The organism is Nocardia vulneris, from assembly GCF_001613425.1.
Lineage (GTDB): Bacteria > Actinomycetota > Actinomycetes > Mycobacteriales > Mycobacteriaceae > Nocardia > Nocardia vulneris.
Window position 1 is genome coordinate 340451 of sequence record NZ_BDCI01000002.1, and the last position, 57671, is coordinate 398121.

Annotated in this window: 36 protein-coding genes and 1 pseudogene (2 of these 37 running past the window's edge); 16 read left to right on the top strand and 21 right to left on the bottom strand. The window is 69.2% G+C overall.

What is annotated here, in order from left to right:
• The 3 genes in view from NVU01S_RS03455 to NVU01S_RS03465 are tightly spaced (at most 30 nt apart) and all read right to left on the bottom strand, a layout consistent with a single transcriptional unit that may run on beyond the window.
• Positions 1-680, bottom strand: the 5' end (the start) of a protein-coding gene (locus NVU01S_RS03455) for a sugar ABC transporter ATP-binding protein (protein WP_043678779.1). It extends 826 nt beyond the left edge of the window; 680 of the gene's 1506 nt are visible here — the first part of the coding sequence; its start codon is at positions 678-680; the stop codon falls past the left edge of the window.
• Complete coding sequence (locus NVU01S_RS03460; RefSeq protein ID WP_043678776.1) at positions 677-1744, bottom strand: sugar ABC transporter substrate-binding protein; 1068 nt, start codon at positions 1742-1744, stop codon at positions 677-679. The genes NVU01S_RS03455 and NVU01S_RS03460 overlap by 4 nt, the downstream gene beginning before the upstream one ends.
• A gap of 30 nt (positions 1745-1774) precedes the next feature.
• On the bottom strand, positions 1775-2824 hold the full coding sequence (locus NVU01S_RS03465; RefSeq protein ID WP_244467460.1) for an ABC transporter permease: 1050 nt from the start codon (positions 2822-2824) through the stop codon (positions 1775-1777).
• 173 nt (positions 2825-2997) lie between these two features.
• Here NVU01S_RS03465 and NVU01S_RS03470 point away from each other — a divergent pair, with 173 nt between their 5' ends.
• Genes NVU01S_RS03470 through NVU01S_RS03480 form a run of 3 tightly spaced genes read left to right on the top strand, consistent with a single transcriptional unit; the run spans position 2998 to position 5042 of the window.
• Positions 2998-3807: an SDR family NAD(P)-dependent oxidoreductase gene (locus tag NVU01S_RS03470; RefSeq protein ID WP_082032351.1), complete on the top strand. Its 810-nt coding sequence runs from the start codon at positions 2998-3000 to the stop codon at positions 3805-3807.
• A 9-nt stretch (positions 3808-3816) separates the two neighbouring features.
• A complete protein-coding gene (locus NVU01S_RS03475) occupies positions 3817-4632 on the top strand; it encodes a MoaF C-terminal domain-containing protein (protein ID WP_052281185.1) in 816 nt (271 codons plus the stop codon).
• A 14-nt stretch (positions 4633-4646) separates the two neighbouring features.
• Positions 4647-5042, top strand: a complete 396-nt coding sequence (locus NVU01S_RS03480) for a nuclear transport factor 2 family protein (protein WP_043678843.1) — start codon at positions 4647-4649, stop codon at positions 5040-5042.
• On the opposite strand, the gene NVU01S_RS03485 is transcribed toward NVU01S_RS03480, so the two are convergent.
• Genes NVU01S_RS03485 through NVU01S_RS03520 form a run of 8 tightly spaced genes read right to left on the bottom strand, consistent with a single transcriptional unit; the run spans position 5039 to position 16262 of the window.
• A complete protein-coding gene (locus NVU01S_RS03485) occupies positions 5039-5977 on the bottom strand; it encodes an AraC-like ligand-binding domain-containing protein (protein ID WP_052281184.1) in 939 nt (312 codons plus the stop codon). The two genes, NVU01S_RS03480 and NVU01S_RS03485, sit on opposite strands and share 4 nt — an antisense overlap.
• On the bottom strand, positions 5977-7515 hold the full coding sequence (locus NVU01S_RS03490; protein ID WP_052281196.1) for a GMC family oxidoreductase: 1539 nt from the start codon (positions 7513-7515) through the stop codon (positions 5977-5979). Before NVU01S_RS03490 ends, NVU01S_RS03485 begins: the two co-directional genes overlap by 1 nt.
• A 6-nt stretch (positions 7516-7521) precedes the next feature.
• Positions 7522-8643, bottom strand: coding sequence for an N-methyl-L-tryptophan oxidase (gene solA, locus NVU01S_RS03495; protein ID WP_043678772.1), 1122 nt, complete (start codon positions 8641-8643; stop codon positions 7522-7524).
• Between the two features lie 11 nt (positions 8644-8654).
• A complete protein-coding gene (locus NVU01S_RS03500; protein WP_043678771.1) occupies positions 8655-9788 on the bottom strand; it encodes an ornithine cyclodeaminase family protein in 1134 nt (377 codons plus the stop codon).
• Between the two features lie 45 nt (positions 9789-9833).
• On the bottom strand, positions 9834-11495 hold the full coding sequence (locus NVU01S_RS03505) for an amidohydrolase (RefSeq protein ID WP_082032350.1): 1662 nt from the start codon (positions 11493-11495) through the stop codon (positions 9834-9836).
• 10 nt (positions 11496-11505) lie between these two features.
• Positions 11506-12978, bottom strand: a complete 1473-nt coding sequence (locus tag NVU01S_RS03510) for an APC family permease (protein WP_043678769.1) — start codon at positions 12976-12978, stop codon at positions 11506-11508.
• Entirely contained in the window at positions 12975-14903 is a 1929-nt protein-coding gene (locus NVU01S_RS03515; RefSeq protein WP_043678768.1) for an FAD-binding monooxygenase, read from the bottom strand. Before NVU01S_RS03515 ends, NVU01S_RS03510 begins: the two co-directional genes overlap by 4 nt.
• Before the next feature lie 3 nt (positions 14904-14906).
• The gene (locus tag NVU01S_RS03520; RefSeq protein ID WP_082032349.1) at positions 14907-16262 is read right to left on the bottom strand and encodes an MFS transporter; all 1356 of its coding nucleotides are present in this window, start codon (positions 16260-16262) and stop codon (positions 14907-14909) included.
• Between the two features lie 145 nt (positions 16263-16407).
• Here NVU01S_RS03520 and NVU01S_RS03525 point away from each other — a divergent pair, with 145 nt between their 5' ends.
• The 10 genes from NVU01S_RS03525 (at position 16408) to NVU01S_RS03570 (ending at position 26866) form a co-directional block, all read left to right on the top strand.
• Positions 16408-17895, top strand: a complete 1488-nt coding sequence (locus NVU01S_RS03525) for a fumarylacetoacetate hydrolase family protein (protein WP_043678766.1) — start codon at positions 16408-16410, stop codon at positions 17893-17895.
• Positions 17877-18575: a GntR family transcriptional regulator gene (locus NVU01S_RS03530; protein WP_043678763.1), complete on the top strand. Its 699-nt coding sequence runs from the start codon at positions 17877-17879 to the stop codon at positions 18573-18575. Before NVU01S_RS03525 ends, NVU01S_RS03530 begins: the two co-directional genes overlap by 19 nt.
• Positions 18576-18595: 20 nt before the next feature.
• Complete coding sequence (gene hpaE, locus NVU01S_RS03535; RefSeq protein ID WP_043678761.1) at positions 18596-20122, top strand: 5-carboxymethyl-2-hydroxymuconate semialdehyde dehydrogenase; 1527 nt, start codon at positions 18596-18598, stop codon at positions 20120-20122.
• Positions 20123-20151: 29 nt separating this feature from the next.
• Entirely contained in the window at positions 20152-21270 is a 1119-nt protein-coding gene (gene hpaD, locus NVU01S_RS03540) for a 3,4-dihydroxyphenylacetate 2,3-dioxygenase (RefSeq protein WP_280140879.1), read from the top strand.
• Positions 21271-21281: 11 nt separating this feature from the next.
• Entirely contained in the window at positions 21282-22067 is a 786-nt protein-coding gene (gene hpaH / locus NVU01S_RS03545; protein WP_043678757.1) for a 2-oxo-hept-4-ene-1,7-dioate hydratase, read from the top strand.
• Positions 22052-22867 carry an HpcH/HpaI aldolase family protein gene (locus NVU01S_RS03550; RefSeq protein WP_043678755.1) on the top strand — a complete coding sequence of 272 codons (816 nt, stop codon included), beginning with the start codon at positions 22052-22054 and terminating at the stop codon, positions 22865-22867. The genes hpaH and NVU01S_RS03550 overlap by 16 nt, the downstream gene beginning before the upstream one ends.
• The gene (locus tag NVU01S_RS03555; protein WP_043678753.1) at positions 22864-24279 is read left to right on the top strand and encodes an aldehyde dehydrogenase family protein; all 1416 of its coding nucleotides are present in this window, start codon (positions 22864-22866) and stop codon (positions 24277-24279) included. Before NVU01S_RS03550 ends, NVU01S_RS03555 begins: the two co-directional genes overlap by 4 nt.
• A gap of 123 nt (positions 24280-24402) precedes the next feature.
• Positions 24403-24834, top strand: a complete 432-nt coding sequence (locus NVU01S_RS03560; RefSeq protein ID WP_244467461.1) for a nuclear transport factor 2 family protein — start codon at positions 24403-24405, stop codon at positions 24832-24834.
• Between the two features lie 76 nt (positions 24835-24910).
• A complete protein-coding gene (locus tag NVU01S_RS03565; protein ID WP_082859538.1) occupies positions 24911-25549 on the top strand; it encodes a TetR/AcrR family transcriptional regulator in 639 nt (212 codons plus the stop codon).
• A gap of 90 nt (positions 25550-25639) precedes the next feature.
• A complete protein-coding gene (locus tag NVU01S_RS03570; RefSeq protein WP_052281179.1) occupies positions 25640-26866 on the top strand; it encodes an FAD-dependent oxidoreductase in 1227 nt (408 codons plus the stop codon).
• Here NVU01S_RS03570 and NVU01S_RS03575 read toward each other — a convergent pair.
• From NVU01S_RS03575 to NVU01S_RS03600, 6 genes are all read right to left on the bottom strand, one after another.
• Positions 26860-28182 carry an FAD-dependent oxidoreductase gene (locus NVU01S_RS03575; protein WP_052281178.1) on the bottom strand — a complete coding sequence of 441 codons (1323 nt, stop codon included), beginning with the start codon at positions 28180-28182 and terminating at the stop codon, positions 26860-26862. The genes NVU01S_RS03570 and NVU01S_RS03575 overlap by 7 nt on opposite strands.
• A 34-nt stretch (positions 28183-28216) precedes the next feature.
• The gene (locus NVU01S_RS03580; protein WP_063048053.1) at positions 28217-34609 is read right to left on the bottom strand and encodes a type I polyketide synthase; all 6393 of its coding nucleotides are present in this window, start codon (positions 34607-34609) and stop codon (positions 28217-28219) included.
• Positions 34606-36630, bottom strand: coding sequence for an AMP-binding protein (locus NVU01S_RS03585; protein ID WP_052281464.1), 2025 nt, complete (start codon positions 36628-36630; stop codon positions 34606-34608). The genes NVU01S_RS03580 and NVU01S_RS03585 overlap by 4 nt, the downstream gene beginning before the upstream one ends.
• A gap of 30 nt (positions 36631-36660) precedes the next feature.
• A complete protein-coding gene (locus tag NVU01S_RS03590) occupies positions 36661-43179 on the bottom strand; it encodes a type I polyketide synthase (RefSeq protein ID WP_063048054.1) in 6519 nt (2172 codons plus the stop codon).
• 91 nt (positions 43180-43270) lie between these two features.
• Positions 43271-44233: an AfsA-related hotdog domain-containing protein gene (locus NVU01S_RS03595; protein ID WP_052280196.1), complete on the bottom strand. Its 963-nt coding sequence runs from the start codon at positions 44231-44233 to the stop codon at positions 43271-43273.
• A gap of 23 nt (positions 44234-44256) precedes the next feature.
• Positions 44257-47394 carry a type I polyketide synthase gene (locus tag NVU01S_RS03600; protein ID WP_052280197.1) on the bottom strand — a complete coding sequence of 1046 codons (3138 nt, stop codon included), beginning with the start codon at positions 47392-47394 and terminating at the stop codon, positions 44257-44259.
• 992 nt (positions 47395-48386) lie between these two features.
• On the opposite strand from NVU01S_RS03600, the gene hutH reads away from it, so the two are divergent.
• On the top strand, positions 48387-49961 hold the full coding sequence (gene hutH / locus NVU01S_RS03605; protein ID WP_043664833.1) for a histidine ammonia-lyase: 1575 nt from the start codon (positions 48387-48389) through the stop codon (positions 49959-49961).
• 33 nt (positions 49962-49994) lie between these two features.
• On the opposite strand, the gene NVU01S_RS03610 is transcribed toward hutH, so the two are convergent.
• Positions 49995-51236 carry a glycosyltransferase gene (locus tag NVU01S_RS03610; protein WP_244467115.1) on the bottom strand — a complete coding sequence of 414 codons (1242 nt, stop codon included), beginning with the start codon at positions 51234-51236 and terminating at the stop codon, positions 49995-49997.
• Positions 51237-51358: 122 nt separating this feature from the next.
• The gene (locus NVU01S_RS03615; protein WP_043664835.1) at positions 51359-51925 is read right to left on the bottom strand and encodes a TetR/AcrR family transcriptional regulator; all 567 of its coding nucleotides are present in this window, start codon (positions 51923-51925) and stop codon (positions 51359-51361) included.
• A gap of 121 nt (positions 51926-52046) precedes the next feature.
• On the opposite strand from NVU01S_RS03615, the gene NVU01S_RS03620 reads away from it, so the two are divergent.
• On the top strand, positions 52047-53477 hold the full coding sequence (locus tag NVU01S_RS03620; RefSeq protein ID WP_043664838.1) for an MFS transporter: 1431 nt from the start codon (positions 52047-52049) through the stop codon (positions 53475-53477).
• Positions 53478-53501: 24 nt separating this feature from the next.
• Positions 53502-54722: an FAD-dependent monooxygenase gene (locus NVU01S_RS03625; RefSeq protein ID WP_043664840.1), complete on the top strand. Its 1221-nt coding sequence runs from the start codon at positions 53502-53504 to the stop codon at positions 54720-54722.
• 30 nt (positions 54723-54752) lie between these two features.
• On the opposite strand, the gene NVU01S_RS45400 is transcribed toward NVU01S_RS03625, so the two are convergent.
• Together NVU01S_RS45400 and NVU01S_RS03630 are read right to left on the bottom strand one after the other, a co-directional pair.
• Positions 54753-55589, bottom strand: a complete 837-nt coding sequence (locus tag NVU01S_RS45400; protein ID WP_244467122.1) for an MSCRAMM family protein — start codon at positions 55587-55589, stop codon at positions 54753-54755.
• Positions 55590-55628: 39 nt separating this feature from the next.
• Positions 55629-57671, bottom strand: a pseudogene (locus NVU01S_RS03630) (MMPL family transporter) (its annotated part continues 264 nt past the right edge of the window); the annotation flags it as partial.

Genomic DNA, 57671 nt, shown 5'->3' on the forward strand with positions numbered 1-57671 from the left:
CGCGGCACCGCCGAGAGCACGGTGCGGCCGTCACGCAGCACCGTGATCTCGTCGCACAGTGCCATGACCTCCTCCAGGATGTGCGAGACGAACACCACCGCGACCCGGCGTTCGCGAAGTACCCGAACGATATTCAGCAGTCGGCGGGTGCCCGCCTCGTCCAGCGCCGAGGTCGGTTCGTCCAGGATCAGCACGCGCGGCTCGGCGATCAGCGCCTTGGCGATCTCCACCAGCTGCCGCTGGGCCAGGGACAGGGTGCCGAGCGCACGACGGACATCGACGTCGAGACCCAGCTGCGCCAGCACCGGTTCGGCGCGCGCGACCATCGCGGCCCGGTGCCGGAACGGCCCGCGGGTCGGCTCGCGCATCGGATACAGATTGGCCAGCACATCCAGATCCGGGAAGAGATTCAATTCCTGGGACACCACCGCCACGCCGTGCCGGGCGGCCTGGGCGGTCGAGTTGAACGACACCGCCCGCCCGCCGAGACGCAGGTTGCCCTGATCGGGCGCCACCGCACCCGACACGACTTTGATGAGCGTCGACTTCCCCGCACCGTTCTCGCCGAGCAGCGCATGCACAGTGCCCTCGCGCACGGTCAGCTCGGCCTCGCGCAGGGCGGTGACCCCGCCGTAGGCCTTGCCGATGCCCCGGACCTCGAGCATTGCCGCACCGGTCATTTCGCGTCCGCCAGTGGACGCAGATAGCTGCCCGGGTCGGCGAGCTGGCGCGCCGCCGCGTCGGCGAACCACTGCCGTCTGCTCGCGTCGCTCTGCTGGCGCGCGATGATCTCGTCGATGTTCGCGGCGTTGATGATCAGCCCGCCCGGATTCCACCAGCCCTGCGTCAGCGGTTTCCCGCTGCGCGCGTGTTCGGCGAGCAACCGGATCGCGAGGTACCCCTTGAGCCAGTGCTCCGGCGAGGCGAGCGCGGCGACATAGCCGTCTTTCACCCCGACCAGCGCCTGCGCGTCGGGATCACAGGATCCGACCAGCATCCGGCGACCGGTGTTCTTCTGGATCAGGGACAGCGACACCGCGTCGGAGGCGCCGGCCCCGAGGTAGGCGATCGCGTCCGGATGCGCCTTCACCGTGTTGTTCCATTTGTTGTAGTTGTCCGTGGGCTCGGAACCGGTGTCGAACGGCCCGAGCACGGTCAGAGTCGGACGCTGTTCTTGCAGTACGGCTTTCATGCCGTCCAGGCGCTGACTGAGCAGGGTCAGCCCGGGGATGTCGTTGCCGAGCACCACGTCACCGGTGGTACCCACCGGAATGTGCTTGATGATCTCCATCGCCAGACTGCGACCGAGTTCGGTGTTGTCGTTGCCGACGTACAGGCCGACGTCCGCACCGGCCGGTGGCACCGTATCGACCGTGGCCAGCGGCACCCCCGCGGCGGCGGCCTGCTGGAGCGGGCGCACGAACAGATCCGGGGTCAGTGTTTCCATCGCGATGCCGTCGCGCGCGGTGCGCACCGCGGCCTGGAACTGCGAAACCTGCTGCGGCCCGTTGATCGATGGCGGCGCGGTCTCGGTCAGATCCACGTCCCCGGCGTCGGCCGCCCCGGCCGCCGCCCCCAAGGCCATCTCCTGGAACGGATTCTGCGAGGTGGTGGCGTAGACGAAGGCCATCCGCAGCGTGCCGCTCTTCGGGCCGTCACCCGTGCCGCCGCCACTGCCACACGCCACCAGTACCAGCGCGCAGCCCGCGACCGCGCCGCGCAACCACTTGTTCGATCGATCCATCACGATCTCTCTTCCTTAGAAAAATGTGCTCTAGCGCCCGAATTCGGACCGTTTGGCGCGCCGGCGGCTGCGCAGCAGGCTGTCGATGGCCACCGCGACCAGCACGACGACGCCGCTGGCGAACGCGCTCCAGTTGACGGGGATGTCGAAATAGACGAGGCCGCTGGACACCACGCTCAGCAGCACGGCGCCCGCGACCGCGCCGACCACCGTCGCGCTGCCACCGCGCAGCGGTGTCCCGCCGATCACCGCGGCCGCGATGGCCTGTAATTCGAACCCCGTGCCGACATTCGGGTCGCCCGAGGTGAAGAACGCCAAGCCCAGCACGCCGGCCAGCCCGCACAGCGCACCGACGCCCATCAGCACCACCAGGCGGGTGCGGGCCGTCGAGATGCCCGAGAAAGCGGCGGCTTCCGGATTCGACCCGATGGAGCGCACCCGATAGCCGAACGGCGTCAAGCGCAGCACGACGGTGAGCGCCGCGGTGACCACCAGCAACACCCAGACACTCACGGGCAGGCCGAACCAATTGCCGCCGACGATCGTGAAGAACGAACTCCGCAACGGCAATCCGTTCACCTGCTGCCCGTTGCTCCACGCCGCCGCCAGACCGCGATAGACCTGCATCGTCGCCAAGGTCGCCACGATCGCCGGAATCGCGATCACCTGGACGACAAGCGCATTCGCCAAGCCGAGCAGCGCGCCGAACGCGATCGCGGCGCCGGCGGCGAGCCACGGGTTGATCCCCGAGCGCATCAGCACCGCCGCGGTGATCAGACTCAAACCGAAGCCCGCGCCCACCGAGAGGTCGATCTCCCGCATCGCCAGCAGGAAGGCCATCCCCGCCGCCAGCAGCGCCACGTACACCGACGTCTGCAGGACGTCGCGAATCTGGCCCGCGCTCAAGAAGTCCGGATGCAGGATGCCGATGAACACGACCAGCGCGACGGTGGCCAGCAGGACACTGTTGGACTCGGCGTGCAGCATCCGCCGCAGCGCCGGCGGCACACCGGTCGATGCGGTCTTCGCGGTACTCGGCCGGGTTGCCGGTTCACGCTCTTCGGTGTCATTGGCGGTCACGATCGCGTTCCTGTCGTCGAATGTGCGAACCAGCTTCCGGCACCGGGGCACGAGATCCCTTGTCCCTGCGTGCACAGTCCTTGTCCGCCAGAACACCCGCGCCGCGCAGCCCTCGAAGCGGCGCGGTGGTGCTGGTTACGGTCGGCCGGACTACAGCGATTCGGAGATTTCGCATGGACATGACGAAACGTTTGGCGGGCCAGGTCGCCCTCGTCACCGGCGGTGGTACCGGCATCGGGGCCGCCACGGCGCGCCGGCTCGTCGCCGAGGGAGCGGCGGTGGTGCTGGCCGGACGGCGGCGCGAGCCGCTAGAGGCGGTCGCGGCCGAATTGGGGGACGCCGCACTGGTCGTCGCGGGCGACGCCGCCGATACCGCCGACGTCGAGCGGATGGTGGACGCCGCCGTAGCCCGCTACGACCGGCTCGATCTGGTAGTCGCCAACGCGGGCGGGCACGGCCTCGGCACGGTCGCCGAGATCGGCGACCAGGACTGGGAACTCGGCATGCGGACCAATGTCACCACCGCGTTCGTGACCGTGCGCACCGCGCTGCCGCACCTGCGCGCGCAAGGCGGGTCGGTCGTCGTCGTGTCGTCACTGGCCGGGTTGTTCGCCGGACCCGCGGTGGCCGGCTACGTCACCGCCAAACACGCGTTGATCGGCCTCACCCGGTCCTTGGCCCGCGATTACGGCCGCGACGGCGTCCGGGTGAACGCGCTGTGCCCGGGCTGGGTACGCACCGCGATGGCCGACGAGCAGATGGATGTGCTTGCCGCGCAACGTGGTATCGATCGGGAAGCCGCGTATCGGCTGGTCACCCGGGACACCCCGCTGGGCAGGCCGGTGGAGCCCGCGGAGATCGCGACCATCGTCGCGTTCCTGCTCTCCGCCGATGCCGCCGCGATGACGGGTTCGGTGGTGGTCGCCGATGCCGGCGCCGCCGCCGTCGACCTGCCCACGATCGCGTTCGCGCCCCACGATTGAGGAGACACGATGACCGAGCACACCATTGCGGTAACGGATTCGGCCGTCCCGGCCGGGTGGAAGGGGATGGACGATTTCGCCGCCGGGATCGACGGCAACCGGATACCGCCGACCGACCGGCTCACCGGCCAGTCCTGGTCGCTGCGCCGATCCGACGAGGAGCGGACCGAATTGCGTTTCCGCTCTGCGGATCAGGTGCAGTGGACGCGCGGCACCGCATCCGGCGCCGACTGGTGTCAGGCGATCGAGGTGTCCCCCGACGTGTTCTTCCTCGATCAGACCTTCGCAGACCGTCCACACGTCAGCGAGGTCACGGTGGTGCACCTGCCGACGGCACGGACCGTGACGATCGAATCGACCATCGCCACGGAACCGACACCCGGTGTCCCACAAGTGTCGCAGCGCTTCCTGGCAGGTGTGGTCGATCCCGGCGACGGCCGCGTCCCGAGCGGTGCGGTGCCCGGGGCGACCCGCGATCTCGTCGGCTGGCGGGCCCTCTACCGATACAGCCCGCACCACCTTTACGAACATCTCTACCTCAGCTCCGAACGCTATTGCTGGCAGTGCCTGGTCGGCGAGCAGCGCGGCCACGGCGACGTCGATCTGGCGACAACCTGGAAACTCGCGGACGACTTCTACGTCTTCACCTTTCGCGAGTTCCTCATCCCGGTCGCGGCGACCTGGCTCTATGATCTCGCCGCGATGCGTTCCACCGGCAAGTTCTTCGGCATCGGCAAGGGCGGCGCGGTGCGCAACGCACCGGGCGGCGCCCATATCACCAGCCTCGGCCGCGTGCAGTATCCCCAAGACGAGCAACCGATTTGAGAGTGAGCGACGCCATGAACCGTGACCTCGAGGTGATCAAGGCCCACTACGCCGCCTCCGACCGTGGTGACCTGCCCGGCATGCTGGCTCCGCTGGCCGCGCACGTGGCCTGGACCGAGATGGCGGGATTCCCGTACGCGGGCACCTATATCGGCCCGGACGCGGTGCGCGACAACGTCTTCGCGCGGATCGCCGCCGAATGGGACGGCTACACGGCCACCGTCGACGAGATCGCGGGCGGCGCGGACGGCATCGTCATCGGGATCGGGACCTACTCCGGCACTTTCCGGGCGACCGGACAGGCGATGGCCGCGCGCTTCGTACACGTGTGGCGCTTGTCGAACGGGACCGTAGAGCGCTTCGAGCAATTCACCGACACCGCTGCCGTGCAAGCCGCGATGCGGAGTTAACCGGCCGGAAAGTTTCCTCTCCCGTTGAGGATTCGATATTCGCGCGGCGGCACACCGTAGGTCAGCTTGAACAGCCGGCTGAAGTGTGCCGCGTCGACGAATCCCCGGCGCGCGGCGACCGCGCCGACCGCGAGCCCGTACAGCGCGGGGTCGGTCAGGTCGGCGCGGCAGTGCTCCAGCCGTCGCTGCCGGATCCAACCGCACACCGTGGCGCCCTCGGCGCGAAACAGCTTGTGCAGGTAGCCGACCGAAAGATGCGCGGCCTCGGCCGCCATCGCCGGGGAGAGGTCCGGATCATCGAGATGGTCCTCGAGGAACGCCTTGACCCGCGGCAGCACCGCCTGCTGCGCGACGGCGGTCGCCGCCGGATCCTCGTCGGCGTGCGCGGCCAGCACGGTCGCCACCAGATCGACCACGATATCGGCCAACCGCAGCAGCTCTATCGTGCCCAATTCACCGGTCCTGGCAGTCATTCCGGACAACAGTGTCGACAGCAGCGCGGTCGCGGGATGCCGCCGGGCCAGCACGGTCGCGGTGCTCGCCTCGACTCCCGCCGCGGGCAGGCGCAGGACGCGGCGCGGAAACGCCGCGACCTGTAACCGGCACGCGGCATCGAACAGCACCGAATACGGCTGCGCCGTATCCAGCACCGCGACGTCGTTCGTGCCCAGGCGCACCTGCCGACCGGCTTGGCTCAGCAGGCAGGATCCCCGGACCGACACCAGCACTTTGTAATACGCCTCGGCCCGCGCGCGGACCGCGCCGTCGGCCCGATGCGGGATCGCCGAGACCTCCGCGAACACCAACTCCCCCGCGACGTGCCCACGGATGCGACCGCGAAAATGCGCCGCGTCGTCGACCACGATGTCCAGTGGCGAATCCGGACGGGCCGGGGCGCGGCCGCCGGGCGCGGAGTCGATGCGGGTCACCATCATCAGCTCCGCACCGCTCGCACCGGCGCGATCAGGTCGGCGGCCCGCTCGGCGATCACCATGGCGGGCGCGTTGGTGTTGCCGGTCGTGATGGTCGGCATCACCGAGGCGTCCGCGACCCGCAGGCCCGCCACGGCGCGCACCCGCAGTGCCGGATCCACCACGGCTTCCGGGCCCGTGCCCAGTGCGCAGGTGCCGCACATGTGGTGGTAGGTGATCACCGTCCGCCGGATGTAGTCCCGCAAGTCCGCGCGGGAACGCACCCGGGGCCCCGGGTACCGCTCGGCCGCGCCCCACTCGCGCAGGGCGGGCGCGGCGCCGATCTGCCGGCACAGCGTCACGGCGGCCACCAGCCGATCCAGATCCGCGGCTGCCGACAGCACTTTCGGATCGATCAGCGTCGGACCTTCGGCGCCTGCCACGGTGAGCCGCCCGACACTGTCGGGCCGGATGATCCCGGCCATGAGCGAGAACCCGTTGTCCGGCCCCGACATCCACGACTGTTCATACAGCGGAACGCTGAAATGCAGCGGCTGCACATCGGGCACGGACAGTTCTGGCGCACTGCGCCAGAACAATTGGGTTTGCGCGTGTGGTAGCCCGGGCGTATGCGCGATCTCGCGTTCGGCGCTGAAGAGCACCGGCACCAGCCAGTGATCCAGCAGATTCCGGCCGACCCCGGGCAGATCCGCGATCGGCTCGATGCCGACCGCTCGCAGTTCCGCGGCCGGGCCGAGGCCCGAGCGCAGCAGCAGCGCGGCCGAATCGATCGCACCCGCCGTCAGTACCACCTCCGCCTGCGCCGAGGCCCGGAACTCGCGGCCGTCGATACTCCCGGCCACACCGTAGGCGCGACCCCGGCGCGTCAAGACGCGGTGCACCTGCGCGCCGGTACGCACGGACAATCGGGAATTACCCAGCGCTGGTTTGAGATAGGCCTCGGCGGTCGTCCGGCGCATACCGTCGCGCAGGGTGAAATGCGCACGCCCCGCGCCGTCCTGTACTCCGCTGTTGTAGTCGGGATTGGGCGCTATCCCTACCTGCCCGGCCGCGGCGAGAACAGCCTCCTGGATCGGGTCGATCGCATAGTCGCTGAGCACATCGAGCAGTCCGGCGGTGCCTTTACCGCCGGAGTCGCGGTCGTAGCGCTCGATCCGCCGGAACAGCGGTTCGATCTCCCGCCACGACCAGCCGGCGGCACCGCACCCGGCCGCCCAGGAGTCGTAGTCGGCCGGATTGCCGCGCACGTAGATGGTCGCGTTGAGGGCGTGCGAGCCACCGAGCACCCGCCCCCGCGGCAGGTGCAGACGACGGCCGGCCGCGTAGGGCTGCGCGACGCTGAAGTAGTCCCAGTCCTCGGCCGCGTGCCACAGCTCGTGCATCCGCAGCGGGTCGCGGATGGCCGGATTGGTATCGGGGCCACCGGCTTCCAAGACCAGGACGGTGGCGTCGGTGCGGTCGAGCAGCCGGCGCGCCAGCACCGAGCCTGCCGTGCCCGCGCCGACGACGATGTAGTCGGCGTGCAGTTCATAGTCCGGCACGCGCACTCACCTCGGATGCGTGGACAGCGCGAAATTGCTGTCCCAGAGGTCGTTGCGGATGCCGGTGAGCAGATCGGCGGCGATCTCACCGAAGACCGGCGCGAATTTGAAGCCGCGTCCCGAGAACGCGGTCAGCAGCAGCATTCCGGTGTCCTCGTCGAGATCCACCAGCGGCAGGTCACCGGGCGCGCAGAGGTCGTGATGCATCGAGTAGCGCACCGGTTCTGGATTGAGGTCAGGTATGAAATCGGTTGCCCACCTACTGATTCGGCGTAGATCCTCCCGACTGAACACGGGAATGTCGTCCGGCGAGGCGATTGCGGGCCACAGCGGTTCGGTCGCCACCTTCACGCTGTAGGAGTCGTGACTGGGCGTCCCGTACAGATGCACCCCGTCCGCGTCCCGGATGAACACCGGAAAGCGGTCCGCGCCGAACATCTCGGGATGATGCGGCATGAACCAGGTGAGCGAGAGCGGCAGAATCTGCAGAAATCCCTTGAGGTCGGGGCGAAGCCGAAGCGTCCAGGAGCCCGTGGCCACCACCACCTTGGCGCAGGTGAGCCGGACATCGGGCGTCACCACCGCCAGCCCGCCGCCCTGCTCGTCGAAGTCGGTGACCGCGGCGTTGGTCAGCACACGCGCACCGTGCGATCTGGCCGCCAGCACGGCGGCCAGCACGCTCGCCTCCGGATAGAGGCTGCCCGCGTGCCGATCCAGCACGGCGACGGTGTCGTCGTCGACCCGGTGCTGCGGATAGCGCGCCCGCAGTGCCTGCGCGTCCAGCACCTCGTGCGGCAGCTCGAATTGCTCGGCCGAGGCGATCGACTTGGCGATACCGCCCGAACCCGCCACACCGATCTGCAGCGCGCCACATTCGTCGTACAGCGTCCGGCCCGTCTCGCGCTCCAGCTCCAGCCACAGTTCGCGGGCACGCCGCAGCCGGGGCACATACCGCGGACCTTCGTGCACGGCCGAGCGGAACAGGCGAGAATCGCCCGCGTACGAACCGCGGGCGTGCCCGATGCCGAACTGTTCGATACCGATCACGTCGAGTCCGCGTTTGGCCAACTGCCACAACGCCATCGAACCGGCACTGCCGAGTCCGACGACGATCACATCCGCATCCATGGTTCGGCCTCTCATGCCAATTCGGGCGATTGCCAAAGGTTCAACGTGGTGCCGATCCCCCGTCGCACGGCGTTGCGGTACACCACGGTGCCCCAGGCGACGTCCTCGACCGGCATACCGCCGACCGAGAGGAGCACGATCTCGTCGTCGGTGCGGCGTCCGGTCGCGGCCCCGGCCGCGATCGCACCGAGATCGACCAGATCGCCCCGGTCCATCGCGCCCGCCTGGATCATGTCCAGGAACTTGCAGCCGATGATCGGGATCCGGTGATGCGACGGATGGCCGACTTCCTCGGCCCACGCCTGGTAGAGCCGGACATTGTCGACGACCTTGCGAATCTCCGGCGCCTGCATGCCCGCATCGATATCGCACGGCGCGGGCATGCTCAGGAACGCCCCTGGCCGCACCCAATCCCGCACGATCAGTGGATAATTCGCCGGATCGCCGGGTACACCGGTGGTGCAGTAGGTGACGATATCGCTGTCGCGGACCGCTTCCTCGTTCGAGTCCACGACGATCGTCTCGAGCTGGGGATACTCCTTGGCGACCCACTCGCGAAACGCGGCGATGCTCCCCGGCCCGCGCCCTTTGATCTTGACGACCGCGAGGTCCGGACACGCGGCGACGAACGCGGCGAGCGAGGTGCGGGCCATGACGCCGGGGCCGACGAGCCCGACCACCCGCGAGTCGGGGCGCGCCAGCAGCCGCGCGCCCACGCCCGGCACCGCACCGGTTCGGTACGCGGACAACAGATTCGCCGACATCAGCGCCAGCGGCGCGCCGGTGTCGGTGTCACTGAGCAGGAACATCAGGATCGACCGCGGTAATCCCTTGGCGCGGTTGGCGATATTCGATCCGTACCACTTCATCCCGGCGGTGCCGAAGCTGCCGCCGAGGTAGGCGGGCATGGCCATGAACCGTCGCTCCGCGGTATTGGCCGGCATGGCCGGGAACGGCGAGTCGTCCGGAAAGGTGATCATCGCGCCGTGCGAGTCGCTGTTCGGACCCGCCATGCGGTAATCGCCCCGATGCAGCAGCACGAAGGTCTCCTGCATGGCGTCGACGCAGGCGGCCATATCGGTCACGCCCGCCGCGATCATGTCCGGCTCGGACAGGTAGAGAAAATCGATCGAGGGCTTATCCATGCACGTTCCTTGTCTTTTCGCGGTCACGCCGCCGTCTTTTCGCGGTCACGCCGCCGCGCGATGGACCGCACGTCCGGCGAACCAGGTGGCGACGGACTTCGTTTCGATCAGCGCGGCCGGGTCGGTCTCGAACGGATCCCGGTCCAGCACCGTGAAGTCGGCGGACTTGCCCGGGGTGAGCGACCCGGTGACCGCGCCGAGCCCGCTCGCGCGGGCGACGCCGACCGTGTACGCACGCAGTGCCTCGGTCAACGTCAGCGCTTGCTCGAGGCCCAGGGTGCCGGGGTACGCGCCGGTGGGATCGGCACGGGTGACCAGGCCCTGAATTCCGATCCACGGATTCGGGCTCGGCGTGACCGGCCAGTCCGAACCACCGGCCAGCAGCACACCGGAGTCGAGCAGCGTCCGGTTGGGGCACATCCGGTTCGCGCGCTCGCGCGGCAGGCAGTGGCAGTGCGCCTCGAAGATGACCCCCGGAAACCACAGCGGCGGTGAGAGATCCGCGACGACCTTCAGCTCGGCGAGGCGCGGCAGATCCGTGTCGGCGATGTATTCCCCGTGTGCCAGTTGCACGATCGTGTCCGTGTACCCGGCGGCGCGGATCTCGGCCACCGCGTCGAGCAACATGCGCACCGCACCGTCGCCGGTGCAGTGCACTTTGGCGCCGAGCCCGCGCCCGGCCACTTCGATGAGCCAGCCGGTGAGTTCGGCGGACGTCATCGCGCTCTCCCCCACCCACGCGTTCCCGTGCTCGGCGTCGGGCAGGTACGGCTCCAGGAACAACGCGGTGCGTGAGGTCGGGACGCCGTCTAGGAAGATCTTCACGAAATCGGGCCGGTGATGGGTGGTTCGATACTGCTCGGCCACCTCGAGCAGCGCGGCGCCGACCGGGTCCGTGCCGAAGATCCGGTCGTTGATCTGCGCCGACGTCACGACCCACGCGTTCAGGTCACCGCGCCGGTCGAGATCGGCGAGCGCGCGCAGCATCGGCAGCGACGCCGCCGCGTCCTGAAAGTGCGTGATGCCGTAGCCGTGCAGCATCTCGACGGCCCGGCGGCACCCCGCCGCATCCCGGGCGGTGCTGTCGCCGAGCGCCGCCGCGTACGCCCGCTCCACCGGGATGAGCGCCGACTCGATGAGCAGTCCGGCGGGCGCTCCCGTCACCGCATCGCGCACGACGGAGCCGTCTGCGGGATCCGGGCCCGCGCCGATTCCCGCGAGTTCCATGGCGCGCGAACTGACCCAGCGATTGTGACAACTGTCGTCGCGCAGCAGCACCGGGCGTCCCCCGGCCGCCCGGTCGAGCCGGTGCAGCACGTCCTGCCTCGAAATCGCTTCCGCCAGCGTACTTCCCCAGCCACCGCCGACGACCCAGGCGTCGGGTTCGAGCCCGGCCGCCCAGTCCGCGACGGCCCCGAGCACCGCGTCGAGCGAGTCGGTGGCGCGCAACGACAGCTCGTAGAGGTCGGCGCGCCCGGCCACCAGATGGTGGGTGTGCACGTCCCCGAAGCCCGGCAGAACGAACGCGCCACCGTGTTCCACCACGGTCTCCCGCCCGGTCAGCAGCTCCGTGGTGGGGTCCACCGCGGCGATGATCCCGTTGCGGACCAGAAACGAGGTGGCGCGGGGTATCGATTCGTCGGCCGTCCACACCGTCGCGTCGGTGTGCAGTTCGGCCGAATCCGCCATCTCACCTCGACCAGACATCGTGCCTCTGTCAGACATAGTGTCGTCCCATCTCCGCGTACCGCTGCGGGGCGCGGGTTCGAAGCCGAAGCGCCGCAGCGATTCCGAGCACCGCAGCGACCAAGAGCAGACTGGGCAGTAGCCAGACGAGGATCCCGCCGGAACTGATCAGCAGATCGAAATTCCCTATCGCATAGCCGAGTACGGTGCTCAAAGCCGAGCCCGCGACGACCGGCGCGACGAGCGTTCGGACCAAATTGCGATCCAGGTCGCGGTTCCTGCGAAAGAACGCTACGACGGCGAACGAGCACGCGGCCATCAGCGCGATCACGCCCAGCGTGCCGAGGTTGGTCAGCCAGGTGAACAGCGCGCGCACCGGATCCTGGCCGGTCACCGCGAAAACCGCGACCACCAGTAACGCCAGCACCGACTGTGCGACCGACCCGACGTGCGGGCTCCGATGCACCACGTGGGTCCGGCCCGCACGCACCGGCAGCAGTCCTTCCCGGCCGAGCGCATAGGTGTAGCGAGCCACCGCGTTGTGGAAAGCGAGCACGGCCGCGAACACGCTCGTGCAGAACAGCAGGCGCATGATGGTGGTGAACCAGGATCCGAGATAGGAATCGCCGAGTTCGAACAGGAATGTCGTCGGGTCCGTGAGTTTTTCGATGAAGCCGCGCGTGTTGTCCACGCCCGCACCGTTGATCATCAGGAAGGTGACGACGGTGTAGACGACGCCGATGGTGAGGACGGACAGGAACGTCGCGCGCGGCACCGTCCGCTTCGGGTCCGCGGTTTCTTCACCGTAGATCGCGGTGGCCTCGAAGCCGACGAACGACGCGAAACAGAACAGCAGCGCGATCGGCAGGGAGCCGCTGGTCAGCGCGCTCGGTGTCAGCGGTGCGCCGCTCAGTGCGGTGCTGCCGAAGGTGCCACCGCGCCAGGCGATCGCGGCGGCCAGCACGAGGACGACGAGGAATTCGGCGGCCACCAGAACCGACAGCATCTTGACGGAGAGATCGATCTGCCGGTATCCGAGCACCGCGACGAGGGCGATGCCGAGCAGCGCGTACACCCACCAGTCGATCGTGAGTCCGAACTGGTCGGCCACGAAACCACCGGTCGCGGCGCCGAACAGGCCCCAGAGGCCGATCTGCATGGCGTTGTAGCTCAGCAAGGCGAGATAGGCTGCCGCACCACCGCATTGCGGACCGAGACCGCGGGTGACGTAGGAGTAGAATGCCCCGGTACTGATGTGGTGACGGGCCATCGCCGTATAACCGATGGCGAATACCAGCAGCGTGCCAGCGGTCAGGATGTAGGCGCCGGGCACACCCGGCCCGTTACCGAGCAGCATCGCCACCGGCGCACCGCCCGCCATCGCGGTCAGCGGCGCGGCCGCCGAGATGACGAAGAATGTCACGCCGAACACGCCGAGCGAACCGCGGCGCAACCGATCGTCGTGCCGGACCGGCTCGTTCGACGCCGGGCTGTTTCTGGTCACGCTTCGTCCTTCGCGAATTCGGCGACCGCTGCTGCGGGACGGTGCGGGGAAAGCAGGATACGGCCGAAGAATTCGGCCAGCTCCGTGGTAGCCGTGAGCGGAAGTACCGCCGCCACATACTGATCGGGGCGCACGACGATGACGGCGCCGCCGCTGTCGATGCCGCGTTCGGCGAAAATGTCCGCCTCCGGATCGGTCGCGTACACCTTCTCGTAGTCGACCACCCCGAACGGACCGACCGTCGGCAGGAAGGTCTCCGGCACCGCCGCGAGGTCGACGTCGGTGTGCGGCTGCCGGTAGACCACCTTCACGTCGAAGACGCTGTCGACGTCGGCGTCCTTCGGCGTGTAGGCGACCACCGGAGAGTCCGGCGACGTGGCGAGCCACTGCGCCCATCCGGCCAGCGCGGACCCCGCCGTGCCCGGATCGGCGGCGAAAGCGTAGATGCGCCAGCGGCCGTCGGCGCGATGGTGATGCCCGAGGTGGACCGAGTTCGCGTCCGCGACCCGGACCACCGGTGCCGATTTGAAGCGCTTTCCGATCGGAAAGCCGGTAGCGAGATGCTGCCGGGTCCGGTCCCCGACGATCATCGATGACGGGTACTCCGTCATGAATCCAGCGGGGAATTCCGCGGTCTTGACGTAGAAGTCCTCCAACTCGGAGGGTGAGTCGAACTCCTCCGGACGCTTGGCCATCATGCTCGACCATTCGCGGTCGAAGTCGATGAGCTTGCGCGCGATCACCTGCCGCTCAGCCGAATACGTCGCCAGCAGGGCCTCGGGACTCCGGCCCGCGAGCACGTGACCCAGTTTCCAGCCGAGGTTGAAGCCGTCCTGCAGCGAGACGTTCATGCCCTGCCCGGCCTTCGCGCTATGGGTGTGACAGGCGTCGCCGGTGATGAACACCCGGGGCATCCGGCTGCCCAGTTCGTCGAGCGGCACATCGTCGAAGCGATCGGTCACCCGATGGCCGACCTCGTAGACGCTGTGCCACGCGACATGTCGAACGTCGAGCGTGTAGGGATGCAGGATCGCGTTGGCCTGCTCGATGATCGCCTCGATGCCGGTGGCGCGCACCTTGCCGTGGTCGTCCGCGGGGATCTCGCCCAGGTCGACATACATGCGGAACAGATAGCCGCCCTCGCGCGGAATGTGCAGAATGCTACCGCCGGAACCGGACTGGATGGCGCATTTGGTGCGGATATCCGGAAAGTCCGTCACGGCCAGTACATCCATCACGCCCCAGGCATGAAAAGCCTTATCGCCCTGCGGGACACAGCCGATGCGGGCACGCACCCGGCTGTGTGCCCCGTCCGCGCCGACCACATACTTCGCGCGTACCGTCCGCAACTGCCCTTCGCGGTCGCCCGCCGAGTGCGCCAGCGTGACTACCACCGGATAGGCGCCGCCGGTGAGTTCCAGGTCGCGGAACTCGTAGCCGTAGTCGGGCCGCATCCGGGTGGGGGCGTTGTGCATCGCCTCGGCGAAGTAGTCGAGCACCCGGGCCTGGTTCACCAGCAGATGCGGGAATTCGCTGATCCCGGTCGGATCGTCCTGGGTCCGCGCGGCGCGGACGATCCGGGTCCGATCGGCGGGATCCGGTTTCCAGAACGTCATTTCGGTGATGCGGAACGCCTCGGCGACGAGGCGTTCGGCGAAGCCGAACGCCTGGAACGTCTCCACGCTGCGCGCCTGGATGCCGTCGGCCTGTCCGATGGCCAGCCGCCCCGGGCGCCGTTCGATGATCCGGGTGACGACGGTGGGAAACTGCGCCAGTTGCGCGGCGGTGATCATGCCGGCGGGGCCGGTACCCACGATCAGCACGTCCACCTCGTCGGGCAGGTCGTCGGGGCGGTCCAGGCCGACGCCCGCGGCCGGTTGGATGCGCGGATCGGTGGACACGTATCCGTGATGGTGGAACTGCATTGTTCAGACCCTCGTCATTCCTCTGATGGGGCTGATCGCCTGTGCTGCTTCATGATCCGGCCCCAAGGGGATCGCGCTGCGCTCCCGCAGGGCCGCGGTGGCCACCAGGCTCAGCAGCACGAACCCGCCGAGATAGAGCACGACCGAGGTGGTCGTGCCGGTGGCCCGGACGAGCGCCGTGGCGATCGTCGGCGCGAACGCCCCGCCCAGGATCGCCCCGAGCGCGTACGACACCGCGACACCGGAGAATCGGACCGACGCCGGGAACAGTTCGGCGTAGAGCGCGGCCTGCGGGCCGTAGGTGAAGCCGAGGCCCACCGTCAGCAGCGCGAGTCCGCCGCAGAGCAGCCAGGGATTGCCGGTGTTCACCAGTGGGAAGAGCGGGATCAAGGCGGCGAGCACGAGCACCCAGCCGATGAGATAGGTTGTACGCCTGCCGATCCGGTCGCTGAGCGCGGCGCCGAGCCAGGTGCACAGCAACCAGGTGACCGCCGAGCCGGCGACCGCCCACAGCACCGGCCCGCGGTCGAGACCGACCGGCCCGTGGACATCGGTGGCGTAGTTCTGGATATAACCGCCGGTCGTCAGGTACCCCACGGCGTTGTTGCCCGCGAAGACGAGCGCCGCGACCAGGACGAGCAGCCCGTGCCTGCGGAACAGTTCGAGGACGGGCATGGTCGCCCGCTCACTGCGCTCGGCGAGTTCCACGAAGACCGGGCTCTCCTCGACGCGCCTGCGGATGTAATGGCCGATCACGATGAGCACGATCGACAGCAGGAACGGGACGCGCCAGCCCCATTCGAGGAAGGCGTCCCCCGGCGCGACCACCGTCATCAGGGCCAGCACGCCGGAGGCCAGCAGCAGCCCGAGCGGCACGCCCACCTGCGGCGCGGCCCCGAACACCCCGCGCTTACCGGGCGGTGCGTGTTCGACGGCCAGGAGCACCGCCCCGCCCCATTCCCCGCCCGCGGAGACGCCCTGCAGGATGCGCAGCAGGATCAGCGCGACGGGAGCGGCGACACCGATCGTGGCGTAGGTCGGGAGCAGGCCGATCAGCGTGGTCGCGGCGCCCATGGCCACCAGCGTCACCATCAGGATGACGCGGCGGCCGTACTTGTCCCCGAAATGACCGGCCAGAAACGCGCCGAGCGGGCGGAACAGGAAACTGATCCCCACCGTGAGAAAGGAGAGCAGGGTCGCGATCGAGTCTCCCGCGGGCTGGAAGAAGAGCTTGCCGAAGACCAGTCCGGCGGCCCCGGCGTAGACGAAGTAGTCGTACCACTCGATCGTCGTGCCGACCACGGTCGCGAAAACCACTCGGCGGCGGTCGGTTTCGCTGACGAACGGGAGGTTCGGCATCCCAGACCGGGGTGGCGCGCTCATCTGGGACTCCTTCGATGCCGGACATGCTCTACGGCGATGAAATGCGATCTGCGTCACTTGCGACGCGATTCACCAATGATATACGATTTGAAATACGATGCAAGAGTGGCCGAGGAGGTTTATGAAGATCGGCAACGACGCTGGCGCGCAACGGTTTTCCGCGCTGCCCAGCCGGCCCGGCAAGATCGTCGCGGTCCATCTCAGCTACGCCTCCCGCGCGGATCAGCGTGGTCGCCGACCGGCACACCCGTCCTATTTCCTGAAGCCGAGCAGTTCGGTCGCGGCCAGCGGCGGTGTCGTCGAGCGGCCCGCGGGCACCGAACTGCTGGCGTTCGAAGGCGAGATCGCCCTGATCATCGGCGCCCCGGCCCGCCGGGTGCCGATCGAATCCGCTTGGCGGCATGTCGCTTTCGTCACCGCGGGCAACGATTTCGGCCTGTACGACCTCAGAACGAACGACAAGGGTTCGAACGTGCGCGCCAAGGGTGGCGACGGATTCACGCCGCTGGGCCCGGAACTCATCGATGCGCGGACCGTCGACCCCGCCGCCCTGCGCGTGCGCACCTGGGTCAACGGCGAACTCGCCCAGGAAGATCACACGGCAGGCCTGATCTTCGCACTCCCCCAGCTGGTTTCGGACCTCTCGCAGCACTTCACGCTCGAACCCGGCGACGTGATCCTCACCGGCACCCCGGCCGGATCGTCGGTCGTCGTACCCGGCGACGTGGTCGAAGTGGAAGTCGACGCGCCCGGCGCGACGGCCACACTCAGCTCGGGGCGACTGGTCACCACGGTCGAGCGGGGCAGCCACGAGTTCGACCCCGCGCTCGGCTCGCTCCCGTCGATCGATGACACCCAGCGTATCGAGGCCTGGGGATCGCGTAGCGCCGCAGGGCTGCCCGCGCCCCGTGCCGCGCTCCCCGACGAGTTGCGCGACAAACTGTCCCGGGTGCCGGTCGCGGCGTTGTCGCAGCAGCTGCGCAAGCGTGGTTTGAACAACGTGTCCATCGACGGCGTACGGCCGGTACGCCCCGGCGTCCGGGTCGTCGGCATCGCGCGCACACTGCGGTTCGTGCCGAATCGAGAAGACCTCTTCGAGGCCCACGGCGGTGGCTACAACGCGCAGAAGCGGGTGTTCGACACCGTGGCGCCGGGCGAGGTGATCGTCATCGAGGCGCGCGGCGAGACCGGATCGGGCACGCTGGGCGATATCCTCGCACTCCGGGCCGAGGTGCGCGGGGCGGCGGGTGTGGTGACCGACGGCGGTATCCGCGACCACGACGCAGTCGCCGAGATCGGCGTCCCCGTCTTCACCGCCGGCCCGCATCCCGCGGTCCTCGGCCGCAGGCACGTGCCGTGGGACGCCGATCTCACCATCTGCTGCGGCGGGGCCACAGTGCAGCCCGGCGACATCATCGTCGGCGACGGTGACGGGGTGCTCGTCCTACCCCCGAGCCTGGCCGCGGCGGTCGTCGACGATGCTCTGGAACAGGAGATCCAAGACGGCTGGATCGCCGAGCAGGTCCGCGCCGGCCATCCGGTGCACGGGCTGTTTCCCCCCGATGCGGAATGGAAGGCGAGGTACCGAGAGTGGCGCAAGAGCCAGTGAATCCCAGTGCTACGCAGAGCAAGTCACAGGTCGCGTACCACTGGCTCAAGGAGCGGATCGCGCGGCAGGAGTACACGCCGGGTTACCGCTTGGTGCTCAGCACCATCGCCAAGGAACTCGACATGAGCGTGGTCCCGGTGCGCGAAGCCATCCGCCAGCTCGAGGCCGAAGGCCTGGTCACCTTCGAACGCAATGTCGGCGCGCAGGTTTCGATGGTGGACGATTCGCAGTATCGGCACAGCATGCAGGCGCTGAGCGTGCTCGAAGGTGCCGCGACGGCGCTCGCCGCGGGCCGCCTCACCGAGGACGACCTGCGCCGCGCGCGAGCGGTCAACGAGCGAATGGTCGATTCCCTGGGCGATTTCGACCCGAGCGCCTTCACCGCGCTCAACCACGAGTTCCATTCGATCCTGTTCACCAAGTGCGTGAATCCCCGCCTCGTCGCGCTCGTCGAGGCGGAATGGGCGCGCCTGGGGCATCTGCGGTCCTCGACGTTCTCCTTCGTCCCCGGACGGGCGCACGAATCGGTGCGCGAACACGAGAACATCGTGCGCCTCATCGAGATCGGCGCACCGCTCGGCGAGATCGAGAAGGTCGCGCGCCGCCACCGCGCCGCCACGCTCGACGCCTACCTGATCCACGAACACCCCGACGAGACTTTCGGCCTACCGGCCACCTGAACCCGGAACTGGAGTCGTTCATGACGAACGCGGTGCGCACAGCCGCCACCCCGCATCTGCCCGCGGACCTGCCGACGCGGATCCGGCATTACATCGACGGCGCCTTCGTCGACTCGGTCGACGGCGCCACCTTCGGCGTCCTGGACCCGGTCACCAACGAGGTCTACGTCCGGGCGGCCGCGGGCAAGCGAGCCGATATCGACCGCGCGGTGACCGCCGCGGCCAACGCTTTTCGTGACGGACCCTGGCCGCGCATGCGCCCCCGCGAGCGGTCCCGCATCCTGTACCGGATCGCGGACATCGTCGAATCCCGGGACGCGCGGCTGGCCGAACTCGAATCGTTCGACTCGGGGTTGCCCATCACCCAGGCGCTCGGCCAAGCCCGCCGCGCGGCCGAGAACTTCCGCTTCTTCGCCGATCTCGTCGTCGCCCAGGTGGACGACACCTACAAGGTGCCCGGGCAGCAGCTCAACTACGTCAACCGCAAGCCGATCGGCGTCGCCGGGTTGATCACCCCGTGGAACACCCCGTTCATGCTGGAGTCGTGGAAGCTGGGCCCCGCGCTGGCCACCGGAAACACCGTGGTGCTCAAGCCCGCCGAGTTCACGCCCCTGTCCGCGTCGCTGTGGGCCGGGATCTTCGAGGAGGCCGGACTGCCGCGCGGCGTGTTCAACCTCGTCAACGGGCTCGGCGAGGAAGCGGGCGACGCGCTCGTGAAACACCCTGGTGTGCCACTGATCTCGTTCACCGGCGAGAGTCGCACCGGCCAGATCATCTTCGGCAACGCCGCCGCGTCGCTCAAGGGGCTGTCGATGGAGCTGGGCGGCAAGAGTCCCGCGGTCGTGTTCGCCGACGCCGACCTCGACGCCGCCGTGGACGCGACCATCTTCGGCGTCTTCTCGCTCAACGGCGAGCGGTGCACCGCGGGCAGTCGCATCCTCGTCGAGCGGTCGATCTACGACGAGTTCGTCGAACGCTATGCGGCGCAGGCGAAACGGGTGGCCGTCGGCTATCCGCACGATCCGGCCACCGAGGTCGGCGCGCTGGTCCATCCGGAGCATTACGCCAAGGTGATGAGTTATATCGACATCGGCAGGTCCGAGGGGCGCCTGGTCGCCGGCGGTGGCCGGCCGGACGGGTTCGACTCCGGAAACTTCGTCGCGCCGACCGTGTTCGCCGATGTCGCGCCGGACGCGCGGATCTTTCAAGAAGAGATCTTCGGTCCGGTCGTCGCCATCACGCCGTTCGACACCGACGCCGAGGCCCTCGCGCTCGCCAACGGGGTCCGGTACGGCCTCGCGGCCTACGTCTGGACCACGAATCTGCAACGCGCGCACACCTTCGCCCAGGCGGTCGAGGCCGGCATGGTGTGGCTCAACTCCAACAACGTCCGCGACCTGCGCACCCCGTTCGGCGGTGTGAAGGCCTCCGGACTCGGCCACGAGGGCGGCTACCGCTCCATCGATTTCTACACCGACCAGCAGGCCGTGCACATCACCCTCGGCCCCACCTCCAATCCGACCTTCGGCAAGCAGGAATCAGCGTGACCATCAGCCCCGACTCCCCCGAACCCGTGGTGACCGCCGAAGATCCGATCCGCACGACCCATCCGATCCGCACGCCGGACGCGGCGCCGCCGGACGTACTGCGTTGCGCCTACATGGAACTCGTCGTGACGGACCTGGCGCGCTCGCGTCACTTCTATGTCGACGTCCTCGGCCTGGTGGTCACCGAGGAAGACGAGAACACCGTCTACCTGCGCTCGTTCGAGGAGTTCATCCACCACAATCTCGTGCTGCGCCGGGGGCCGATCGCCGCCGTCGCGGCCTTCTCCTACCGTGTCCGCGGTCCCGAGGAACTCGACCGGGCCGTGGCCTTCTACACCGAGCTGGGCTGTCGCGTCGAGCGGCGAGCGACCGGCTTCACCAAGGGCATCGGGGATTCGGTACGGGTCGAGGATCCGCTCGGCTTCCCGTACGAGTTCTTCTACGCCGCCGAACATGTCGAGCGGCTGGCCTGGCACTACGAACTGCACACCCCGGGCGCGCTGGTCCGGCTCGACCACTTCAACCAGGTCACGCCCGACGTGCCCCGGGCCGTGAAGTACATGGAGGACTTGGGTTTCCGGGTCACCGAGGACATCCAGGACGCGGCGGGCACGGTGTACGCGGCGTGGCTGCGCCGCAAGTCCACGGTGCACGACACCGCGATGACCGGCGGCAACGGGCCGCGGATGCACCATGTTGCGTTCGCCACGCACGAGAAGCACAACATCATCGCCATCTGCGACAGACTCGGCGCGCTGCGACTGTCCGACCAGATCGAGCGCGGACCCGGCCGTCACGGCGTCTCGAACGCCTTCTACCTGTACCTGCGGGACCCCGACGGGCACCGCGTCGAAATCTATACGCAGGACTACTACACCGGCGACCCGGACAATCCGGTGGTCACCTGGGACGTGCACGACAATCAGCGCCGCGACTGGTGGGGTACGGCGGTGGTGCCGAGCTGGTACACCGAGGCCTCTCCGGTCCTGGACCTGGACGGCAATCCGCAGCCGATCGCCGCGCGGACCGACGATTCGGAGATGGCCGTCACGATCGGCGCCGACGGCTTCTCCTACACCCGAAAGCCGGACAGCCGCACCGATACCGGCCGGGCGCCCGGCGAGTACAAGCTCGGCGCGCAACTCTGACAGGAGCACCGATGCTGCCCAGCGAGGTAATCACCGCGATCGCCGACGAATTGGCCGCCGCAGAGCGGGACCGCCGCACCATCCCCTTGCTGACCGCTCGCTACCCCGAGATGACGGTCGCGGATTCGTATGCGGTACAGAACGAATGGCGCCGGCGCGGTATCGCGAACGGCCGCAAACCCGTCGGCCGCAAGATCGGGCTCACCAGCAAGGTGATGCAGGCGGCCACCGGCATCACCGAGCCGGACTACGGGGCCGTCTTCGATGACATGGTCTACGACAACGGCGCCGTCATCGAACACGGCCGGTTCGCCAACGTGCGGATCGAGGTCGAACTCGCCTTCGTGCTCGGTGCGCCGATCGACGGCCCCGGCGCCACGATCTTCGATGTCATGCGAGCCACCGAATATGTGGTTCCGGCGCTGGAGATCCTGAGCTCGCGGATCGACCTGACGGGCCGGACCATCGTCGACACGATCAGTGACAACGCGGCGATGGGTGGACTGGTCTACGGCGGAAACCCGGTGCGGCCCAACACGGTCGACCTGCGCTGGGTGGCCGCGCTGCTCTATCGCAACGAGACGATCGAGGAATCGGGTGTGGCCGCCGCGGTGCTCAACCATCCCGCGACGGGGGTCGCCTGGCTGGCGAACAAGCTCGCCGAACACGGCGACCGGCTCGACGCCGGCGAACTCGTGCTCGCCGGCTCGTTCACCCGGCCGCTGTGGGTCGAGCCGGGCGACACCATCCTCGCCGACTACGGACCGATGGGAAACGTCACATGCCGCTTCGCCTGAATCCGACCCTGCGCGCGGTGCTGGCAAACACCGATCGGCCGCTGTACGGCGGCTGGATCACCACCGGGTCGCCGGTGGTCGCCGAGATCATGGCCGGGTCCGGGCTCGACTGGGTGCTCGTCGACATGGAGCACGCGCCGAACGGACTGGAATCCGTGCTCGCGCAACTGTATGCGGTGTCCGGCTACGCCGTGACGCCGGTCGTCCGAGTACCCGTGGGTGACACCGTTGTCATCAAGCAGGTCTTGGATCTGGGTGCGCAGAACATTCTGGTGCCGATGGTGTCCACCGTCGACCAAGCGCGGAATATCGCTGCGGCGGCGCAATACCCGCCGTTCGGGCGCCGCGGGGTGGGCAGCGCGCTCGCGCGATCCGCGCGCTGGAATCGCATCGAGGACTACCTTCCCGCGGCCGCCGATCACGTGTCGGTGTTCGTGCAGATCGAGACGCCGGAGGGCATCGACAATGCCCGCGCCATCGCCGAAACCCCGGGGATCGACGGAGTTTTCGTCGGCCCCAGCGATCTCGCGGCCGCGATGGGGTTGCTCGGTCAACAGACCCATCCGGATGTCACCGCCCGGGTGCGCCACGCCTTCACCGAAGTCCTGGCGACCGGGAAACCCGTGGGCGTGAACGCGTTCGACCCGGATCAGGCCGCGGTGTACGCCCACCACGGGGCGAGGTTCCTGCTCGTCGGCGCGGACGCCGCGCTGCTCGCCCGCGGGTCGGAGGCGCTGGCCCACCGATTCATCGGCTCGCCACGCGACGAGCCCGACCGACACCGAAGGATTGCGCAATGACCTCTCCGACAGTCACTTACGAGAACCTCCTCGCGACCGTCACCGACCCCGACGGCCGGGTGATCTCGGATCCCGCGACGGGCGCGGAGGTCGGCCGGGTCCGCTTCCACCCCGGCACCGAACTCGACGCGGCCATCGCCCGGGCCCGCGCCGCGCAGCCCGGCTGGGCGGCGCGCACCGACGAGGCGCGCACCGAACTCCTGCTGCGCGCGGCCGAGGCCATCGAGGCGGCGAGCGAGCCACTCGCAGAACTGCTTTCGCGGGAGCAGGGCAAACCGCTCAACGGACCCAACGCCCGCTTCGAGGTGGGCGCCTGCGCCGCGTGGCTGCGCTCCGCCGCGACCACACCGCTGCCCGGCGAGACCGTAATCGACGACGACACCGCCCACGCGGAACTGCGTTATCGGCCGCTCGGGGTAGTAGGCGCCATCGGCCCGTGGAACTGGCCGATGATGATCACCGTCTGGCAGGTCGCGCCCGCGCTGCGGATGGGCAACACCGCCGTGGTCAAGCCCTCCGAATACACCCCGCTGAGTGTGCTCGCGCTCGTCGAGGTGCTCAACAGCGCACTGCCGCAGGACATTCTGCGCGCGGTAGCGGGGGCGGGCGAGCTGGGTGCCCGCCTCGCGAGTCACCCAGAGATCGACAAGGTGATGTTCACCGGCTCCACCCGCACCGGGCAGGCCGTCATCACGGCTTCGGCCGATACCGTGAAGCGGCTGACCCTCGAATTGGGCGGCAACGACGCGGGTATCGTGCTGCCGGACGTGGATCCGCGCGCGATCGCCCAGGATCTGTTCTGGGGCGCGTTCATCAACACCGGCCAGACCTGTGCGGCCATGAAACGGCTCTATGTGCACACTGATGTCTACGAGCAGGTGTGCGCGGCGCTCGTCGAGGTCGCGGCGACCATGCCGATGGGCCGGGGACTGGACGAAGCCAATGTTCTGGGGCCGCTGCAGAATCGCCGGCAATTCGATATCGTCGCCGGTCTGGTCGACGCGGCACGCGCGTCCGGCGCGACCCTGCTCACCGGTGGCGACCCCGATCTCGCCGCACCCGGTAACTTCTATCCGCTCACCCTGGTCGCCGATATCGACAACGACAACCCCCTGGTGTCCGAAGAACAGTTCGGCCCTGCCCTTCCGATCATCCGCTACGACGACGTCGAACAAGCCATCACGATGGCCAACGCCCTCGACGTCGGGTTGGGCGCGTCCGTCTGGACCAGTGACGGCACCGCCGCCCGCGCCATCGCCACCCGGCTCGACGCAGGCACCGTCTGGATCAACTCGCACGGCGGCCTCGACCCCCGAGTCCCCTTCGGCGGCACCAAGAAATCCGGCTACGGCCTCGAATTCGGCACCGAGGGCCTCAAAGCCGTCGCCGCACCCCAGATCATCAACGGCTGAACTGTGTCCGACCGGTTCCGCCGATCGGCGGGATACGAACGGCCTGTTGGGGGCTGGGGGCGGTGTGCGCGCGCCGGTAACTTCCGAATTCCAGTGATGGTTCTAGGAGGTTCGGTGCTCGACATGCAGGAGATCTCGGATCGGTTGGCGATCCAGGAATTGGTGGTGGCGTACGCGACCGCGGTGGACAGCCGGAATTTCGATGCCCTCGACGACGTGTTCGTCGAGGAGGCCTACATCGATCTGACGGTGTTCGGCGGTATCGCAGGGAAATTGGCCGATATGAAGGAGTGGTTGACCCAGAGCATGGCGCCGATCTCGGCGTCGCAGCACTTGATGGGCAACCCGGAGATCCACCTCGACGGCGATCGGGCGACCGGGCGGATCATGTGCTACAACGCACTGGTCCTGCCGGTCGCGCAAGGCGATCCCGCGGTGACCTTGCTCGGCATGTGGTACCTCGACGAATACGTGCGCACGCCCGGCGGCTGGCGCATCGTCAAGCGCGGCCAACAGCGCAGCTGGGCCCACGGCCTCCCCGAGGCCGTACGTTAGGGTACCGGCCTATGGAGGTGTCGCCGGGCGGTCGTGGGTGTGCGGTGGCACGACGGTGCGCCCGGCGGGGGCGCCGATGAGCGAGGCAGCGAAGCGACCCCGGCAACCGCGGATGGATTTGGCGGTGCGGCGCACGCAGGTACTCGACGCCGCGCTGGATCTGGTTGTCCGGCAGGGGTATTCGGCGGTCACCATGGAGGCCGTGGCGCGCGCCGCCGAGCTGGCCAAACCGCGCGTCTACGCCGCCTATCCCGGACGCGGCCCGCTGTTGTCCGCCTTGTTCGAACGCGAGCAGCAGCGCGCGATCGACGCGCTCGGCGCGGCGATGCCCGAATTCACCGAGGAATCCGAGTTCGCCGCCACCCTCGAGGCGGCAGCCCGCAACATGCTGCACGCGGTGGCCGCGTACCCCGACGGGGTCCGGCTGCTGCTCACGCCCGCCGACGACGCGCCGCCGGAGGTGCGCGCCCACGCGGCACGGACGCGTCAGGTCGCACTGGACAATCTGCGCGCGCTCATCGCGTGGGACCGGGCGCGCGCCGGCGGCGTGACCGGACTGGACGACGACCTACTCGCCGAGTCGCTGCTCGCCGTCGGGGAACACTTCGTGCGCCAGGCCGTGACGAATCCCGAAGAGTACGGGCCGGATCGGTTGAGCCGCTTCGTGGCGCACGCGGTCGAGATCCTCGCCGCGGGCCACCGCGCCATCGGCTGAGCCGTCGCACCTGCCACACGGTCCCCTCTTGTTACGGGCCCGTACTTATGTCACCGTAAGTACGGACCCGTACTTAGCGTGGGAGTGGCTATGTGGCACGAGAATCGTCAACAACCGGTCGTCGTCGTAGGAGCGGGGCCGGTCGGCTTGACCGCCGCGCTGGCGCTGCGCCGCCTGGGTCTGGACGTGCTGGTATTGGAAGGCGAAGCGCAGGGCCGTCCCCGGCCCGGCAGCCGGGCGATCTTCCTGATGCCGTGGACGCTGGGCCGCTTCAGTGAGGTGCTCCCCGGTCTGGGCGAACGGATCGGCGCAGCCGGAATTCAAGTGCGCGGCGGTGACTGCTACTACGCCGGGCGGCGCATCTTCGACTTCCATTCGCCCGTCCTGCCCGCCATGACCCGGGGTACGAGCCTGCCGCAGACCGAGACCGAGACGATCCTGTACGCGGAATGCGTGGCGCACGGCGTCGAATTCCGCTGGGACGCAACGGTCCGTGAGGTGCACACCGACGCCTCCGGCGTCACCCTGACCCTGGAGAACTGCACGAAAGTGCGCGCGCCCTATGCAATAGCCGCCGACGGCGCCCGCTCCGCGGTTCGTAAGAGCCTCGGGCTACGCATGTGGGGCCACACCGACGATGTGCCGTTCATCATCGTCGACGTCACCGAACTGCCGGACGGATCCACCGCGTCGAAGCCCGCGTTGTTCCATTACCGCACACCGGAACTCGGCGGGCGCAATGTCATGCACATGCCCTTCCGCGGCGGCATGCGCGTCGATCTGCAGTGCAGGCGCGGCGACGATGTCGCGCATCTGGCCAGTCCGGCGGGCGTGCGCGAGTGGCTGCCGAAAATCCTGGACCCCTGGTACGCCGACCACATCCGCTGGATCTCCACCTACCGTTTCCAGCAGGTGGTCGCCGAAACCTATACCGACCCGCGGCGCCGCGTCCTGCTCGCGGGTGAGGCGGCCCATCTGTTCGCACCGTTCGGCGGCGGCCGCGGCTTGAATTCCGGCGTGATCGATGCGACCGACGCGGCGACCGCCATCGCGAAAGCACTGGCGGCGGAGGACAGCACGGCCGCAGCGGCGCACATCGACGCCTGCGCGGCAGACCGCCGCGAAGCGGGCCGCTACAACCGCGACGCCGCGGCCGCCGCCCTCCGGTTGATGCGGGCCCGCGATCCGCTCACCTTCGTCACCCGCGAGCTCGCCGGTCGGCTGGCACCCTATGTCCCGCTGGCCGGCGCCTGGCTGGCGATGGTCCCGCCGATGGGGCGGCTGGGCATGCGCCCCGGCGCGACCTCGATCTACTGAACGCGCGCCGTCGCGAGCAGTCGGTCCGCCGCCTCGGCACCGGAGCGGAACGCGGCCTCGAGCGGCGCGCCACGCAGATAGTCACCGGCCAGTTCGAGACCGGCCACCGCGGCCGTCTCGGTGCGCACCGCCCGCAGGAACCTGCCGTGGAACGGCACGTACGCACAGTAGGCGGCCTCCCACCGCCGGACGACGGTGCGCACCCGCGTCATCCGGGTCCGGCCGAGCAGCCCCGCGATCCGCGCTTCCGCCTGGTCGAGCCACTCGTCCACCCCGTCCGGCGTCGCCGAACGCGCCGCCCGGCCGCTGAAGGTGTACCGGACGATGTGCAGGTCGTCGGTCCCGTAAACGCCGGCGTTGCTGCACGGTCCGTCGTCGAGCGCGATGGCACGGGTCGTCATCCCGAACACCGGCTCGTCGTATTCGACGACCGCCACCGCGGCCGGGAAATAAGTGACCGCGGCGAGTTGCTTGCTCAGCGTGGGCATCTCGCTCGCCAGCAGCTCAGCGGCGGCAGGCGCGGGCAGCGCCACGACCACACCGTCGTAATATTGCTCCTGCGGCGCCCCACCGTCCCGCGTGACCCGCAGGCCGCGCACGCGGCCGTCGCCCAGGACGAGACCCACTGCCACCGTGCGGGTCGAGACCGAGATCTGTTCCGCCAAGGCCGCGATGACCGGGTCCATCCCTTCGCTGAGCTGATCGAAGGTGTCCATGAGCATCCCGAGGTTCGTCCCGAAAGTGCCGAGATAGACCTCGTCCGGCTCGGCCCCGTTCATCCGAACCGTCATGGCGCGCAGAATGTTTCGCACACTTCGCGGGCCGAAGTGGGCGCTCAGCGGCCGCTCGTCGCGGCGCTCGGCGATTTCGGTGAAGTCCGCGGCGCCGAGGAATCGGTTCTCCTCCTTCCGCCGGACCCGCAGGGCGAGCCGGAACAACTTCACCAAGTCGGTGATCGAGCCACCGTCCAGCAGCACGCGCAACCTGCGCAGCGGACTCGCAGTGCTGTCGAAGGTCAGCAGTCGCCCGTGCACGACCCGCGAGGTGTTGATGCCGAACGGCTCCAGCTCCGGGTCACCCAGGTCGGCCAGGAAGGCCCGCAGCTCGGAGTACTTGCGGCCCAGGTTCTTACCACCCACCATGATCGGGCGCTGCCCGAGCCGATCCAGGCCCATGCGGCCGCCGAGCACCGCGTCACGTTCGATCAGCTCGACGTCGTGTCCGGCTCGCCGCAGCCGATGCGCGGCGGCGAGCCCGGCGATTCCGGCGCCGACGACCGCGTATCGCTTTGTGGTCGAATGCTGTTGGGGTGTCATCGTCGGTCCTCCAGTGGTTTGTCGTCGGTGCGGCTCACTGGTGGGCGGGCGGCACGCTGTCGATGAATTCGAAGAGTTCGTCGTCGTCCGCGGCGGCCAGATCGACCTCCGTGCCGCCGCCCCGCAGGCTCCGGACGATCGCGCTGAGCCGCTCGGCGACCACCGCGATCTCCGCGCGGTCCAGTTCCGCCCCGCTGCACAGGCCCGAGAGCAGATCCGCCTGCGCGACAATGCGGTCTACCACCGCTTCGGCCGGCACCAGCTCTGCCGCAATATATTTCGCGAGCGCGAGCGGTGTCGGATGGTCGAATACCACCGTCGTCGCCAACTTCAACCCCGTCGCACCCTGCAACCGATTCCGGAACTCCACCGCACCCAACGAATCGAAACCCAAATCCCGGAACACATCATCAGCACCCACCCCCGCCACCGACCCGAACCCCAACACCGCCGCCGCCAGCGACCGCACCACATCCAAAACCACCCGACCCTGCTCCACCACACCCAAACCCGACAAACGAGCCACCAAACCCGACGCCGCCGGCGGTCCCGCCGCCGCGGCTTTCCGGAGTCGCCGCGCCACGTCACGCAACACCGGTGGCAGAGTCGGTGTCTGTGCCAGTGCTGCCGTGTCGATCCGCGACGCCACCACCACTTCCCGTCCGGAACCGAGTGCCGCGTCCAGCATCGCCAGACCGTCCTCGGCGGTGATCGGCACGAAACCGCCCGCCCGTAATCGACCACGATCGAGGTCCGTCAGCGCCCCTGTCATGCCGGTGGCCTGCTCCCACAATCCCCAAGCGATCGAGGTCGCGACCAGTCCGCGCCGCTGCCGATACCACGCGAGCGCGTCCAGGAAGACGTTCGCCGCAGCATAATTCGACTGTCCCGGCGAGCCGACCGTCCCCGCGATCGAGGAGAACAGCACGAACATCGACAGCGGCAGATCCCGCACCGCCTCGTGCAGCTGCCACGCCGCGTCCACCTTCGGCGCGAACACCTTGCCTACCTGATCGACACCGAGATCGGCGAAAAGGGCGTCGTCGAGCACGCCCGCCGCGTGGACGACGCCCGTCAGTGGATGTGCCGGATCGAGATCGAACAGCAAGGCGCGCAACGCGGCACCGTCGGAGACGTCACAGGCACGCACCCGAACGACGGCACCGGCCGCGGTCAGGTCATCCACCAGTTCTTCGACGCCGTCGGCCGCGGCGCCGCGCCGGGAAACGAGCACCAGATGCCGCACCCCGTGCCGTGCCACCAGATGCCGCGCCACCAGCGCACCCAAACCACCCGTGCCACCGGTGATCAGCACCGTGCCGGCCGGATCCAGCGGCTGCGGCACCGTCAACACGTTCTTACCGATATGGCGCGCCTGCGAGAGAAACCGGAACGCCTCGGGAGCCCGCCTGATGTCCCACCGCGTCACCGGAATCCGGTGCAACACACCGGCCTCGAAGAGAGCCAGCAGTTCACCGAAAATCCGCTGCAGCTGCGCGCCGGGCAGTTCCATGAGTTCGAAGGCCGCATACCGCACGCCCGGGTACGTGGCAGCGATCTGCTCCGGATCTCGGAGGTCGGTCAAACCCATCTCCACAAATCGACCACCCCGCGGCAACAACCGCAACGACGCATCCACGAACTCCCCCGCCAGCGAATCCAACACCACATCCATACCGGCACCACCGGTCTGCGCCAAGAACTTCGCCTCGAAATCCAACGACCGCGAATCACCGATCCGCTCGTCAGCAAAACCCAGCCCCCGCAACACCGGCCACTTCGTCTCCGACGCCGTCACGAACACCTCCGCCCCCAACCACCGCGCCACCTGCACCGCCGCCAAACCCACGCCACCCGTCCCCGCATGCACCAACACCCGCTCCCCACAACGCAACTCAGCCAACTCCACCAGCGCGTGATACGCCGTCGCGAACACCACCGGCACCGCAGCAGCCTCCGCGAAACCCCAACCCGACGGAACCCGCACCAGCGACGACTCCTCGGTCACCGCGACCGAACCGACTCGCGGAAACAGCCCCATCACCCGATCACCGGGCACGAACCGGCTCACCCCCGGTCCGATGGCCGTCACCACACCCGCGCCTTCACCACCGACCGCGATGCCCTCGAGCGGAACCATGTCCAGGGCGATCAGCACATCCCGGAAGTTCATCCCGACGGCATGGAGCCGCACTCGCACTGCGCCGGAGGCCAATTCGGTGCCCGCATCGGCCGGTTCGAGCACGAGGTTCTCGCCGTCCAGCGTGCCGGTGCCCGAATCCGCCAGCTGCCAAGGCTTTCCCGACATGACCAGATCCGCGTTACCCACACTGTCCACGCCTTCGCGGGCCAGACGGGGGATGTGGAGCACGCCGTGCCGCACAGCGGCCTGCGGCTCACCTGAACGCACGAGCGCACAGGCGGCCGCACGGTGATCGGTGATGTCGTCGACATCGAGAAGCCCGATCCGACCGGGATTCTCGTTCTGCGCGCTACGCAACAACCCCCAGATCGCCGCCTGGGCCGGATCGATGTCGGCACCGTCGATCGCCACCGCGTCGCGGGTGACGACCACCAGCGTCGCCGCGTCGAAGCGGTGGTCGGACAGCACGGTCCGGACCGACTCGAGCACTGTTCGCACCAACTCATATGTGCGCTCGACCGTCGAGAGCGACCTGCCGTCCGGGCGGCTCAACGCAAGGATCGTTCGATCGGTGACCGGCTGCTCCAGCTGCCAGCCGGGGTTCGTCTCGAGCAGGTGCCACCGCTCGTCGACGGCGGGAATCCTGATGCCGGTCACTGCCGTCCAGCTCAGCTCGTACAGCTCGGCACGCCCGCGGAGAGGCTCGCGCAGATCCTCGACCACGAACGGCCGCAGCACCACCGATTCGGCGTGCGCGACGAGGGCACCGGCCGGGTCGGCCAGTGTCACCGCCCTCCGATCGCCGTGCTGCCGCAGGTGTACCCGCACCGCCGACGCACCTACTGCCGACAACGACGCGCCCTCCCACGCGAAGGGCAACTGCAACTCGTCCACCGCACCGGTGGCCGCCGCCCCCACCAGCGACACCTGTAGTGCCGCATCCAACAGGGCCGGATGCATCCCGAACCGTTCCGCCGCACCGGCCCCCGCGTCCGCCGGCAAGGACACCTCGCCGAACAATTCCGTCCCACGCCGCCACACCGATCGCACACCCCGGAACACCGGGCCGTACTCGTATCCCGTGGCTACCAGCGCGTCGTATGCCTGCGCGGTGTCGACCGGCACCGCGCCCGCCGGCGGCCAGACGCGCAGCTGCGCACCGGCTTCGGACGGCGCGGCCACGGAGTCCAGCACGCCGGTCGCGTGGCGGACCCACTCCCCTGTGTCAGGACCGGAGTCCACGGGCCGGGCGAACATGTCCACCCGCCACTCCCCGGGCGCCGCGCCATCGGTCACCCGCATCTGAAGTCGAACCCCCGCCGCGCCGATCACCAACGGCGACAACAACACCAGCTCACCCACCCGCGCCGCACCGACCACCCCCACCGCACACCACGCGAGCTCCACGAATGCCGAGCCCGGCAGCACCACCCGGCCACCGACAACGTGATCAGCGAGCCACGCATGCGCATCCGACGCCAATCGCCCCGACCACAACCAGCCGCCGCCCGCCACCTCGATCGCCGTGCCCAGTAACGGGTGCGCGCCGAATTCCTGCTCCGGCACAGTCGGTTTCGGCTCCAGCCAGTACCGTTTGCGTTCGAAGGCGTAGGTCGGCAGTTCGACCCGGACGGCGTTGGATCCGGCGAAGATCCGCGTCCAGTCCACGGGCACACCGCGGACATACGCCGCCGCGACGGACGCCAGGAACCGGTCGAGGCCACCGGCGGACCGGCGCAGCGATTCCACCACCACGCTGCGGTCCGCGTCCTCGGTGTCGTCGAGGAATTCCTGCACGTCGACGCCGAGCACCGGATGCGGGCTGCATTCCACGAAGCCGCGGCAGCGCAAGGCGTAAGCCGTGTGCACCGCGCGGTCGAAACGCACTGTGTCGCGCAGATTCCGATACCAGTAGCCGGCATCCATCGCCGACCCGTCGAGCACTTCGCCGGTCACCGCGGAGATCACCGAGATCTCGGTCGAACGCGCGTCGACCCGGCCCAGTTCATCCAGGAGCCGCGCGCGCAGCGGCTCGATCTGTACCGAATGCGCGGCATAGTCGACAGCCACCCGTCGAGCGCCGATCCCACTGACCGCACAGTGGTCCAGCAGTTCGTCCAGCGCGACCGCGGCCCCGGAGACCACCGTCGAAGCAGGACCATTGACCACGGCGACGGAAAGCTCATTCGCCCAACGCGCTGCCACCAGCGCCGAGACCTCGGCGTACGGACGCAGCACCGAAACCATGCCGCCCGTGCCCGCTATGGCGCACACCGCACGACTGCGGAGCACCACGATCCGGGTCGCTGCACGCAGCGTCAGCACGCCGGCGACGTGCGCGGCGGCGATCTCGCCCTGCGAGTGCCCGATCACCGCCGCGGGCTCGACTCCCATCGAGCGCCACAGCGCGGCCAGCGCGACCATCACCGCGAACAACGCGGGCTGCACCACATCCGGCCGGTCCGCCACCGCACTATCGTTGCCACGCAACAGGTCCACCAGCGACCAGTCGGTGAACTCGGCCAGCGCCGCGGCGCACCGGTCGATCTGCGCCGCGAAAACCGGTGACGAATCGAGTAGTTCGGCGGCCATCCCGGCCCACTGCGAGCCCTGCCCGGGGAAGAGAAATACTGTCTTGCCCTGCACATCGGCGCGGCCGAGCAGCACGTTCGTCGCCGTTTCCCCGTCAGCCAGCTCGGCGACGCTGTCGGTCAACACTTTCCGGGTGTTCCCGAGTACCACCGCCCGCTGCACGAAGGACGAGCGCGAGGTGAGCAGCGAATACCCGATATCGACGGGATCCGGGCCCGGCTCGCTCCGCACCAGATCTCGAAGCCGTTGGGCCTGCCCGGTCAGGGATTCCGTGGTCTTGGCCGAGAGCACCCACGGAATGACCGGCGGCGCAACGCGTTCGGACGACACGGCCGCTGCCGTGTCGGGCGCCTGCTCCAGGATCACGTGTGCGTTGGTCCCGCTGATGCCGAACGACGACACCGCGGCCCGGCGCGGATGACCGCGCCGGGGCCATGCCCGCAGCCCGGTGGCCAGCGCGACACCACCGGACGCCCAGTCCACGTGTGGACTCGGCGCGTCGCTGTGCAGGGTCGGCGGTATCACCGCCCGGCGCAGCGCCTCCACCATCTTGATCACGCCCGCGACACCAGCGGCGGCCTGGGTGTGCCCGATATTCGATTTCACCGACCCGAGCCACAGCGGGTCGGCGGCGGCGCGTTCGCATCCGTACGTCGCGATCACAGCACCGGCCTCGATCGGATCACCCAGAGCGGTGCCGGTACCGTGGGCCTCCACGAGGTCCACCTCACCCGCCGCGATCTGCGCGTTGGCCAACGCTTGCCGGATCACCCGCTGCTGGGCGGGCCCGTTGGGCGCGGTCAAACCATTGCTCGCCCCGTCCTGATTCACCGCAGAACCGCGGATCAGCGCAAGAACCGGGTGACCGTTGCGGCGCGCCGCGGACAGCCGTTCCAGCAGCAGCACGCCCACGCCCTCGGACCAGCCGACCCCGTCCGCCGCCGCGGCGAAGGCCTTGCACCGGCCGTCCGGGGCGAGCCCGCGCTGCCGGGAGAACTCCACGAACGAACTCGGCGACGCCATCACGGTCACGCCGCCCACGACGGCCAGACCGCATTCCCGCATCCGCAGCGCGTGTGCGGCCTGATGCAGCGCGACCAGCGAGGAGGAGCATGCGGTGTCCACGGTGATCGCGGGCCCCTCCAGGCCGAGGGTGTAGGCGAGGCGGCCGGAGACGACCGAGGCCGCCGAACCGACCACATCCGAGCCGTACTCGTGATGCATCACCCCGGCGAACACACCGGTGTCGCTGCCGCGCAGCGACACCGGGTCGATGCCCGCTCGTTCCAGTGCTTCCCACGACACCTCCAGCAGCAACCGCTGCTGCGGATCCAGCACGGCGGCCTCGCGCGGCGCGACGCCGAAGAATCCGGCGTCGAATTCGGCCGCGTCGTACAGGAATCCGCCCCGGCGCACATAGCTCTTGCCCGGCCGCCCCGGTTCGGTATCGAACAGCTCGGCCAACGGCCAGCCACGGTCGGCCGGGAATTCCGAGACCGCCTCCGCGCCGGCCGCCACCAGATCCCAAAGCTGTTCGGGTGTCCGGGCATCCGCGGGATAGCGGCAGCCCATCCCGATGATCGCGATGGGCTCCGAGCGCAAGGCCGCGGTCTCGGAGTTGGCCTGCCGCAGTCGCTCCTGCTCCAGCAGCGAGTTCCGCAGCGCGGCGACCAGTTCCTCGTTCGTCGTCACCGTCCACCGTCGCCTTCACCGATGCCGCTGGATTCGGACGCGGTGCGCGCGCCGACCGACGCCCGGCGCACCAGCTCCGTCGCGTCCATGGTCATGATCTCGTCGAGCCGCCGGGTGAAATCGTCGGAGCGCGCAACGGGCGGTGGCGCGGGCCGGTGTTCCACGAGCAGCGCGGCGCGCAATTGCCCGGCAAGGATTTTCGGTGTGGGGTAATCGAATACCGCCGTGGCGGGCAGATCGAGCCCGGTTTCGGTGACGAGCCGGTTACGCAGCCCTACCGCGCCGAGCGAGGTGATCCCCCGATCGGTGAACGTCGTGTCGACCTCGCCGTGCGCGCCGCCGATGATCGCGGCTACCGCCGCCGAGATCACTTCGCACAGCAGGGCGATACCGTCGGCGGCCGAGAGCACGGCGAGCCGGATCGCCAGGTCCGCGCGGACCGCGGCATCGGGCCGCGCCCACTCGTCGCCGTGCTCCACCGCTTCCGCGGCGACGCCGCCCAGCAGCCTACTGGGCAGCGTAGGCAGCGCCCGGCGGACGATCTTGCCCGACGGGGTCCGCGGCACGGCGTCGATCTCGTACACCTGGACCGGCACCTTCGTGTGCGCCAGCGCCCGCCGGCATTCGGCGAACAACGCGCCGACATCGACGCCGCCGACCTCGGGCACCACCAGGGCGATGGGCACCTCGCCGAGGGTGTCGTGCGGCTTGCCACAGACGGCCGCGTCCGCGACGCCCGGCACCTGCCTGACCACGTTCTCGATCTCGCCCGGATGCATGTTCTCGCCGCCGCGAATGATCAATTCCTTGATTCGGCCCGTGATTTCGAGGAAGCCCAGCTCGTCCCGGCGCGCGAGGTCGCCGGTGCGCAGCCACTCGCCCCGCATCACCTCGGCGGTCAGGTCGGGTCGGTTGTAGTAGCCGACCATCACGCCGGGGCCGGCGACCCACAGCTCCCCTTCGGCACCGCTCGGCACGTCCGCGCCGGAACCAGGATCGACGATCCGGGTGCTCACCCCGAGGATCGGCAGCCCGGCCGAGGCGGGGCTGTTGCGGTCGGAGGGCGGATTGACGGTGATCGCGCCCGTGGCCTCGCTCGCGCCGTAGGTGTTCAGCAAGGGCACGCCCAGTGTGGCCTCGACCGCTCGGCCCAGTTCGTCGGAGCCGGGCGCGCCGCCGAACCAGCATGCCCGCAAGCTGTGTGCGGGAACGGCTTCCGCGTCCGCGCGGACCAGCCGCTGGAACATGGCGGGAACGCCGACCAGGATGGTGGCCCGCGACGCGGCCAGTGCGTCCAGCAGTGGTCCGGCGGCGAACCCGTCGATCACCCGCGCGCCGGCGCCGACGGCGGTGACGCCGAGCACGCACAGATGATGACCGAGGCAGTGCGACAACGGCATCGGCCACAGCAGCCGATCTGCAGCGCACAGTCCGAAGCCGGGGATGTAACCCGCCACCGTGCCCCACAACGCCTTGGTGAGCGTCGTGACCACACCCTTCGGCTGCCCCGTGGTCCCCGACGTGTACAGGATCCACCCGATGTCGTCGACGCCGAGATCGTCGCGCGCGGGCGCGACCGGCTCGGCGGCGGCCAGTGTTTCGAAGCAGTGCTCGCCCCCTTCGCCACCTGCCACCACTACGCGCAGCCCCGGATGGCGCGCCAGTACGTGCCGCCGCCGCTCTGCCGAACTCGCCTGTGTAAGCAGCACATCCGCCCCGGAGTCGGTGAGGATGTGGTCCAGTTCGGCATCGGAGCAATAGGGATTGATCGGCACGCCCACCGCCGCCGCACGGGCCACGGCGAGGTAGCCCTCGACCATCTCGATACTGTTGCCGAGCATCAGCGCGACCCGGTCGCCGCGGCGGCAGCCGAGATTGCCCGCGAGCCGGCCCGTACGGCGCTCGAGTTCGGTGTAGCCGATCGACCGTCTTGCGTCGGTGAACGCTTCGCGGTCGCCGAAGCGACCGGCGTTGTCGCGCAGCATCTCCGGGACGGGCCGGATGAGATCGGTTCGTAGCATGAGATCCTCGATATCGGTCGGTGCGGTGGATCAGACGTAGCCGGTGGGGCGGGCCTGATCGATGAATTCGAAGAGTTCGGCGTCGTCGGCGTCGTCCAGGTCGAAGCCGGACCCGGTGTCCCCCTGCAGGCTTCGGATGATTTCGGTCAATCGCTCGGCGAGCACGGCGACGTCCGCGCGTTCGAGCGCCACCCCGTCGCACAGGCCGGACAACAGGTCCACGTGCGCGACGATCCGGCCCACCGTGTCCTCGACCGGGGCGATCTCCGTGGCGATATAGCCCGCCAGGGCGGCGGGGGTCGGGTAGTCGAATACCACCGTCGTCGCCAACTTCAACCCCGTCGCACCCTGCAACCGATTCCGGAACTCCACCGCACCCAACGAATCGAAACCCAAATCCCGGAACACATCATCAGCACCCACCCCCGCCACCGACCCGAACCCCAACACCGCCGCCGCCAGCGACCGCACCACATCCAAAACCACCCGACCCTGCTCCACCACACCCAAACCCGACAAACGAGCCACCAAACCGGCTGTCTGGCCGGCCGCCGCATCCGCCGCCCTGCGCCGCTGACGCACGACGCCGCCGAGGATCGCCGGCACTGTTTCCCGCTGCCGCATGGCCGTGGCGTCGATCCGCGACGCCACCACGCAGCTCTGCCCGGAACCGATCGCCGCGTCCAGCATGGCCAGACCGTCCTCGGTGGCGATCGGCACGAAGCCGCTCGCGCGCAACCGGTTTCGATCCCGCTCGGTCAATGTCCCGGTGATCCCGGTCGCCTGCTCCCAGAGGCCCCAGGCGATCGAGGTCGCGACCAGTCCGCGCCGCTGCCGGTACCACGCGAGCGCGTCCAGAAAGGCGTTGGCCGCGGCGTAATTCGATTGGCCGGGTGCGCCCACGGTGCCCGCGATCGAGGAGAACAGCACGAACATCGACAGCGGCAGATCCTGCACCGCTTCGTGCAGCTGCCATGCCGCAACGGCTTTCGCCGCGAGCACCTGCACGACGCGGTCGGCGTCGAGATCGGTGAACAGGCCGTCGTCGACCACGCCCGCCGCGTGCACCACGCCGGTCAGTGCGGGGCCGAGATTGGAGACCAGCGCGCGCACCGCGGCACCGTCGGCGAGATCGCAGGCCACCACTTGCACCGCAGCACCGGCGGCGGACAATTCGGCCACCAGTTCCGTGGCCCCGTCGGCGGTCATGCCGCGCCGTGACGCGAGCACCAGATGCCGAACCCCGTGCCGCGCCACCAGGTGCCGCGCGACCGTCGCGCCCAGACCTCCGGTGCCGCCGGTGATCAGCACCGTGCCGGCCGGATCCAGCGGCTGCGGGACCGTCAACACGTTCTTACCGATATGGCGCGCCTGCGACAGCAACCGGAACGCCTCAGGAGCTCGGCGCATATCCCAGCAGGTGGTCGGAAGTGGCTGCAGCACACCGGCTTCGAAGAGAGTGCGCAGTTCGTCCAAGATGTGCTGAAGGTGTCGGGCGGGTAGATCCATCAGCAGAAAGGCCGCATACCGCACGCCCGGGTACGTGGCAGCGATCTGCTCCGGATCTCGGAGGTCGGTCAAACCCATCTCCACAAATCGACCACCCCGCGGCAACAACCGCAACGACGCATCCACGAACTCCCCCGCCAGCGAATCCAACACCACATCCATACCGGCACCACCGGTCTGCGCCAAGAACTTCGCCTCGAAATCCAACGACCGCGAATCACCGATCCGTTCGTCACCAAAACCCAACTCCCGCAACACCGGCCACTTGGCCACCGACGCGGTGACGAACACCTCCGCCCCGATCCACCGCGCCACCTGCACCGCCGCCAAACCGACGCCACCGGTCCCCGCGTGCACCAACACCCGCTCCCCAGCTCGCAACCCACCCAATTCGACCAGCGCGTGATATGCCGTCGCGAACACCACCGGCACCGCAGCAGCCTCCGCGAAACCCCAACCCGACGGAACCCGCACCAGCGACGCTTGATCGGTCAGCACCGTGGAGCCGACGCCGGGGAACAGCCCCATCACCTGATCACCGGGCACGAACCGGGTCACCTCCGGTCCGATGGCCGTCACCACACCCGCGCCTTCACTACCGAGCGGCATGCCTTCGATCGGATACATCCCCAGCGCGATCAGCACATCCCGAAAGTTGATCCCGGCCGCGCGGAGTTCGACGCGCACCTCACCCGCCGCCGGCACCGCCGCCTCGTCGTCCGCGTCGAGGATCAGATTGTCGCCGTTCAGCGTGCCCTTGTCCGCCGCCGCCAACCGCCACGGTGCGCCCGCTGCCGCCAACTGCGCCCCGCTCGTGGTGTTCGCGCCCGCCCGCTCCAAGAGCGGCTGGTAGACGACGCCGTTCCGCACCGCTGCCTGCCGGACACCCGCCGCCAGTACCGCCGCCACCGCCGACCGCCGCTGCGCGACGACGGCCGCCGGCGCTCGCTGGTCCGCGGTGGCGGCCGAGTCCAACAGGACGATGCGGTCTTCGTGCTCGTTCTGCGCACTCCGCAGCAGTCCCCAGACCGCGGCCCGCGCCGGATCGATGTCCGCGCCACCGTCGATCGCGACACCGCCGTGAGTGACGACGACAAGGGTGGATGCCGCGAAATCCGGTGCGCCCAAGAGCCATTGCACGCGGGCCAGGACGCCGGTCACGCAGGTGTGCAGGTCGGCGATCGGTTCGTCCTGCCGCGCCGGTGGACAGGTGAGCACGACCACGTCTCGGCCGGACTCGTGGTACCGCTCCAGTTCCCATGGTCCGCCCGGGTGTTCGGCCGCCACCGGGTCCGACAGTGCGGTCCACCCGCCACGGTCCGCGCTGTCGAGCGGTGGCATCGCGACCCAGTGCACTTCGAACAGCCCGTCGGTGACCGGCGCGGCCGACCCGATCAACGCATCGGCCGAAACCTCGCGCACGGTCAGCCCTTCGACGTGCGCGACCAGTCCGCCTTCCGGATCCACCAGCGTCAGCTCCATGCGGTCGCCCGTGCGCGCCACCCGCACCCGCACCATCGACGCACCCTCGGCCGCCAGTGTCGCCCCTTCCCACCCGAAGGGCAGCCGCACCCGAGGATCCGCGTCGCCGGAGTCCAACTCGCCCACCAGCGACACGTGCAGCGCCGCGTCCAGCAGCGCCGGATGCAGTCCGAAGCCGCCGACGTCCGCCGACCCGGGCTCGGGCAGGACCACCTCGCCGAACAGCTCGTCGCCCCGTCGCCAGACCGCGCGCACGCCCTGGAACATCGGCCCGTAGCCGTACCCCGCCGCGGCCAGCGATTCGTACACGTGCTCGGTGTCCACCGCCACCGCACCTGCCGGTGGCCACGTCCGCAGCTCCGCACCCAGATCGGATGGCACGACAACCGAATCCAGGACGCCGGTCGCGTGGCACACCCACGCACCCAGCTCTGCTGTCTCGGGTCGCGAGTACACCCCGAGTCGCCACTCCCCGGACAGCTCCCCCTCGGTGACCCGCACTTGCACCTGTACCGCACGGTCGCCGATCACCAACGGCGACAACAACACCAGCTCGCCCACCCGTTCCGCGCCGACGTACCGCGCCGCGCACCAGGCCATCTCGACAAAAGCCGCCCCCGGCAACAGAATTCGGCCACCCACGGCGTGGTCGGCCAGCCAGCCGTGCGAGGTCGCGGACACCCGGCCCGACAACAGCACACCGCCGCCGTCGGCAACGCCGGTCACCATGCCCAGCAGCGGGTGTGCCACCGCACCGGCGCCGAACCGCCCGGGGTCGCTCGACCCCGTCCCCGCGACAACCCAATAGGTCGTGTGGTCGAAGGCGTACGTGGGCAATTCGACGATCTGCGCACCGGTTCCGGCGAACAGTTCCGCCCAGCGAACGGGGGTGCCGCGGCCGTGCGCCACGGCCACCGCGCACAGCAGCGCACCGGGTTCGGATCGCTCGGCGCGCAGGGTGGGCACAGCGACGAAGTCCGGCGCGTCGTCCGCGTCGGCATCCTCCGCCAGCGTGGCGGCGACCGATCCGGTGACCGCGGCCGACGGCCCGAGTTCGAGGAAGGTCGCACCGGCCCCGGCGAATTCGGCCGCCGCCGCGACACCGTCGGCGAAGCGCACCGGGTCGCTGACGTGCCGCACCCAGTAGCCGGGGTCACCCATCGCACCGGACGTCACCAGGCGCCCGGTCACGTTCGACACCACCGGTATTGCTGGTTCGTGATAGGTCAGTTCGGCACAGACGGCGGCGAAGTCGTCGAGCATCGGCGCCAGCAACGGTGAATGGAACGCGTGACTCACCCGAAGTCTCGTGGTCTTCGCACCGCCCGCGCGCAGGTCGGCGGCGATCTCCTCGACCACGGCCGCGACGCCCGAAAGCACCACCGAATCCGGCGCATTCACCGCGGCGATACTCACCTCGCCCGCTCGACCGGACAGCAGCGGCGCGACGACCTCCTCGCCCGCGGTGACCGAAACCATCGCGCCTCCGGCGGGCAGCGCGGCCATCAAGGTACCGCGCGCGGCCACCAGGCGTACCGCGTCCGGCAGCGACCACACGCCCGCCGCGCACGCCGCGGCGATCTCCCCGATCGAATGACCCAGCACGACATCGGGATCCACGCCCCAGGAGCGCAACAGTGCGAACAGCGACAGCTCGACGGCGAACAGCCCCGCCTGCGTGAAGTCGGTCCGGTCCAGCAGCGCCGCGTCGGCGCTGCCCGCAGTGGCGAACACCACGGCGCGCAGCGGCCGCGGCAGCAACGGCGCGAAGAGATCACAGATCTCGTCGAACCGCGCGCGATAGGCCGGGAAGGCATCGTAGAGTTCGCGCCCCATCGCGTGCCGCTGCGCACCCTGCCCGGAGCACACGAACACGGTCTTGCCCTTGATCGCACCGCCGCCCATCAGCACACCGGGCACGTCCGTACCGGCTGCCAGATCGGCCAGTCCGGCAGCCAATTCGGTCCGACCGCGCCCCACCACGATCGCACGATACGGATGGCGGGCACGCGTGGTCACGAGAGACAGGCCGATATCCACCGGATCGAGGTCGGGCTGCTCGCGCACCCACTGCGACAGCCGGCGCGCCTGGCCGAGCAGCGCGTCCCGGCTCTTCGCCGAGACGACCCACGGAATCATCGGCGGCGCAACACGTTCCGGTGACAAACCGGCTGCCTCGACGGGCGCCTGTTCCAGCACGAGGTGCGCGTTGGTACCGCTGATGCCGTACGAGGACACCGCGGCGCGGCGTGGCTGCCCGGTCGCGGGCCATTCGCGCGCGGTGGCGACCAACTCGACCTGGCCGCTCTCCCAATCGATATGCGAACTCGGAGTGTCCGCGTGCAGGGTGGGCGGCACGACACCGTGGCGCAGGGCCTCGACCATCTTGATGACGCCGGCCACGCCGGCGGCGGCCAGGCTGTGCCCGATATTCGATTTCACCGAACCGAGCAGCAGCGGTTCGCCCGCCCGATCGCGGCCGTAGGTGGCGAGCAGGGCCGTGGCCTCGATCGGATCGCCCAGCGCGGTGCCGGTGCCGTGCGCCTCCAGCACGTCGATGTCGCGGGTGCTCAGCCGCGCGTCCGCCAGCGCCGCTGCGATGACCCGCTGCTGCGCGGGCCCGCTCGGCGCGGTCAGGCCGTTGCTGGCGCCGTCCTGGTTCACCGCAGAGCCCCGGATCAGGGCCAGCACCCGGCGTCCGTTGCGGCGTGCGTCGGACAGCCGCTCGAGCACGAGGATGCCGACACCCTCGGCAACGCTGAAGCCGTCGGCGTTGTCCGCGAACGACTTACACCGGCCGTCCGGCGCGAGCGCGCCCATCGCACAGAACTCGATGTAGTCGGCGAGTCCGGTGATCACGGTCGCACCCCCGGCCAGTGCCAGCGCGGTCTCACCACGGCGCAACGACTGCACCGCCTGATGCATGGCGACCAGTGACGACGAGCACGCCGTATCCACCGTGACCGCCGGACCCGCCGAGCCCAGGGTGTACGCGATCCGCCCGGTGGCGACACTGCACGTGTTGCCGGTCATCACCATGCCGTGCAGCGAGGCCATGTCGTCGGGTTCGCGCCGATGCGTGGGCGCGATGACCCCGGCGAACACCCCGGTCGCGGTGCCGGACAGCGTCGTCGGATCGATGCCCGCGTGTTCGATTGCCGCCCAGGTGACTTCGAGCAGCTGACGCTGCTGCGGGTCCATCGCCTTGGCCTCGCGCGGCGAGATCCCGAAGAAGGCGGCGTCGAAATCGCCCGGGCCGGTGAGGAACCCGCCGCTGCGGATGTAGAGCGAACCTTTGTTGTCGCGGTCCGGGTGGTAAGCCGACTCGATGTCCCAGCCGCGATCGGCGGGGAACTCGGTGATCAGGTCCCGCCCTTCGACGGTCGCCCGGAACAGATCGGCGGGATTGTCGATGCCGCCGGGGAATCGGCAGCCCATGCCCACGATCGCGATCGGCTCCTGCGCCCGGGACTCCAGATCCCGTACGCGCTGCCGTGTCTGCTGTAGATCGATCGCGGCCCGCTTGAGGTATAGCCGGAGGTCGGATTCGGTTGCCATCGTTGTACGCCTTCCTGCGTGCCGGGTGCGGTGCTGACGCACGGACACCACGGCTCACGAGATGCTGTGCTGTCGAACGTGTTTGTGCGCCCTAGCGGGGCCCCGGATAGGGCGACAGCTCGATCCGGCCGCGCGCGATCTGCTTGCCGCACTGGTGGAAACCGACGACGACCTCTGTGCCGTCCAGGCCCGCACCCGATTCCGTGCTGCACGTCACGAGCGCGTCCAGCTCGGCGAAGCCGGTGAACTCGACCTCGGCGGCGACGACGGCCGCCGGGGTATCCGGGTCGGCGCTCGCCAGTATCGCCGCCTGCCGGAAAGCTTCGAGCAGCAGTGGGCCGGGCACGTGATCGTAGGGGTGATCGAAGAACGAAGGGTGGCTCTGGTCCACGATCAACACCAGGTCCGCGCCGGGAGCCATCGTCGCCAGCACCACATTGCGGTGGTCGCGGCGGCCGACCAGCCCCGGCGCGAGCGGCGTGCCGGCAGCGGCCATATCCGGTTCCGGCGCAGCGCGTTCGGCGCGCTGGACCACGCGCAGTCCGTCGTAGGCGTCGCGGGTGAACACGACGCCGCCACCGCCGACGGTCATCGCCAAGGCGGCATCGATCGTCAGGGTCGCCTCGAACGCGGTGTCGACGAAATAGTCTCCCGGCCTGCCCTGCTCGGAACGAATCCGCACGATGCCCTCGAGCGGCGTTCGCCGGTCGTCCCGGAACGCGCTCAGGTCCTCCACACAGCACACCAGACGTTGCAGGCTCAGCGGTGAATCCGGCGGCACCTGCGCGTAGCGCTGGCCGACGACGAGCATGGCCTGCCGGATCGCTTCGACCGTGGACAGCGGATCGTGATAGTCGACGGTCCGGTCGAACCACAGCGAATGGGCCCGCGGCAACTGGATGGCCGCGAGGAATTCGCCGGCCCCCACCTGCACTGTGTCCGTGACGAACACCTCCCCGAGCGCCCGCCGGTGCGCGAGCGCGCGTGGCACGGTCTGTTCGAAGGTGAGGCCGTCGCGCGACGGGACCGAGCCCGTCCTCAGATTCTTCGTCATAGCTGGTCTCTCTCGGCGCGCTCTCATACGGCTATCGCGGTGGTCTGGTGGCGCTGCGGCAATTCGATGGCGGCAGCGAGCAATTCGGCGATACCCCGGGGCGTCGGATGACGGAACAGATCCTCGACCGACACCGCGGTGCCGGCGGCCTCGTTGATCCGGCTGCGGAATTCCAAGACCGACAGCGACGTGAGCCCGAGGTCCAGCACCGTCGCGTCGATATCTATCTCGGCGTCGTGCAGATCCACCAGGATCTCGCGCAGTTGCGCCTCGACCACGGTGCACAGGTGACGCGACCACTGCGCGGGCGGCAGTGCGGACAGCTGCGCTCGAACCGGCGAGAGCTGGGGCGCGGACTGTGCCTGCGGGACCGGTTCGGCACCGAACGCGACTGTGGCCCCGGCGGTTTCGGCCATCAAGGCGCTGCGCAACCAATAGTGCCCGCGTTGGAAGGCGTAGGTGGGCAGATCCACCGTGCGCATGGTCTGCCCGGCGAAGGCGGCACTCCACTGCACGGGTGTGCCGCGAACCCAAGCTCCCGCAACGGCTTTGAGGAATCCGTCGCTCGCGCCGTCGGCAGCGCGCAGTATCGGCACCGCGGCGCACCGGGCTTCGCCGATGGACTCGTAGCTCATGTCCGACAGCACCGTGCCCGGCCCCACCTCGACCAGCGTGGTCACGCCCGCGGTGAGCAGATGGTCCAGCGCGTCGCGGAAGCGAACCGGCTCGCGCGCCTGCCGCAGCCAGTAGTCGACCGAGCTCAACTCCGCCGCGGCCGCGGGCGCACCGGTCACGGTGGAAAGCAACGGAATCGACGCACTGCCGCGTCGCACACTCGCGACGACGCGCCCGAAATCGGCCAGCATCGCGTCGACATGCGGCGAGTGGAAGGCCCGGTCGGCCCGGAGCCGCTGCACGCGGCGACCGCGCTCGCGCCACTCGCGCGCGAGCGTCCGCACCGCCGCCTCGCCGCCGGAGATCACCGTCGCGTTCGGCCCGTTGCACGCCGCCACCGCCACGTCCCCGTCGAATCCCGCCAGCGACTCGGCCACCTCGTCGTAGCGGGCGCGCAGCGACACCATGGCGCCCGGCGGCAACTGCTGCATCAGCCGCCCGCGCGCCGCGACGACCGTGACGGCGTCCGGCAGCGTGAACACCCCGGCCACATGCGCGGCGGCCACTTCGCCGATCGAGTGTCCGATCACGAAATCCGGTCGCACACCCCAGGATTCGAGCAGGCGGAACAGCGCCACCTCGACGGCGAACAGGGCGGGCTGGGTGTATTCGGTGCGATCGAGCAGGTGCTGCGCGTCCGGATCGAAGACGACCCGCGCCAGCGGCCGGTCGAGCACCGGCGCGAAACTCCGGCACAGTTCCTCGAACGCGGCCGCGTAGACCGGGAATTCGTCGTACAGCCGCCGGCCCATGCCGACCTGCTGACTGCCCTGGCCCGGGAACATCATCGCGGTTCTGCCGCCGCGCCGATGGGTCCGCAGGACCGAACTCGACGCCGACCCGCCCGCCAAAGCCGCCAGCTGATCGAGCAATTCGGCGCGGTCGCGGCCCACCACCACGGCGCGGTGGTCGAACACGGTCCTGGTGGTGGCGAGCGAATAGCCGACTGCCACCGGATCACTGTCCGGATCGGCCAGCAGGGCGGCGTGCAGCCGGGTGGCCTGCGCCTCCAGCGCGTCCGCGTTCTTCCCGGACAGCACCCAAGCCAGCGCCGCTCCCGGTGCCGCGCTCTCGGTGCCCAGTGCCGGGCTCGGGTCGGGTACGACGTACTCCTCGAGGACGACGTGGGCGTTGGTGCCGCTGATGCCGAACGAGGACAGGCCCGCTCGCCGTGGGCCCGCGCCCCTGGGCCACGGACGTGCGTGGGTGGGCAGTCGGATCGTGCCCGCCGACCAGTCCGCGTGCGGGCTCGGCGCGTCCACGTGCAGGGTCGGTGGCACCACGCCGTGCCGCAGCGCCGCCACGGTCTTGATCAGCCCGACCACCCCCGCGGCCGATTGGGTGTGCGCCACATTCGATTTCACCGAGCCGAGCCAGAGCGGACGGTCGCGATCACGTTGCCTGCCGTAGGTGGCCAGCAACGCCTCGATCTCGATCGGGTCACCGAGCACCGTGCCTGTGCCGTGTCCCTCCACCAGGTCCACCTGGTCCGGTCGCACCTGTGCGTCGGCCAAGGCCGCCTGAATGACCTTCTGCTGGGCCACACCGCTGGGCGCGGTCAAACCGTTGGACGCTCCGTCGGAGTTCACCGCGGACCCGCGGATCACCGCGAGCACCGGGTGGCCGTGCCGCTCGGCATCCGAGAGCCGCTCGACGACGACCATGCCGATGCCCTCCCCCCAGCCGGTGCCGTCCGCGCCCGCCGCGAACGCCTTGCATCGACCGTCGGCGGCGAGCGCACGCTGCCGGGAGAATGCCGCGAAGGTGAAAGGGGTTGCCATCACGGTGACGCCGCCGACCAGGGCCAGCGAGATCTGGCCCGACCGCAACGCCTGGATCGCCTGGTGCAACGCCACCAACGACGACGAACAGGCGGTGTCCACGGTGACCGCGGGTCCGTGCAACCCGAGAAAGTACGCGACGCGCCCCGAGGCCATGGCCGCGACATTGCCGTTCATGAAATACGCTTCGGCGCCGTCCAGCGTCGCCGCCGAGCCGAATCCGTAGCCCTGACCGGTCATTCCGACGAAGACACCGGTATCGCTGCCGCGCAACGACGCCGGGTCGATCCTGGCCCGTTCGACCGCCTCCCAGGCCAGCTCGAGCACCAGCCGCTGCTGCGGGTCCATCGCCAACGCCTCGCGCGGGCTGACACCGAAGAACCCGGCGTCGAAGTCACCGGGACGATCCAGGAAGCCACCGTGGCGCACCGTGGCGGTGGCGAAGCTGTCCGGGTCCGGGTCGAAGATCGCGTCGAGATCCCAGCCCCGATCGGCCGGGAACTCCGAGACCAGATCTCTGGCCTCGAGCACGCTGTCCCACAGCTGTTCCGGGGTGCACACACCGCCCGGGAACCGGCACGACATCCCGGCGATCGCGATCGGCTCGCTGATCCTGGCGCGCAGTTCGCGCAACTGCTGCTGGGTCTCGTGCAGTTCCCGGGCCGCCTTCTTCAGGTAGCGGCGTAGTTCAGCTTCGTCGGCCATCGGTCATCCTCATTTCTCGGTCCCGACCGGGCTCGACGGCGGTGCCGCACCAGCGGCTGCGCGGTCGAACCGCGAGCCTTCGAGGTCGATCTCCGAAGCTGTTGTGTCAACTGCGAAGTCGGCTGCGTGGCGTGCCGCCGACCGCGGGCGAGAGCACGCCGACCTGCCCGACACACAGGACGGTAACCACCATTGGATAGCGAGCCACGATGCGTATCCACCGCCCCTTCTTACCGTGAGAAGCGGCTTCCTGCAGTACATTCGGCGCATCCCGGCGGTCAACGGCCCCCAGTAGCGAAGCCGGCGGGATGAGCGCGACGATCAGCCCGGCCGGCTCTAACGAATTCAGCACCGAGCCGAAACGCACAAACGTATTGCCGCTCGACAGATTGTCCGATTCCCAGCTTAATGCCCACGCTTCTACCCTTGCTCAGACGGCGGAGAGGCCAGGGGTTTCGAGCGTAGTTCCATCGCCACCCACCCGTGGACCAAGGAAAGCTAGCACCCGTCCAGACAACCCGGCAATACCGATCCGCTCATATCTACCCCAATGATGAACTCGGGTCAGCACCGTTATTACGCCGCCGTTCGAGCGGCATACCGCGGTCACCCAACCTGTGCACCAGATGCGGCTAACTGTCCGCTAATACGCTTCAGCTGCACTCGCACAGAAATCGGTCCGCGTCCAGAATCGAGCCGGCAAGTCACCGTTCCGGATGGATATCGCATCCACACCACACCACCGAGTACACCGCCACCCCCCGATCGGGTCGAACATATGCCACGATCGTTGAATTTTGTTCAGCACGTCGGCGTTTCCGATTATCGAAAAATGACGCCCGCACTCCGGTGGCCCCGCGATATCGTTGCATTTGCGCGTCGCGCACGCGAAATACCACACAGCCGGTACGTCGGTCGATGTGAAACACCTCATGACATCGACGGGTTCATAACCCTCGATCCGAAAGCCGGAAACCGCTGGAATAGTGCCCATGACGATCGGAACCCGGCAGGTGCTGGTAGGCACGACAGCACTGACGCTCGACGACGTGGTCGCCGTCGCGCGACACGGCGTCCCGGTAGAACTCGAATCGGCTGCGCTACAACGGTTGTCCGAGATTCGCCGGCATATCGACGAGCTGGCACAGAACGCGCGGCCGGTCTACGGTGTCACCACCGGCTTCGGAGCGCTGGAGCGGCAGCACATTCCGCCGGAGCGCCGTATCGAGTTGCAGCGCTCGCTGATCCGCTCGCATGCCGCGGGAGCGGGCGCACCGGTGGAGCCGGAAGTGGTGCGGGCGATGATGCTGCTGCGACTGCGCACCCTCATGTCCGGTCGCACCGGCGTACGTCCCACGACCGCGGCGGCCTTGGCCGCACTGCTCGACAGCGGCTTGATTCCCGTTGTGCCGGAACATGGTTCGCTCGGCGCCTCGGGCGACCTCGCGCCGTTGGCCGCCGTTGCGCTCGCGCTGATGGGCGAGGGATCCGCGCTGGGCGCTGCCGACGGCCCGTGGCCCGGGTCCGCGGGGGAACGGCCGATGTCGCAGGCGCTCAGGGATTATGGGCTCACCCCGATCACCCTCGAGGCGAAGGAGGGACTCGCACTCACCAACGGGACGGACGGCATGCTCGGCATGCTGGTGCTCGCGATCACCGACCTGCGCCGGCTGTTCGACCTCGCCGATCTCGCCGCCGCCATGAGCGTGGAGGCGTTGCTCGGCACCGACCGCGTCTTCGCGGCCGAACTGCAAGCGCTGCGGCCACACCCCGGCCAGGCGGTATCGGCCGGCCGCATCCACGCCGCCCTGGCCGGGTCGCAGATCGTGGCGAGCCACCGCGGCGCGGACTGCCCGTACGTGCAGGACGCGTACTCGTTGCGGTGCGCGCCGCAGGTGCACGGCGCGGCGCGGGACACGCTGGCGCACGCGGAAGGCGTCGCCGAACGCGAATTGTGTTCGGCGATCGACAATCCCGTGATCCTGGCGGACGGACGGGTGGAGTCGAACGGAAACTTCCACGGCGCGCCCGTCGCCTACGTCTCGGACTTCCTGGCCATCGCGGTCGCGGACGTCGCGAGCATCGCCGAGCGGCGCACCGATCGCCTCCTCGACCCGCAGCGCTCCCGCGGCCTCCCGGCCTTCCTGGCCGCCGACCCCGGGGTCGACTCCGGCTATATGATCGCCCAGTACACGCAAGCCGGCGTGGTGTCGGAGCTGAAGCGTTGTGCCGCACCGGCGTCGGTCGACTCCATTCCCACCAGCGCCATGCAGGAGGATCACGTGTCGATGGGCTGGGCCGCCGCACGCAAACTCCGCCGCGCGGTCGACGGGCTCACCACGGTGCTCGCCATCGAATTGCTCACCGCCGCACGTGCTCTCGACTACCGCGCACCGCTACGCCCGGCCCCGGCCACGGCCGCCGCCCGAGACCTGTTGCGCGAGTACGTCCCCGGCCCCGGACCCGATCGCCACCTCGCTCCCGAGATCGCGGTGGTCACCGACCTGATCCGCTCGGGCGCGATCGACCTACGCGTCGCATACGACAAGCCACCCGACGGAGCGTAACCAGGGCGGGCCTTGCCCGCCGAGGCCGGCGGCCTACGACCGACCGTTCCCGGCCGCCAGGTCGAGGAGCATTTTCGCGGCTACCGTGGCACCGTCGCCGCGGACGTTTCGGGCGACGGATTCGGCTCGGGTGCGGGTGCCGGGTGTCAGCGCGGTGGCGAGGGCAGCGGACAGGGAGTCGACGGTCGGGGTCGAGCCCTGGTGTGCCGCACCGATTCCCAGCTCGGCTATGCGCGCCGCCCAGAACGGCTGGTCGGCGATGTGCGGCACGATCACCTGCGGCGCACCCGCGCGGGCCGCCGTCGTGGTGGTACCCGCGCCGCCGTGGTGCACCACCGCCGCCACCCGGGGGAACAGGGCTTGCTGGTTGACGTCGCCGACGACGAAGCAGTCGGCGGCGTCATCGATCGGCGCGAGCTGCGCCCACCCGCTGGCCAGCAGGACTCGACGGCCCTGCGCGCGGACCGCCTCGATACCGACCCGGGCGATATCCGTCGCGGTGTAGGACGCCATGCTGCCGAAGCCCACATACACCGGTGGCGCACCGGCATTCAGGAAAGCTTCCAGCTCGTCCGGGAGCGGGCGGTGGTCCGGCAGGATCCACGCGCCGGTCTGCACCACGTCGAGGTCGGTCTTTCCGCCGGCCGGGCACAGCGTCTCGTCCGCCGCGAGCCACGGCCGGTCGGTGAACACATAATCGCGGACGTTGTCGACGGGCGGCAGGCCGATGGCTGCCCGGTGCTTGTTGAGTGCGTCCCCGTACAGGGCGTTCACCCGCTCGGCGTCCTGCCGCCACAGCACCCGGTTGTCGGTCTCCCCGTCCGGCGACGGCGTACCCGGCCGCCGCCCCGGCGGGAAGTGCTGCGACGGCAGGCCGAGGGTATGGAAGCACGCGAGAACATAAGGCATGCCCAGCTTTTCGGCCACGTCGCGGGCACCCGCGGGCATCAGCCCGGTCGCCAGCAAGGCGTCGCAGCCCTCGCCGGCTGTCATCAGCGTCTCGAACCGGGCGGCGACCAGCGCGGGCGCGAGCTGGAACGCGTCCTGCGCGGTCGGCGGCTTCGGGTTCGCGACGATCGAGTGCACCGTCGGGCCCAGCGGCACCAGCGGCACGCCCGCCCGCTCCAGCAATCGGACGAACTCGTCGTCCGGCGGCGCGCACACCCGCGCCTGCGCGCCCAGTTCCCGCAACGCGACCGCCAGCCCTGCCAGCGGTTCGACATCCCCGCGCGATCCCCACGTCGTCAACAGCACACGCACTTCGCAATACCCCATTTCCGCAGGTTAGGACTTCCGGCCGGTTATTCTGCGACACCACCCGGGCCTTGCCGCAAGCCCCCGGGTGCGATATATGTTGAAGAGGGAGGGGTTGGGTGTCCGCGCCGTCGGCGCACGAACTAGCGCACCAGCGGTAGGAAGATCGTGTCGACGATCTCCTCGATCACCTCGGGCGCGACCGGTCGCAGCGTCATCATCGTCTCGGCGCGGAGCAGGTCGAAGGGTAGTGCCGCGATGCGCGGCGTGAGCTTGGCGGGATCGAGTTCGCCCCGCTCGATCGCCCGCTGCATGATCTCGTCGCGCCCCGAGCGCCGGCCCGCGACGATCATTTCGCGCAGTTCGGCGAAACTGGTCTCGGTCTCCGCGAAGTAGCCCGCGAGCAGCAGGCTCAGCTGGGCCAGAAACGGTCCCTGCTTCTCGCTCGCCGCGGTGAGCGTGGCGAGCAGATCACCGCGCAGCGACCCGGTGTCCGCCGGCACGATCAGCTGAATCACGTTGCGGCGCACCACCGCCGCCTCGACCAGCTGCCGTTTGTCGGCCCAGCGCCGATACAGCACCGGCTTGCTCGTACCGGCTCGCCGGGCGACGGCATCGATGGTCAGGTTCGCGTAACCCCGCTCGCTCAGCTCCTCCCACGTCGCCTCGAGGATGGCCGCCTCGAGCGCTTCGCCGCGCCGTCGTAACACCGCACTCCTTAGATCCTTTGACGTTTCTTATCGCGTAGCCTACTCTCGCAATTAAGAAACCTGATCGTATCTTAACTGGTTGTGCGTCGCTCCGACGCGCGCCCGTACCAAGGAGTCCCTGATGCACCGGAGCGTGTCCGGAAGTACCGGCACCGGACTGCACTCGAGCTGGAACGCGCAGCTCATCGGCTTGGTGGCGGTACTGGCCCTGGTGAATTTCGTGGTCGATTCGGCCATCACCGCGCCGCTGCTCGTCCTGCCGGAGATGCTCGACCATTTCGATACCCACCAGGCGGCGTGGCTCAACGCCACCGCGATGCTGGCCGGCGTGATGTGGGCGCCGCTGCTCGGCAAGAGCGCCGATATCTACGGCAAACGCACCGTCCTCGTGCTGACCCTGCTGGTCAGCGGCGTGGGCGCGCTCGTGTGCGCCGTAGCCCCCACCATCTGGATCTTCGTGCCCGGACGCATGCTGCAAGGGGCGGCGCTGGCGGCGGTGTTCCTCTCCGTCGCGATCGTTCGCAGCGTCTGCGCGCCCCGGATCGGAATGATCATCGTCGGGATCGTGACCTCCGGGTCGGCGGTGCTCAACATCGCGTCCCGGTTCCTCATCGAGCAACTGGCCGTGCGTTACGGCTTCCAAATCCTGTTCCTCGTCTCGGCTTTCGTCGCGGTGGCGATGGCGATCTTCGTGCGCGGCATCGTGCCCGAATCCCTGGTCAAGACACCCGGCAGGATCGACGTCGGTGGCGCGCTGCTGCTCGGCGGCGGTCTCGCCGGGGTGCTCAGCTACATCAGCCTCGGCTCGGATCTCGGCTGGCTCGCCGCGGGCCCGCTGGCGCTGCTCTTCGGCGGCGGCGCGGCGCTGGCCCGCTGGTTCCTGGTCTCGAATCGAAAGCCCGATCCCCTCATCGACATCCGGGATCTCAACGGCCCCTTGGTGCTCACGCTGCTCGTCGTCTTCCTCGGCGCCGGTTCCTACCAGAGCATGCTTCAGCTCATCCCGCTCATCGGTGACGTCTCGGCGGATCAGCACCTCGGGTACGGACTGGCCGACCAGGGATCGGTGGCGCTGCTGCTCGCGGCGCCGGGACTCGGCGTGATGCTCGGCGGTCCGGGTGCCGGATGGCTCGCGGCGCGCATCGGGCCGGCGTCGACCTTGGCCGGCGCCATCGTGCTCGGCACGGTGGTGACCTTCGGAATGTTCCTCGGCGCTTCGCACTTGGCCGCCGCGCTGTGCTTCGCCTTCTTGCTGGGCGTCACGGTGGGCGCGCTCGGCACGGCCGGGTTCAACATGGCAGGCAGCTTGGCGGCGACCGAGCGGCAGGGCATCGTCTCCAGCCTCGTCATGGTCATGGTTTCGATCGGGTCGGTGGTGCTGAACTTCGTGGGCGCGGCCGTGCTCGACTCGACCACCGTGGTCGTCGACGGCGCGACGGTGAATTCGGCGACCGGCGTCTTCGGCTGTATCGCGCTCGCTTCCGGCGCGTTCGTGATCGCCGCCGTGCTGTCTGTCGTCCTCGCCCGCAACACCCGCCGCGGCCTCGTGTGACCGTCTCGATTCAGGAGTTCGACAATGAACTGTAAGACCGCATCGACAACCACGGTTCTGGTGTCCGGGGCGAGCATCGCCGGTCCCGCCGTCGCGTTCTGGCTGCACCGCTACGGGTTCGCGGTGACCGTGGTGGAGAAGTCGGCCGGCGTGCGCAGCGGCGGATACCCGATCGACGTGCGGGGCACCGCGGTGGAGGTCGCGCGCCGGATGGGAATCCTGCCGCAGCTGCAGCGGGCGCATATCGAGTCACGCCGGTTGACCTTCCGCAACGCCGACGGGACGACCGCGGCGGTGGTGCACCCGCAGGCGGTGGTCGGCGGGGTCGAGGGGCGTGACCTCGAGGTGTCGCGCGCAGACCTGTCGAAAGCCTTGTACGCGAAGGTCCGTGACGACGTGGAGTTCATCTTCGACGACTCCGTCGCCACGCTCACCGACCAGGGGCACGGCGTCGACGTCACCTTCCGCAGCGGCGTCCAGCGCAGTTTCGACCTGGTCCTGGGTGCCGACGGATTACATTCGCGGATAAGGGAACTCGTGTTCGGGCCGGCGGAACAGTTCCACCGCTACCTGGGCTACTGCTTCGCCATCTTCACCATGCCCAACACGTTCGGGCTCTCGCACGAAGCGGTCATCTGGAACACACCGGGACGCGGCGCTGCGCTCTACGCGGTCGAAGACAGCAACGAACTACACGCCTTCCTCAATTTCGCGCACCCGATACCGCCGTACGCGGTTCTGCGCGACCCCGCGGCGCAGAGTGAGCTCGTCGCAGCCACTTTCGCGAACGACGGATGGGAGGTCCCGGCCATGGTCGCCGCTTTGCGCAACGCGCCCGATGCCTTCTTCGACACGGTGAGTCAGGTGCGCATGCCGTGGTGGACCCGCGGGCGATCCGCCTTGCTCGGCGATGCCGCGCACGCCCCGTCGTTCCTGACCGGGCAAGGCTCCAGCCTTGCTCTCGTCGGCGCCTACCTGCTCGCCCACTCCCTGGCCGCCCACCACGACCACACCGCGGCTTTCGCCGCCTACGAGCGCGGCCTACGTGGTTTCGTGGAACAGAATCAGGCCCTGGTCGGCGCGGGCGACGCCGCCCTCTTCCCCACCACCGCCGAAGCTCTGGCGAAACGCAACGCCAGACTCCGCAGCCTCACCACCTTGCCCCCGCACACCGGCCGCCCCGCACACACCGCCCTGACCCTGCCCGAACCCCTTCCCCGCCCACCGATCGCCGCACCCCGATGAGCGACCCGAGATCTCGGCGGCGACGGTGGCTCAGGACATTTCCGCGTGTTGGTCGATGTCGAAGCCCAGGCGGACGTCGTGGCCGACCTGGCTGCCGGTGATGGTGACCTGACCGGTCACCAGCGGGTAGCCCCGGGTCTCGACGGTGTATTCGCCCTCCGGCAGATCGGCCACCGCGTAGCGGCCGTCCTCGTCGGTGTGGGCGGTGCCGACAATCGTGCCGGACCAGTCGAGCACGGTGATCCGGGCGTCGTGGACCGCGCGGCCATTCGCGCGCACCGTACCCCACAGCATCGCCATCGGCGCGAGTTCGACGTCGAAACGCAAACGGCCGCTGTCGGGTACGGTCAGCGTCGTCGCGGTGGGCCGCATCCGCGCGGCGACCGCCACCAGCGTGTAGGTTCCGGCCAGCACGCCCTTGCAGGCGTAACCACCGTCCGTCGCGCTGACCGCCACTCCGACCACCTCACCACGCAGGTCGGTCACGGTGATCGTGGCCTCCGCCACCGGCTCGCGGGCGGCGGTGCGCACCACACCGGACAGCTCGCCGGATCCCTGCAGCGTGACGTCGACGTGGTGCGTACCGTCCGCGGCGACAGTGACATTCACCGCGGCGGGTTGATGCCGGTTCGCGGAGACGATCAGGACGTAGCCGCCCGGCGCGGGCGGCTCGATCGCGTAGTTGCCGTCATCATCCGCCGCCGCCCGCGAAACCTGGTGCCCGCGTTGGTCGATCAGCGTCAGGGCGGCGTCCGGCACCGGATACCCGTCGTCGCGGCACACCCGCCCGAAGATCGTGCGCCCGGCCGACGCGACGAACTGTCCGCTTTCCACGTCCGGCAGTTGCTGCACCGCACCGGCATTCACCGCCGCGTCGAGCGCAGGCTCCGCTTCGCCCCCGCCCGGCTCGAGCTCGGCCGCACCGGAGCGCTTGCGCGGCAACGCCCGCAGCTTCGCGCCCTCGACATCGATGTCGGGCAGGATGCGGTCGAGCCACTTCGGCAGCCACCACGACGCCCGCCCCATGATCGCCAGCAGGGCCGGCACCAGCACCATGCGCACCACGAAGGCATCGATGGCGACGCCGGCCGCCAGCGCGAACCCCATGGATTTCGCGGTCACGTCGGTTTCCAGCAGGAAGGAACCGAACACCGAGATCATGATGATCGCCGCCGAGGTGACCACGCGCGCACCGTGGTGGTACCCGGCGATCATGGCGTCGCGCGGCGACTTGCCGTGCACGAATTCCTCGCGCATGCGGGTCACCAGGAACACCTGATAGTCCATCGCGAGCCCGAATACCAAGCCGATCAACATGATCGGCAGGAAGCTGACGATCGGCTGCGGATCGGCGATCAGGCCGAAGCTGCCTTCCTGGAAGATCAGGACGGTGGCGCCGAAGGTGGCCGCCATCGAGAGCAGGAAGCCGAGCGCCGCGGTGAGCGGGACCAGGATGGACCGGAACACCAGGATCAGCAGCACGAACGCCGCGCCCGCGACGATCGCCAGGTAGGGCACGATCTTGCCGAGCAGGACGTGGTCCATGTCGGCATAGATGGCGGTGGTGCCGGTGATGCCGTAACGGATGCCGTAGCGCTCGCTCAGTTCGCCTTCGGCGGCGCGCGCGTCGCGCACCAGATCCTTGGTGTGTTGATCGTTCGGACCCGATTTCGGCACCCCGCTGAGCATCGCCCCCAGCCCGTTCGCGCTGAATTGCGGTGTGGTGACGTAATCCATCTCCGGGAACTCCGCGAGCCGGTCGCGCAGCGCGGTGACCGCGGCCTTGCGCTCGGCTTCCGGCACCTGCTCCAGGTCGGCGGCCACGGTGAGAACGCCGTTGCTCCCTTCGCCGAAGCCACTGGTCCGGATGTCGTAGGCCTGCCGGGCCGTGGACTCGGTGGGCAGGCTGTCCTCACCGGGCAGACCCAGCTGCAACTGGAGCGCGGGCGTCGCGAGTGCCGCCAACGCGGCCACCGCGATGATCAGCGCGAGCCACGGCCGCTTGCCGATCAGGCGGCCGACCCGCATGCCGTTGGTGACCGAGGTGTCGTCCTCCGGGTCGTGCCGCGCGACCAGCGGCAGCTTCGGCTTGAACAGGAAACGGCCGAAAGCGCCGAGCAACGCGGGCATCAGCGTGATCGCGGTGAGCACCGCGAAGAACGCGGCGACGGCACCGCCGAGACCCATGAACGTCAGGAAGTTCACCCCGACGATGCTCAGCGCGCCCAGCGCGACGATCACGGTGAGCCCGGCGAACACCACCGCCGATCCGGCCGTACCCACCGAAATACCGGCCGCTTCTTCGGGATTCGCCGCGACACGCAATTCGTGCTTGTACCGGGAGACGATGAACAGCGCATAGTCGATCGACAGCGCGATACCGATCATCGATGCCAGGAACGTCGTGAAACTCGGCACCTCGACGACCGCGGTGCCCAGCGAGATCACCAGCATCGCGGCACCCAGGCCGACGATGGCGGTGATGATCGGCACGAACGCCGCCACGATGGCGCCGAACGCGATCACCATGACGACCAGCGCCACCCCCATGCCGATCAGTTCGGCCTGCCCGCTGGGCTGTTCCTGCTCGCGGGCGATGGACCCGCCGAGTTCGACCACCACTCCGCGCGCCCGGGCCGGGTCGGCCACGGCGTAGGCGAGCCGGCGCTGCTCGTCGGTGATGTCCATCGACGAGGCGATGTCGAACGGCACGGTGAGCACGGCGACGGTCGCCGGGGCATCCTTGCTCAGCACGTTGAGCGGGGCGCCCGCGCATGTCGCGGGGTCGGCGGTGGTCAGACAGCCCATCGCCTGGGTCGCCGCGACCGGGTTCTGCAAAGCCGCCCCGGCCTTTTCGGCGACGAGCCGGTGCCGATCGTCCCCGACCACCAGTGCCCGCAGATCGGTGATCAGCGCGTCGATGGCGGCACTGTTGTCCTTGTCGGTCAG

Excerpts from the sequence above, each read along its gene's own strand:
- NVU01S_RS03485 (WP_052281184.1), bottom strand. The coding sequence starts at position 5,977 with ATGATGGTGACCCGCATCGACTCCGCGCCCGGCGGCCGCGCCCCGGCC.
- NVU01S_RS03480 (WP_043678843.1), top strand. The coding sequence starts at position 4,647 with ATGAACCGTGACCTCGAGGTGATCAAGGCCCACTACGCCGCCTCCGAC.
- NVU01S_RS03595 (WP_052280196.1), bottom strand. The coding sequence starts at position 44,233 with ATGACGAAGAATCTGAGGACGGGCTCGGTCCCGTCGCGCGACGGCCTC.
- NVU01S_RS03460 (WP_043678776.1), bottom strand. The coding sequence starts at position 1,744 with ATGGATCGATCGAACAAGTGGTTGCGCGGCGCGGTCGCGGGCTGCGCG.
- NVU01S_RS03600 (WP_052280197.1), bottom strand. The coding sequence starts at position 47,394 with ATGGCCGACGAAGCTGAACTACGCCGCTACCTGAAGAAGGCGGCCCGG.
- solA (WP_043678772.1), bottom strand. The coding sequence starts at position 8,643 with ATGGATGCGGATGTGATCGTCGTCGGACTCGGCAGTGCCGGTTCGATG.
- NVU01S_RS03515 (WP_043678768.1), bottom strand. The coding sequence starts at position 14,903 with ATGCAGTTCCACCATCACGGATACGTGTCCACCGATCCGCGCATCCAA.
- NVU01S_RS03570 (WP_052281179.1), top strand. The coding sequence starts at position 25,640 with ATGTGGCACGAGAATCGTCAACAACCGGTCGTCGTCGTAGGAGCGGGG.
- NVU01S_RS03620 (WP_043664838.1), top strand. The coding sequence starts at position 52,047 with ATGCACCGGAGCGTGTCCGGAAGTACCGGCACCGGACTGCACTCGAGC.
- NVU01S_RS03505 (WP_082032350.1), bottom strand. The coding sequence starts at position 11,495 with ATGTCTGGTCGAGGTGAGATGGCGGATTCGGCCGAACTGCACACCGAC.
- NVU01S_RS03625 (WP_043664840.1), top strand. The coding sequence starts at position 53,502 with ATGAACTGTAAGACCGCATCGACAACCACGGTTCTGGTGTCCGGGGCG.
- NVU01S_RS03575 (WP_052281178.1), bottom strand. The coding sequence starts at position 28,182 with ATGACACCCCAACAGCATTCGACCACAAAGCGATACGCGGTCGTCGGC.
- NVU01S_RS03585 (WP_052281464.1), bottom strand. The coding sequence starts at position 36,630 with ATGCTACGAACCGATCTCATCCGGCCCGTCCCGGAGATGCTGCGCGAC.
- NVU01S_RS03475 (WP_052281185.1), top strand. The coding sequence starts at position 3,817 with ATGACCGAGCACACCATTGCGGTAACGGATTCGGCCGTCCCGGCCGGG.
- NVU01S_RS03520 (WP_082032349.1), bottom strand. The coding sequence starts at position 16,262 with ATGCCGAACCTCCCGTTCGTCAGCGAAACCGACCGCCGCCGAGTGGTT.
- NVU01S_RS03550 (WP_043678755.1), top strand. The coding sequence starts at position 22,052 with ATGCCGCTTCGCCTGAATCCGACCCTGCGCGCGGTGCTGGCAAACACC.
- NVU01S_RS03470 (WP_082032351.1), top strand. The coding sequence starts at position 2,998 with ATGGACATGACGAAACGTTTGGCGGGCCAGGTCGCCCTCGTCACCGGC.
- NVU01S_RS03500 (WP_043678771.1), bottom strand. The coding sequence starts at position 9,788 with ATGGATAAGCCCTCGATCGATTTTCTCTACCTGTCCGAGCCGGACATG.
- hpaE (WP_043678761.1), top strand. The coding sequence starts at position 18,596 with ATGACGAACGCGGTGCGCACAGCCGCCACCCCGCATCTGCCCGCGGAC.
- NVU01S_RS03590 (WP_063048054.1), bottom strand. The coding sequence starts at position 43,179 with ATGGCAACCGAATCCGACCTCCGGCTATACCTCAAGCGGGCCGCGATC.
- NVU01S_RS03560 (WP_244467461.1), top strand. The coding sequence starts at position 24,403 with ATGCAGGAGATCTCGGATCGGTTGGCGATCCAGGAATTGGTGGTGGCG.
- NVU01S_RS03565 (WP_082859538.1), top strand. The coding sequence starts at position 24,911 with ATGAGCGAGGCAGCGAAGCGACCCCGGCAACCGCGGATGGATTTGGCG.
- hpaH (WP_043678757.1), top strand. The coding sequence starts at position 21,282 with ATGCTGCCCAGCGAGGTAATCACCGCGATCGCCGACGAATTGGCCGCC.
- NVU01S_RS03555 (WP_043678753.1), top strand. The coding sequence starts at position 22,864 with ATGACCTCTCCGACAGTCACTTACGAGAACCTCCTCGCGACCGTCACC.
- NVU01S_RS03525 (WP_043678766.1), top strand. The coding sequence starts at position 16,408 with ATGAAGATCGGCAACGACGCTGGCGCGCAACGGTTTTCCGCGCTGCCC.
- hutH (WP_043664833.1), top strand. The coding sequence starts at position 48,387 with ATGACGATCGGAACCCGGCAGGTGCTGGTAGGCACGACAGCACTGACG.
- NVU01S_RS03610 (WP_244467115.1), bottom strand. The coding sequence starts at position 51,236 with ATGGGGTATTGCGAAGTGCGTGTGCTGTTGACGACGTGGGGATCGCGC.